General features: G+C 53.5%; 50 protein-coding genes and 1 riboswitch (1 of these 51 cut by a window edge). Of the genes, 11 read left to right on the top strand and 39 right to left on the bottom strand.

Going from position 1 to position 57,671, the window contains the following annotated elements; all coding sequences use genetic code 11:
* Positions 1 to 158 precede the first annotated feature (158 nt).
* Positions 159 to 908 (bottom strand): MerR family transcriptional regulator, encoded by a 750-nt coding sequence (locus GYMC10_RS05745; protein ID WP_012819283.1) that lies wholly within the window; start codon positions 906 to 908, stop codon positions 159 to 161.
* 184 nt (positions 909 to 1,092) lie between these two features.
* Between GYMC10_RS05745 and GYMC10_RS05740 the strand changes: the two genes are divergently transcribed.
* Positions 1,093 to 2,049 (top strand): LCP family protein, encoded by a 957-nt coding sequence (locus tag GYMC10_RS05740; protein WP_012819282.1) that lies wholly within the window; start codon positions 1,093 to 1,095, stop codon positions 2,047 to 2,049.
* Between the two features lie 46 nt (positions 2,050 to 2,095).
* On the opposite strand, the gene GYMC10_RS05735 is transcribed toward GYMC10_RS05740, so the two are convergent.
* Positions 2,096 to 2,875: a helix-turn-helix transcriptional regulator gene (locus GYMC10_RS05735; RefSeq protein WP_012819281.1), complete on the bottom strand. Its 780-nt coding sequence runs from the start codon at positions 2,873 to 2,875 to the stop codon at positions 2,096 to 2,098.
* A 174-nt stretch (positions 2,876 to 3,049) separates the two neighbouring features.
* Between GYMC10_RS05735 and pyk the strand changes: the two genes are divergently transcribed.
* Complete coding sequence (gene pyk, locus GYMC10_RS05730; protein WP_012819280.1) at positions 3,050 to 4,465, top strand: pyruvate kinase; 1,416 nt, start codon at positions 3,050 to 3,052, stop codon at positions 4,463 to 4,465.
* Between the two features lie 145 nt (positions 4,466 to 4,610).
* Positions 4,611 to 5,825: an L-dopachrome tautomerase-related protein gene (locus GYMC10_RS05725; protein ID WP_012819279.1), complete on the top strand. Its 1,215-nt coding sequence runs from the start codon at positions 4,611 to 4,613 to the stop codon at positions 5,823 to 5,825.
* 62 nt (positions 5,826 to 5,887) lie between these two features.
* On the opposite strand, the gene GYMC10_RS05720 is transcribed toward GYMC10_RS05725, so the two are convergent.
* The 5 genes from GYMC10_RS05720 to msrA all read right to left on the bottom strand — a co-directional run bounded on the left by GYMC10_RS05720 (position 5,888) and on the right by msrA (position 11,100).
* Positions 5,888 to 7,774 carry a cyclic nucleotide-binding domain-containing protein gene (locus GYMC10_RS05720; RefSeq protein WP_012819278.1) on the bottom strand — a complete coding sequence of 629 codons (1,887 nt, stop codon included), beginning with the start codon at positions 7,772 to 7,774 and terminating at the stop codon, positions 5,888 to 5,890.
* 72 nt (positions 7,775 to 7,846) lie between these two features.
* Positions 7,847 to 8,461 (bottom strand): hypothetical protein, encoded by a 615-nt coding sequence (locus tag GYMC10_RS05715; protein ID WP_012819277.1) that lies wholly within the window; start codon positions 8,459 to 8,461, stop codon positions 7,847 to 7,849.
* 301 nt (positions 8,462 to 8,762) lie between these two features.
* Positions 8,763 to 9,725 carry a phosphotransferase enzyme family protein gene (locus GYMC10_RS05710; protein WP_012819276.1) on the bottom strand — a complete coding sequence of 321 codons (963 nt, stop codon included), beginning with the start codon at positions 9,723 to 9,725 and terminating at the stop codon, positions 8,763 to 8,765.
* Between the two features lie 220 nt (positions 9,726 to 9,945).
* Positions 9,946 to 10,113: a hypothetical protein gene (locus GYMC10_RS32465; protein ID WP_012819275.1), complete on the bottom strand. Its 168-nt coding sequence runs from the start codon at positions 10,111 to 10,113 to the stop codon at positions 9,946 to 9,948.
* A gap of 21 nt (positions 10,114 to 10,134) precedes the next feature.
* Positions 10,135 to 11,100: a peptide-methionine (S)-S-oxide reductase MsrA gene (msrA, locus tag GYMC10_RS05705; protein WP_012819274.1), complete on the bottom strand. Its 966-nt coding sequence runs from the start codon at positions 11,098 to 11,100 to the stop codon at positions 10,135 to 10,137.
* 316 nt (positions 11,101 to 11,416) lie between these two features.
* Between msrA and GYMC10_RS05700 the strand changes: the two genes are divergently transcribed.
* Together GYMC10_RS05700 and GYMC10_RS05695 are read left to right on the top strand one after the other, a co-directional pair.
* Positions 11,417 to 11,989 carry a PadR family transcriptional regulator gene (locus GYMC10_RS05700; protein ID WP_012819273.1) on the top strand — a complete coding sequence of 191 codons (573 nt, stop codon included), beginning with the start codon at positions 11,417 to 11,419 and terminating at the stop codon, positions 11,987 to 11,989.
* Positions 11,973 to 12,953, top strand: coding sequence for a BtrH N-terminal domain-containing protein (locus GYMC10_RS05695; protein WP_012819272.1), 981 nt, complete (start codon positions 11,973 to 11,975; stop codon positions 12,951 to 12,953). Before GYMC10_RS05700 ends, GYMC10_RS05695 begins: the two co-directional genes overlap by 17 nt.
* Before the next feature lie 131 nt (positions 12,954 to 13,084).
* Here the strand turns inward: GYMC10_RS05695 and GYMC10_RS05690 are convergent, their stop codons facing one another.
* The 6 genes from GYMC10_RS05690 to tenA form a co-directional block, all read right to left on the bottom strand.
* Positions 13,085 to 15,103 carry a PTS fructose transporter subunit IIABC gene (locus GYMC10_RS05690; RefSeq protein ID WP_012819271.1) on the bottom strand — a complete coding sequence of 673 codons (2,019 nt, stop codon included), beginning with the start codon at positions 15,101 to 15,103 and terminating at the stop codon, positions 13,085 to 13,087.
* 435 nt (positions 15,104 to 15,538) lie between these two features.
* On the bottom strand, positions 15,539 to 17,491 hold the full coding sequence (locus GYMC10_RS05685) for a BglG family transcription antiterminator (protein WP_012819270.1): 1,953 nt from the start codon (positions 17,489 to 17,491) through the stop codon (positions 15,539 to 15,541).
* Positions 17,492 to 17,741: 250 nt separating this feature from the next.
* On the bottom strand, positions 17,742 to 18,416 hold the full coding sequence (gene thiE, locus GYMC10_RS05680) for a thiamine phosphate synthase (RefSeq protein ID WP_012819269.1): 675 nt from the start codon (positions 18,414 to 18,416) through the stop codon (positions 17,742 to 17,744).
* On the bottom strand, positions 18,413 to 19,420 hold the full coding sequence (gene thiD / locus GYMC10_RS05675) for a bifunctional hydroxymethylpyrimidine kinase/phosphomethylpyrimidine kinase (RefSeq protein WP_012819268.1): 1,008 nt from the start codon (positions 19,418 to 19,420) through the stop codon (positions 18,413 to 18,415). The genes thiE and thiD overlap by 4 nt, the downstream gene beginning before the upstream one ends.
* Positions 19,417 to 20,259: a hydroxyethylthiazole kinase gene (gene thiM / locus GYMC10_RS05670; RefSeq protein ID WP_012819267.1), complete on the bottom strand. Its 843-nt coding sequence runs from the start codon at positions 20,257 to 20,259 to the stop codon at positions 19,417 to 19,419. The genes thiD and thiM overlap by 4 nt, the downstream gene beginning before the upstream one ends.
* A gap of 58 nt (positions 20,260 to 20,317) precedes the next feature.
* Positions 20,318 to 21,004, bottom strand: coding sequence for a thiaminase II (tenA, locus tag GYMC10_RS05665; protein ID WP_012819266.1), 687 nt, complete (start codon positions 21,002 to 21,004; stop codon positions 20,318 to 20,320).
* A gap of 141 nt (positions 21,005 to 21,145) precedes the next feature.
* A riboswitch (TPP riboswitch) is annotated at positions 21,146 to 21,249 on the bottom strand.
* 263 nt (positions 21,250 to 21,512) lie between these two features.
* Here tenA and GYMC10_RS05660 point away from each other — a divergent pair.
* Positions 21,513 to 22,013, top strand: coding sequence for a VOC family protein (locus tag GYMC10_RS05660; protein ID WP_012819265.1), 501 nt, complete (start codon positions 21,513 to 21,515; stop codon positions 22,011 to 22,013).
* 1,122 nt (positions 22,014 to 23,135) lie between these two features.
* On the opposite strand, the gene GYMC10_RS05650 is transcribed toward GYMC10_RS05660, so the two are convergent.
* Positions 23,136 to 24,161, bottom strand: coding sequence for an ABC transporter substrate-binding protein (locus GYMC10_RS05650; RefSeq protein WP_012819264.1), 1,026 nt, complete (start codon positions 24,159 to 24,161; stop codon positions 23,136 to 23,138).
* A 197-nt stretch (positions 24,162 to 24,358) separates the two neighbouring features.
* Here GYMC10_RS05650 and GYMC10_RS05645 point away from each other — a divergent pair, with 197 nt between their 5' ends.
* Genes GYMC10_RS05645 through GYMC10_RS05635 form a run of 3 tightly spaced genes read left to right on the top strand, consistent with a single transcriptional unit; the run spans position 24,359 to position 27,280 of the window.
* Complete coding sequence (locus GYMC10_RS05645) at positions 24,359 to 25,342, top strand: FecCD family ABC transporter permease (protein ID WP_012819263.1); 984 nt, start codon at positions 24,359 to 24,361, stop codon at positions 25,340 to 25,342.
* Positions 25,339 to 26,385 (top strand): FecCD family ABC transporter permease, encoded by a 1,047-nt coding sequence (locus tag GYMC10_RS05640; RefSeq protein ID WP_012819262.1) that lies wholly within the window; start codon positions 25,339 to 25,341, stop codon positions 26,383 to 26,385. The genes GYMC10_RS05645 and GYMC10_RS05640 overlap by 4 nt, the downstream gene beginning before the upstream one ends.
* Before the next feature lie 22 nt (positions 26,386 to 26,407).
* Entirely contained in the window at positions 26,408 to 27,280 is an 873-nt protein-coding gene (locus GYMC10_RS05635) for an ABC transporter ATP-binding protein (protein WP_012819261.1), read from the top strand.
* Positions 27,281 to 27,649: 369 nt separating this feature from the next.
* Here the strand turns inward: GYMC10_RS05635 and GYMC10_RS05630 are convergent, their stop codons facing one another.
* The gene (locus GYMC10_RS05630) at positions 27,650 to 27,832 is read right to left on the bottom strand and encodes a hypothetical protein (protein WP_009593172.1); all 183 of its coding nucleotides are present in this window, start codon (positions 27,830 to 27,832) and stop codon (positions 27,650 to 27,652) included.
* 323 nt (positions 27,833 to 28,155) lie between these two features.
* On the opposite strand from GYMC10_RS05630, the gene GYMC10_RS05625 reads away from it, so the two are divergent.
* Positions 28,156 to 28,602, top strand: a complete 447-nt coding sequence (locus tag GYMC10_RS05625; protein ID WP_012819259.1) for a hypothetical protein — start codon at positions 28,156 to 28,158, stop codon at positions 28,600 to 28,602.
* 556 nt (positions 28,603 to 29,158) lie between these two features.
* On the opposite strand, the gene GYMC10_RS05620 is transcribed toward GYMC10_RS05625, so the two are convergent.
* From GYMC10_RS05620 to GYMC10_RS05515, 22 genes are all read right to left on the bottom strand, one after another.
* Positions 29,159 to 29,737 (bottom strand): YecA family protein, encoded by a 579-nt coding sequence (locus GYMC10_RS05620; RefSeq protein WP_009593170.1) that lies wholly within the window; start codon positions 29,735 to 29,737, stop codon positions 29,159 to 29,161.
* Positions 29,738 to 30,151: 414 nt separating this feature from the next.
* Complete coding sequence (locus GYMC10_RS05615) at positions 30,152 to 33,376, bottom strand: S-layer homology domain-containing protein (protein ID WP_012819258.1); 3,225 nt, start codon at positions 33,374 to 33,376, stop codon at positions 30,152 to 30,154.
* A 248-nt stretch (positions 33,377 to 33,624) separates the two neighbouring features.
* Positions 33,625 to 36,222, bottom strand: coding sequence for a LuxR C-terminal-related transcriptional regulator (locus tag GYMC10_RS05610; protein WP_012819257.1), 2,598 nt, complete (start codon positions 36,220 to 36,222; stop codon positions 33,625 to 33,627).
* 257 nt (positions 36,223 to 36,479) lie between these two features.
* Positions 36,480 to 37,796 (bottom strand): ABC transporter substrate-binding protein, encoded by a 1,317-nt coding sequence (locus tag GYMC10_RS05605; protein ID WP_012819256.1) that lies wholly within the window; start codon positions 37,794 to 37,796, stop codon positions 36,480 to 36,482.
* Positions 37,797 to 38,101: 305 nt separating this feature from the next.
* Positions 38,102 to 39,058 (bottom strand): glycoside hydrolase family 113, encoded by a 957-nt coding sequence (locus GYMC10_RS05600; RefSeq protein WP_012819255.1) that lies wholly within the window; start codon positions 39,056 to 39,058, stop codon positions 38,102 to 38,104.
* 36 nt (positions 39,059 to 39,094) lie between these two features.
* A complete protein-coding gene (locus GYMC10_RS05595) occupies positions 39,095 to 39,925 on the bottom strand; it encodes a carbohydrate ABC transporter permease (RefSeq protein WP_012819254.1) in 831 nt (276 codons plus the stop codon).
* A complete protein-coding gene (locus GYMC10_RS05590; RefSeq protein WP_009593160.1) occupies positions 39,922 to 40,806 on the bottom strand; it encodes a carbohydrate ABC transporter permease in 885 nt (294 codons plus the stop codon). Before GYMC10_RS05590 ends, GYMC10_RS05595 begins: the two co-directional genes overlap by 4 nt.
* A 114-nt stretch (positions 40,807 to 40,920) precedes the next feature.
* On the bottom strand, positions 40,921 to 42,426 hold the full coding sequence (locus GYMC10_RS05585; RefSeq protein ID WP_012819253.1) for a response regulator: 1,506 nt from the start codon (positions 42,424 to 42,426) through the stop codon (positions 40,921 to 40,923).
* On the bottom strand, positions 42,419 to 44,296 hold the full coding sequence (locus GYMC10_RS05580; protein WP_012819252.1) for a sensor histidine kinase: 1,878 nt from the start codon (positions 44,294 to 44,296) through the stop codon (positions 42,419 to 42,421). The genes GYMC10_RS05585 and GYMC10_RS05580 overlap by 8 nt, the downstream gene beginning before the upstream one ends.
* A 1-nt stretch (position 44,297) precedes the next feature.
* On the bottom strand, positions 44,298 to 45,356 hold the full coding sequence (locus GYMC10_RS05575) for a LacI family DNA-binding transcriptional regulator (protein WP_012819251.1): 1,059 nt from the start codon (positions 45,354 to 45,356) through the stop codon (positions 44,298 to 44,300).
* A 222-nt stretch (positions 45,357 to 45,578) separates the two neighbouring features.
* A complete protein-coding gene (locus GYMC10_RS05570; RefSeq protein WP_012819250.1) occupies positions 45,579 to 46,715 on the bottom strand; it encodes an SGNH/GDSL hydrolase family protein in 1,137 nt (378 codons plus the stop codon).
* A gap of 51 nt (positions 46,716 to 46,766) precedes the next feature.
* On the bottom strand, positions 46,767 to 48,182 hold the full coding sequence (locus GYMC10_RS05565; protein ID WP_012819249.1) for a radical SAM protein: 1,416 nt from the start codon (positions 48,180 to 48,182) through the stop codon (positions 46,767 to 46,769).
* Between the two features lie 17 nt (positions 48,183 to 48,199).
* On the bottom strand, positions 48,200 to 48,988 hold the full coding sequence (locus GYMC10_RS05560; protein ID WP_012819248.1) for a prolipoprotein diacylglyceryl transferase family protein: 789 nt from the start codon (positions 48,986 to 48,988) through the stop codon (positions 48,200 to 48,202).
* A gap of 66 nt (positions 48,989 to 49,054) precedes the next feature.
* Positions 49,055 to 49,318 carry a B-box zinc finger protein gene (locus GYMC10_RS05555; RefSeq protein WP_012819247.1) on the bottom strand — a complete coding sequence of 88 codons (264 nt, stop codon included), beginning with the start codon at positions 49,316 to 49,318 and terminating at the stop codon, positions 49,055 to 49,057.
* A gap of 218 nt (positions 49,319 to 49,536) precedes the next feature.
* Positions 49,537 to 49,983, bottom strand: coding sequence for a VOC family protein (locus GYMC10_RS05550; protein ID WP_012819246.1), 447 nt, complete (start codon positions 49,981 to 49,983; stop codon positions 49,537 to 49,539).
* Between the two features lie 82 nt (positions 49,984 to 50,065).
* The gene (locus GYMC10_RS05545; RefSeq protein WP_012819245.1) at positions 50,066 to 50,992 is read right to left on the bottom strand and encodes a sigma-70 family RNA polymerase sigma factor; all 927 of its coding nucleotides are present in this window, start codon (positions 50,990 to 50,992) and stop codon (positions 50,066 to 50,068) included.
* Entirely contained in the window at positions 50,992 to 51,597 is a 606-nt protein-coding gene (locus GYMC10_RS05540; RefSeq protein ID WP_012819244.1) for a metalloregulator ArsR/SmtB family transcription factor, read from the bottom strand. The genes GYMC10_RS05545 and GYMC10_RS05540 overlap by 1 nt, the downstream gene beginning before the upstream one ends.
* A 235-nt stretch (positions 51,598 to 51,832) precedes the next feature.
* Entirely contained in the window at positions 51,833 to 52,021 is a 189-nt protein-coding gene (locus tag GYMC10_RS05535) for a hypothetical protein (protein ID WP_009593181.1), read from the bottom strand.
* Positions 52,022 to 52,234: 213 nt separating this feature from the next.
* A complete protein-coding gene (locus GYMC10_RS05530; RefSeq protein ID WP_012819243.1) occupies positions 52,235 to 52,777 on the bottom strand; it encodes a histidine phosphatase family protein in 543 nt (180 codons plus the stop codon).
* Positions 52,778 to 52,792: 15 nt separating this feature from the next.
* Positions 52,793 to 53,239: an NUDIX hydrolase gene (locus tag GYMC10_RS05525; protein ID WP_036662132.1), complete on the bottom strand. Its 447-nt coding sequence runs from the start codon at positions 53,237 to 53,239 to the stop codon at positions 52,793 to 52,795.
* Positions 53,240 to 53,283: 44 nt separating this feature from the next.
* The gene (locus GYMC10_RS05520; RefSeq protein ID WP_012819241.1) at positions 53,284 to 53,715 is read right to left on the bottom strand and encodes an NUDIX hydrolase; all 432 of its coding nucleotides are present in this window, start codon (positions 53,713 to 53,715) and stop codon (positions 53,284 to 53,286) included.
* A 254-nt stretch (positions 53,716 to 53,969) separates the two neighbouring features.
* Entirely contained in the window at positions 53,970 to 54,215 is a 246-nt protein-coding gene (locus GYMC10_RS05515) for a PepSY domain-containing protein (RefSeq protein WP_009593165.1), read from the bottom strand.
* 211 nt (positions 54,216 to 54,426) lie between these two features.
* Here GYMC10_RS05515 and GYMC10_RS05510 point away from each other — a divergent pair, with 211 nt between their 5' ends.
* On the top strand, positions 54,427 to 55,158 hold the full coding sequence (locus tag GYMC10_RS05510) for a class I SAM-dependent methyltransferase (protein ID WP_012819240.1): 732 nt from the start codon (positions 54,427 to 54,429) through the stop codon (positions 55,156 to 55,158).
* Positions 55,159 to 55,341: 183 nt separating this feature from the next.
* On the opposite strand, the gene GYMC10_RS05505 is transcribed toward GYMC10_RS05510, so the two are convergent.
* A complete protein-coding gene (locus tag GYMC10_RS05505) occupies positions 55,342 to 56,862 on the bottom strand; it encodes a DEAD/DEAH box helicase (protein ID WP_012819239.1) in 1,521 nt (506 codons plus the stop codon).
* Between the two features lie 100 nt (positions 56,863 to 56,962).
* Positions 56,963 to 57,671, bottom strand: partial view of a radical SAM/SPASM domain-containing protein gene (locus GYMC10_RS05500; RefSeq protein WP_012819238.1) — the 3' portion only. 167 nt of this gene lie beyond the right edge of the window; only the last 709 of its 876 coding nucleotides appear in the window; its start codon lies beyond the right edge, outside the window — the gene reads right to left on this strand; its stop codon occupies positions 56,963 to 56,965.

Below are 57,671 nucleotides of genomic sequence, written 5' to 3'. Positions count from 1 at the left end.
CGTATTCGAAATTGCCGGTACCGTCTGGCAGCGGGCAGCTCGCCCAGCGCCATTCGCGGCTCTCCTCGCCGCTGAAACCGTACCGGCTGGTTCACGCGGAATCCATGTATGCGTCAGAAATGACAAAAGCCGCGGCTCGCGCGGCTTCATCATAGGATTTACGTCAGATTCGCATACGCCTCTGCAGCCGCATGCAGATAATAGGCCAGCCCCGTCTGCTGCTCTTCCAGCATCCGAAGATGGAATTCATCGTGCAGGAAAAACTTCGTTTGCCCGGCAAAATCGGCGGCGGTAAAAGCATGGCCCTGCTCGTTCATAAACCGCAAATGCTCGTGGATCGAATCCCGAATACGCTCATCATTGTGCCTGATTCCCGTTTTCAAAGCATTAGCCATGCCAGCCATGAAGTCTGCCGCTTCCTTCGCTTGCTCGTTCATATTGGGAACATCCATCGGTGCACCGTCAAGCAAATCCACCTCGTACCGCTCCTTCAAATGTTGATTCTGCTCAGCCAAGGCATCCTTCCACTCTTCTTCGCTATCAAAACCTTTGAACATTTCTTCCGGCTCCATGCGTCTTCCCCCCCCAACGTATTCTATGGACTGCCTCAACGTCTGCAGAACGCGCTCCAGCCGATTCCACCGGGCAAGAAGCAGCTTCTCCTGCTCCGTGAGAATGGAGAGCCGATCCGGCGTTTCCTCCATCAGCTCTTTAATTTGCTCCAACGGAAAATCCATCTCCCTGTAGAACCGGATTTGCTGCAAGAGCTCCAGTTCCGCCGCGCCGTACAAGCGATACCCTGCATCGCTGATCTCGGCAGGCTGCAGCAGTCCGATTTTGTGATAATGATGCAGCGTCTTGATGGTTACCCCGGACAGTTCCGAAACCTCTTTTACCGTGTACAGCATGCTGTTCCCTCCTTCGATCTACAGTCTAAGGCCTCCCCTTGGAGGAGAGTCAACATGATCATGGATCCCGGATCCTTCGAATCTCCGGAATCGCTTTTCTCAAGAAAATATGATTTTTGCTCATTAATTTGCTAGAATGGTCCATTATGCACTCAGTTCAACAGAAAGGATGTTATAGGAAACGATGAAAAGGAAATGGTTCAAATACGCCATGCTCTTATTATCCGTTGGAATCTTGGGGATTATCTCGTACTATACCTACGCTATCATACAATTCTCAAACCAAATCTCGACCGCTTCGAATCCGGTGAAGCCAACGGGGAGCACGGGGGCCGCACAGGAAGAGGTCATTGAAATTCCGAAGTGGGAGGGCAAAGAACGCGTCAATATTCTTCTGATCGGAGGAGACTCCCGGGGAGACGATGCCGGAAGATCCGATACCATGCTGGTGGCCTCCATCGATCCCGTTACGAAAAGCGCCCATTTGTTCTCAATTTTGCGGGACACCTACGTGGACATCCCCGGTCATGGCAAAGGAAGGCTGAATTCGGCTTTTGCTTACGGCGGCATCGAGCTGACCAGACAGACCATCAGCGATTTGTTGGACCTGCCCATACATAAATATGTTTACACCGATTTTGTCGGATTCATTGCCCTGGTCGACGCCATCGGCGGAGTCGACATTGAAGTAGAGAAAGACATGTATTACACAAGCAAAGCCGACAAGCACATGTACGATATCGATTTAAAACAAGGGCTGCAGCATCTCGACGGCAAAATGGCGCTGCAGTATGTCCGGTTCCGGCACGATGCGAGGTCCGACTTTGCCCGTACCGAAAGACAACGGATTCTCATGACGGAAGTCGCCAAGAAAATGCAGACCACGAACTCGCTCATCAAGCTGCCCGGCATCCTGGATTCGATCGCGCCTTATATCGAGACGGACTTAAGCCCGAAGGAAATGCTGAAGCTGATGGCGCTCGGGTTTGACGTGAACCTGGACAAAGTCGATCAGCAGCAGATCCCGCCGTTCTCGCTGTTGACCAACGAGAAGGTCGGACGGGCCCAGGTGCTCGGCGTGGATAAAAACAAATTGCGGCAGTACGTAAAGGAATTGTTCGAAAGCGATGCCGCTGAATAAAGCCAGCAAACAAACGAAAGAGGGCGTATGCCCTCTTTTTTTTCGGCTAGACCGTCCGCGGACGCTCATGCAGCAGCTCCGACGGAGCGCTGCCTGTGAACCGCTTATAGATTCTGTAGAAGTAGGAGAGGTCCTGATAGCCGAGAAATACCGCAATCTCCTGTACCGTCAGCTGCGATTCCGTCAACAGATAGGCTGCCCGCTTCATCCGCTGGGCGTGCACGTACTGGCTGATCGTCTGTCCCGTGACGCTCTTGAAGAGCGCCGCAGCGTAATTGGGCGTTTTGCCGATGGCATCGCCGAGCTCCTCTTTCGTTATTCTCTCCCGGTAATGCCGCTCAATGTAAGATTTCATCCGTTCCGCATGCAAGTGCTTCTCAGGCGTGATAACGCCCCGATCCAGCTCTCGGCTGATATAAATCAACACTTCTGTCAATAATGCTTCTATCATCATTGCATAATAAGAGGGGCGCTCCCGCCACTGCTGGTGGATCGCCTTCAAACGTTCGTGGATCAATTCGTAACAGCCCGGCTTATGCTTCAACGCTTCTTCCCGTTCAAGCGCCGATAAAGCCGTGGGCGGCTCTCCCGTCCATTGAACGACCATTTGCGTGTGCGTCACGGTAGGGATGCTTTTGCCGTAATACGGAACGCCGGCCGGAATAAGCAGCAGCTCCCCCTTCTCCATAATCTGCTTATTCCCATTCACCCAATATACGCATTTTCCATAGGTCGTCACGCTTAGCCGCCATGCGCTCTTCCCATGGTCTGCTTCCTCATACCAATCGACGCCGCTAATTTGCCGAACTTCAACCGGAGTGACCATAATCCCACCTCATTTGCGTTACTATAATCCATTCATTGTACTATAGTTCATATCATGATTCGACAAGACAGGCTACAATGTGATCATTAGGGTAGTTCATGAGCTTTACATTTCTAGAAGCCCGAGTACTGCAAAATGCCGCAGGGTGCAAATACAAAGGAGGAACAACCAACCATGCTTAAGACAAAAATCATCTGTACGATGGGGCCGGCATGCGATTCCATCGAGCTGTTGAAAAATATGATTCAGGAGGGGATGACGGTCGCCCGATTGAATATGGCACATGGCGAGCCGGAGGATCACGTGGCCCGGATTCGGAATGTTCGCCAGGCCGCATCCGAATTAAACACGTATGTCCCGATCATGATGGACATTAAAGGTCCCGAGGTCCGGATCGGCAAGCTGAAAGAGGCTTCCTGCCTTCTGAAACCGGGTGAGGAACTGATCCTGACGACCGAAGAAATTCTGGGAGACGCCCAGCGCATCTCGGTCAATTATGCCGAGCTGAATCTAGTCGTGAAACCGGGAGACCGCATCTTGATCGATGACGGCCTTGTCGACCTGAACGTCATTCGCGTCGACGGACCGGACATTCTTTGCAAAATCGTCAGCGGCGGCGTGCTCAAACCGCGCAAAGGCGTCAACCTGCCTGGCATCAAAACGACGCTGCCTGGCGTCACCGAGCGTGATGTCATGCATATCGGCTTCGGACTGGAGAACAACATCGAGATCATTGCTGCATCTTTCGTGCGCCATGGCGACAACATCCGCGAAATCCGCAGCATCCTGAAGGAACGCGGCGCGGAGCATGTGCAGATCATCTCCAAGATCGAAAACGGAGAGGGCATGGAGAACCTGGACGACATCATTGAAGCCTCCGACGGAATCATGGTTGCCCGCGGCGATCTGGGCGTCGAAGTGCCAATCGAAGAAGTGCCGATGATGCAGAAAGAAATGATCGATAAATGCAATCTGGCAGGCAAGCCGGTTATCGTGGCAACGCATATGCTGGAATCGATGCAGGTCAATCCCCGCCCTACCCGCTCCGAGGTGAGCGACGTGGCTAACGCCGTGATCCAGGGCGCAGACGTGGTCATGCTGTCCGGAGAATCCGCCGCTGGCAAATATCCGGTGGAATCCGTTCGTACGATGGCGGCAGTCGCCCGCCGTGCCGAGACCATGATCGATTATAAGGACCAGTTCGCTTTCAAATCCAGACAACAAGTAGCCGATATTACCGAGGTCATCAGCCAAGGCGCGGTCAGCTCTTCCCTCGTGTTGAATGCCAAAGCCATCATTACGTCAACGGAGAGCGGATTTACGGCGCGGATGATTTCGAAATATCGTCCGGAAGCACCGATCATCGCCGTCACGCAGCATGAAGAAGTGCTGGCCAAAATCTGCCTGCTCTCCGGCGTCATCCCGGTAAAAGGCGACAAGGTTACCACAACGGACGAAATGTTCGAGTCCGCGACCCGCAACGCCATCAAGACAGGCTACATCGAAAAAGGCGACATTATCGTATTGTCTGCCGGCGTGCCGATCGGTCAATCCGGCAACACGAATCTGATTAAGGTTCTCCAAGTGTAACGAAAAACACAACAAGACCTCTCCGATGATTTAAGCAGCGCCAATCCGACCTTCTGGGCATATAACGAACTCAGAGGAATAAGCTCGTAAGGAAGGCGCTGCCCGTTTCGGGTGAACCGAACACGTTACCGGAGGTCTTGCCAGAATGTATATACCTTATCATCCTATGGGGATGCAGCAGCAGACTGCCCTTCCCCATGCAAGGAAAGCTCATCACCCAACAAGTCCTTACCAAATGCTGTTCCACTGGAACCGCTTGGACTGGAACTTTCCGAATGTTGCGATGAAGCAGCGGTTCGAGCTGCATCAATACTGGAAGCACTGCATGCCTGCAGGCGTCAAAGTGGACCGACAGGGGCGTTTCTATGTTTCGGTTCCGCGCTGGGCGGAAGGCGTTCCCGCCACGCTCAACACCATCGTGATGGTGAACGGCAAGCCGGTGCTGAATGCTTTTCCAAGCTGGGAGTGGAATACGCCGGGAGATGTGCGAGCGCTGCAATCCGTCCTGGGTTACGAGATCGATGAACATAACCGGATGTGGATTCTGGATCAAGGAAAAATCGCGTATAATACCTCACCCGAAGGTTCGCAAAAGCTGGTCATCTGGGACCTGAGCGCAAACCGCCTGATCGACTCCATCGTCATCCCGGATGATATTGCACCGCCTCGGACATCGTTCCTTAACGATATCGTGGTGGATAACCGGAACGGTTACGCCTATATCACCGATTCGGGCTCCGGCTGGCCCGATCACGAGGTATACGGCGGCATCATCGTCTACAATATGAGAACGAAGAGATTCCGCCGGGTCCTGGACAGCCATTACAGCACGCAGGACGTGCCAAGGTTCCGGTTCGAGATCGATTCGGAGCCGGTCTACCGCAACAAGCCGGTCCGGATCGGCGCGGACGGCATCGCCCTGGCGGCGGATCGCGAAACGCTCTTCTACTGCCAGGTAACCGGACGCAATCTGTATGCGATCGATACGGGGCTGCTGCGTAATTTCGATACCCCCGATCCGCTCATTCGAAATTCCGTTCAAGCTCTGGGGAGCAAAGGAACGACGACCGACGGCATGTATGCCGACAATCAAGGCCATGTCTTCTACACCATGCTGGAAGGCAAAGGCATCGGTTATTATTCGCCCTGCACGCGCTCATTTCACAAGCTGCTGTCCGATGACCGAATGCTGTGGGTGGACGGGGTGGCTTTCGATCAGCGCGGCTCGATCATCTTCAACAACAACCGCCTGCACCGCATGTTCGGGGAGCCGCAGAACATCGACTGGGACGATCCTTACAATCTGATTATATGGAGAGCCTACATCGGCCGGGATGTGAAGTCGTATTTATATGGTTGACGGTTATGAAAAAAGGGTTAGGCAGTTCGGGCTATCAAGCCCTCTGCCTAACCCTTTTCGTATTATAACTGCAATGCTTGACCGCAGCGGCCGCAGTAGCGCGTCCCTGCAGGCGACACGGTGCCGCAACCCTCGCAGGTTAAAGACGGCGGGGCGGTGCCCGGTCCTTCGGAACCGCTGCGCTTCGAATCGGATCCGACCGCTTGCCGGAGCCGTTCCTCTACCTGCTGGGCCGGATTGACGGCCCGATGCATCGCCCTTTCCTCCTTCGTGCCTTGCCGAATGAGCGAAAAGAGCAGCGCAATGCCGATGCCCCCGACCATGACCATGCCGACCATTTTCCACAAGCCCGCCGCATAAGGATAGTCCCAAGCCGCATGCAGCAGAATGCTGATCAGCAGTAGGGCAGCCATCCTCAGGAGCCGATGCCCGGTCGAGCCCCGTTTGGCGGATCTCCCCAGGCCATACCACAGTCCGGCTGCGGCAATGGCCGTCCAGGTGCCGTGTCCGAACGGGGACAGCAGCGCCCGGACCCACAGCACAGCCAGCATCCCCGAAGTCGCATGCTGCTGCAGATACATGAAGCCGTACAGAATGCTCTCTACCGCGGCAAAGCCCATGCCTGCCGCAGCTCCGAATACTACGGCATCCATCAGGAAACGCTGCTTGCGCCCGCGGAGGAAGAAGAAGCATACGAGCAGCTTGGCCATTTCTTCGATAACGCCGATTAGAAGCGCTGCTTGCACATGCTCGATGGTCGTTGTCTCCAGGCCGCTGCCGACGGACCAGTAGCGTTCCAGCACCCACGCAACCGGCACGGCGATGATGCCGGAAGCCGCGAATACGGCTGCCAGCCGAATGGGCTTGAATCCGAGCAGCTGGGAGCTGCGCATATAAGCAACAAACGAAACCGGTCCAACGAATCCGCCGGATATCAAGGCGGCATATATCCAAACCGGCTGTTTCAGCCAAATGGCTAGCCCTGTGAACGCAACGAAAATGCCGCCGAGCGCCAGCAGCACATCCATCCAGCGATCTTTTTTGGGAGGGGCCGGAATAACGGCTTCCAGGGTCGCGGCAGCCTCGGCTGCGGCTTCCGGCACCGGCACCTGCTCCGCCTCCATGAATTGCAGCTTCGCCGAAACCTCTTCATTGAGAAGTTCGGGCCTGCGAATCCGCAGCACCTCATGAAATTGCCGCCTGACCGGTTCGTACTGCTGCAGGACGAAATGAAACTCGTCCCTGCCCATCACCATCAGCTCGCCGTTCTCAAGCGCCGTCACCGTGCCCGTATGGGCTTCGCCGCTGAGCAGGTCCATCTCCCCGAAATAATCCCCGGGCTTATAGACCGCCTTCTTCCGGCGCCCGCTGCGCACTTCGAACCGTCCTTCGGCAATCATATAGAAACGGTCCGCCCGAGTGCCTTCCGCGACAATGACATCCCCTTTGTATACTTTCCGCCTGACCGTGACCTCGGCAAGACCGCGCAGCTCCGCGTTCGGAACCGCGGCCCAGATCGTCGCCTTGCTCAGCATCGCATGCATTGTGCGGATTCGGGCCGAGAACGACAGGCTCTCGTGAAACATTGGGCTTGCCGCGGCAAGCCGGCTGAACGCGTTCTGCTCCAGCCGCAATGCCGTTACCTCGCCGATCGCCTGGGCACCCGAAGTCCTTTTTTCCTCAAGAAACAGGGAGACCTCCCCGATCAATGCGCCTTCGCCCAGAACGTCCAGCGTCACCGTGTGGCCGATCAGATTCCTCGAAACGATCTGAACCTGCCCGCTCATGATGAAATAACAGGAATTGCCGTAGCTTCCCTCTACGATCAACGGATCCCCGTCATGAAACAGCTCCTCATGCATGGACTGGACGGCACCTTCCAATTCATGCAGCGGCACCCCGCGAAACAGCGTATGATTACGCAAAAACTCCATCGCCTTCGTCGTCATCTGCATTCTCTCCATAGACGAAAAGAATCCGCCCGACGGCAGATTCCTCTCTATTCATTATGTACGACTCTATTATCGCATATTTCCGATGATGCTGCTGCGTGATTCTTCCATTTTCTTAATAAAATTCGTCATGACGTCAAAGGCTTCATTGCGCTTGTTGGTCATCGACTGCAGGCGAAGCATGTCCATTTGCTGGGAGTTCGACAGACTGTCGATCGATCCCTTCAGCTTCTCCGTGGCTTGATTGAGCTCTTCGGCGGTATATTCCTTCTTGGATGCATCTGCGATGCCTTCCGCTGCCAGCTTGCCGGCAAGATCGTCCGGTATCGAATATTTGCCGTCCACCGCTTCTCCGGACAAGGCGCTGTTAATGCCTGCCATGGCGTCGTTCTTCTTGGCGATTTCCTCGTTCCGCTTCTGCACGTCCTGAATCTGGTTGTTAAGCTGCGCATCCAGCATCTGTGTCCGCTGCTGCTGCACGACCATCAATGCGCTCTCAAGATCCATGCTGGACAGATCGATCTGTGCGACGTTACCGATCCCGCCAATGGCATTGTTCGTTGCGCTTCCTCCTACGGCCTGCTTGACCGACTGGTAAGCCTGGTCGTTCATCATGATGCCCGTGCCTGCCACTACCCCGACCAGAAGAGACGCGGCCGTGGATAAAATCATTTTTCGATTCATCGTTTCAACTCCTCTAATTCTTTGTGCCTAGTACGAAAATCATAGCAAATGCCTGAACGGCGAACAAAGCAATATTTACCATTTCTCGACAATTTATATAAAATTGAAGGGATTTTTTTCGCTTCCGTCCGCTCGCTGCTTGCCCAATGCCATCCATGGGGATGATTTCGGCTGATACCGCCTTGAAGCCACGACAAAAAACCACACCGTGCCCGATGTGGTTTTCCTGGTTCGATTAGCCCACTAAAGCCGTCCGGTTGCTAGCAGCCAGCATCCAAGCTGCGCGTCGTGGCTCGTGCGGTTACCACGGTTCCCTGAACCCCTGTCTATCCTGCTCGCAATCGCGCAGCAGCTTCGTGCGAAGCCCCTCATACCAAGAGGGGACATCGGCCAACTCGCTGTCCTCCAGGGAACGCAGCACGCTGGCAAAACGATACAAACGGCTGAATCTTTGAAATCTTGAAAACTCTGCCTCCAGCTCGTGATCCAGGCTTCGGATCGAGCGATACCCTTTCAGAAATGCCTGCTTGTCATGCTCCGACTCGGCATCGGCAAGAGCCGTGACGATATCCGCCGCATACCAATGGTACATGGCATCGTCGAAATCGATCACGTGAAATGAACGTTCCTTCGCTTCATAAAAGATGTTATCCAGCATGAAGTCATAGTGGATCAAGCCGTACGTCTGTCTCGACGCGGGCAGGAACTGCAGCCATAGACTGATCCGATGAAGCTCATCCATAGCATCCTGCTCCCCGGGATGCCGCCGCAGCACCTGATCGATCAAACGCAGGATGTCCTCCACGCTTCTTCGCCTTACGGCTCCAGGTTCATATCGGCTGGACAGCGTATGCAGCCTTGCGAGCGATTTCCCCCAGTCCCTGCACTGGGACGCGGAGGGAGTGTCATGGAATGCAATCCCTCCGGCGGCGCTGAACACGACGCCGTGATACTGCCCCTCCGGTACCTGAATCGTCTCGATCCATTTCCCGTTCACGGAAGAAATCGGCACGACGCAAGGGTACTCGTGCTTAAGCAAATACTGCATGAATTCCAGCTCGGCCGCCAGCTGCTGGGCCGTATTTTCTTCCTCAAAATTAAACCGGAGGAAATAACGCTCTCCATCGCGGTTAAACATATACACGAAGTTGGAGCTGGCCCGCCAAAACTTCAGCGTTCCCTCGTCAAACTCCCAGTTGCGGATCAGCTCGCGGGCCGCCTTGTCACCAGCAAGTCCGCAAACCATCGTCGTTAACTTCATCATTTGCTCTTTTTCCTCCCGCTACAGCGTGAGAGGACTTAAACCTCGACTTATCCTAAGTAACAAGCCCTCTCATCTGTATCCCATTGTGAATATGAATCGTATTCAACAACGTCACCCCTTTCCGCACATGGACGCAAGAATTGGTCTTGCCCAATCCTATTCTAACGGAGCTGCCAGCCATGCGGGTGGGAGAGAACGGGTATAGGTGAAGTTTACGGCACTATCCTTCTCCCCCGCCTTCTTCCTTAGATAATCTTTTGAATGCGAACGCCAGAATCAGGCTCATGACGATATACATCAACACTTTGGAAGCTGTGCTATACGGGGAGAGCAGTATCCCTGCCAGAAAAAACAAATTCACTACAAGGTACAGCAGTTTGATTATCATAAGATGGCCTCCATCCGTTCCCTACTCAAACAGCCCGGCGAATTCACCGTAGCCTTCCCGGACCAACGCTTCCTCCGGTATAAAACGCAGCGCCGCGGAGTTTACCTGATAATGCAGGCCGCCCGGCTGAGGCCCGTCATGATACAGATGTCCCAGGTAAGAGCCGGACAGCCTGCCGTAGAGCGCGGTGCGTACCTTGCCGCCGCGGAGATCCCCTTTTTTGCTGATATATCCTTCGTGCAGCGGCTTCCTAAAAGCCGGCAATCCCGTACCCGCATCATATTGATCGGTCGAGCTGAATAGAGGGTCGCCGTTCACCACGTCCGCGTAAATTCCCCGGCTTGCGTGATTCCAATACGGATTATCGTAGGCAGGCTCGTCCAAGCCTTCTTGCGTCACCGCGTATTGGATCGCGGTAAGACGCCTGCGCAGCTCATCCTGATCCTCTTTGCGGCTCCAATGCCGCTTCGCAAAAGAATCCCGGCCGGAACCCTCATAATACCGGTTATAGTCATACCGGTGGGTATTATAGTAGTTCTGATGGACATCCTCCGCGGGATAAAAGGGACCCGCCGGCAGGATCGGCGTCACGATCTTCCCCTTGAACCGGCCGCTAAGCTGCAGGATGCGCTTGGAAGCTTCCGCCTGCTCGCGCTGCGCTTCGTCATGCACGAAAATCGCCGACCGGTAAGACGCCCCGCGGTCCATGAACTGGCCTTCCGCATCCGTTGGATCAATCAAGCGCCAATAGATGTCCAGCAGCCGTGAGTACGGAAACACATCCGGATTAAACCGGATTTGCACGGCTTCGTAATGCCCCGTCGTTTCCGTTCCTACTTCTTCGTAGGTCGGATTCTCCGTATGGCCGCCCGTGTAGCCGGAAACCAGAGAAAGGATGCCGGGCAGCTCGTCAAACGGCTTCACCATGCACCAAAAACAACCGCCGGCAAATGTCGCCAATGAGGTCTTGCCGACTCCATGCTTCAAGGCTATCCGCTCCTTTCATCCACCGTTGTCTGTTTCATGATGATATTAGTGTAGCCTTGAGGACGCAATGGCAGCAAGCATCATAACGTTTAATTGGTGTGTAATCGACGACTTCTCCTCCAAGATCGAGTCAGGAATGAGAAAGCAACCCGCTTAGGCGTTCTTCGGGAGCACTGACCTTGAACTCGACATGCGACATAAAAAACCAACCGTCTCCTGGCTGGCCATACGAGCCTGTCATGAATCCCGTGATTGATCTTTTATTTCACTAGTGTTATATTGCATATGTGAAATATTAAAGACAAGGGGGTCCTTCATGCACCCTATTTCAAACGTCGAATTCATGTTGCTGCAAATGATCGCAGAATGTCGTCAAGCTTCGGGGTACGATATCAAGAAGCTAGTCGATCAACGAGGCTATCGGGAATGGGCGAACATCGGCACGACTTCGATCTACGTAGGACTGAGGAAACTGAGCGATAAAGGATGGATAGCATCCGAGGAATCCGACGAAAAATCTGGTAAGGGACCCGTGCCGACCCGGTTTGTCCTCACCGAAGCCGGTATGGTCAAGCTGAAAGATGAAGTCCTTGACAGTCTTTCGTCAGCACGGGAGCGCGACAACCGCTTCGATCTCGGTTTGGCCGCTTTGCCTCTTATCGGGAACGACATGGCCATAGCTGCCTTGCGGAAACGGTTGGATTTTCTTCGGGAGGCTTCAGAAGGCATAAAGCTAAAATTCGAATCCCAGGGCGGTGTTCGATTGCCGCTGAACGTAAGAGCGCTGTTCTTGCATCCGATCAGCCTAATGGAGAGTGAGCAGGCGTTCGTTGCCAGTCTAATTAACGAATTGTCGAAGGAGACCAGGGAAGATGACCACAAACATTGAAGGTTTTGTTCCTTACCAAGGCGACCATTGCGAAACGACCACCATGGGCAATTTAATGCAACATGCGGGAGCCCGGCTATCGGAGCCGATGCTGTTCGGGCTCGGACAAGGGCTCGGATTCATTTATTGGGACTCGAAGGGAATGGATTTTCCGTTTATCGGAGGAAGGGTGAAAGTGGATAAATTGACGGCCAACCTCGCCGACAGGCTGGGTTTGACCGTTAATGTTCAAGAAACGTCGTCCGTCGACAAAGCGTGGCGGAACGTACGGAGCTGCATCGAACGCGGAATCCCGGTTGGGCTGAAATTGGATTCCTATTACTTGGATTATTTCACGAACAAAGTGCACTTTGCCGGTCACTATGCAGTCCTATACGGCGTGGATGACGAATATGCCTACATGGCAGATACCAGACAACAGGGCGGTCTGGTGAAGACACGTTTGACAAGCTTGGCCGCAGCCAGAAACGCAAAGGGAGCCATGAGTTCCCGAAATCGCTCTTTTACGCTCGAGCCAATCGACGCCTTACCGCCGCTCGTTCCCGCATTACGCGCATCCTTGACCAAGAATGCGCATGACTATTTGAACCCGCCCATTCGCAATATCGGGAATAAAGGCATTGTAAAAATGAGCAAAGAGATTCTGAAGTGGCCTTCCCGCAGCAACCATTTCGAACATGATTTATGTCTGACCGCATTGCTGATGGAGCGTGCGGGAACCGGCGGTGCTTTGTTTCGGAATCTGTATCGGGATTACTTGAAGGAATGCGCCGATCGGTTGGAAGACTCGAGAATCCAACAAGCCTACCTTTTGTTTACGGAGATCGCGCCAATGTGGACCAGTGTCTCCGCATCGATCGACCGTGCGGGAAGATCAGGTAACACCCAGGAGCTACAGCAGGCGTCCGACCTCTTGCTCGAGATTGCAGATAAAGAACGCGCAGCCATGAAGTTATTGCTGTGAAGACGATTGACATGGCGCCGGCTGACAAGCAAATCCGTGGATTTTGCGAAAGCAAGCCGAGAAACGTACAAAACCAGCCCCGCTCATTTCTGTGCGGGGCTGGTCTAGGTGAATTCACTCAGCGTCTTGAATTAATGCACCTGATCGAGCAATCGATAGGCCTCTTCCTTGGTTGTCACCGCCAAGAGCGCTTCCCTGAAATCATCGTCCATCAGCTTTCGTGACAACATTTGCAGCACTTTCAAATGCGCATTCTGTTTACTATTACGCGGCACGGCAATCATAAAGATCAGTTTGGCTTCACTCCCGTCCAGACTCTTCCAGTCGACGCCATCCTGCTGGATACCAAAAACCACGCTTGGTTTCAGGACAGCATCCGATTTACCGTGAGGAATCGCAATATTCATGCCGATGCCGGTGGAGCTTTCTTGTTCCCGGGCTAATATGGCCTGTTTAAAATCTCCGTCCGCTCTGATCGCCCCATTCCGTTCCAATACACCGATCATTTCGTCGATGACCGCATCCTGTGTTGTTCCGACCAGATTCAGGTTAATGAGATCCGGTGTCACAATATCCGTCAATTTCTCAACGCGGATAGCAGAAACTTCCGTTGCTGTAGCACTATTGATCACGGTTGAATCCACTTCAGCTGAGTCCGCAGCTATGGGTGCAGCCGCGTCTACTGTCGACGATTCACCTGCTCCGGCAGGATCCTCTATCGCTTCTGCTCCTTCTCCAACAACTGCCGGAGTCACAGCTGCAACATCTTTCTTGAGCAGGCTCACCATGATAACCGACACGGCTGCACCGACCATGACCGCTATGAAGAACATCAACACATGATCCACGGCACCGAGCACGGCTACAATCGGACCGCCATGGGCTACGCTGTCACCGACACTGCCCAGCATGGCAATCACCGAACCTGTCATGGAACCGACCATAATACTCGGAATGACGCGTAGAGGATCTTGCGCCGCGAATGGAATCGCTCCTTCGGTAATACCGAACAATCCCATCGTAAATGTTGCTTTTCCAGCTTCACGTTCCGCAGGCGTAAACTTCCTTTTGTTCATCATGGCCGCCAGTCCCATGGCAATCGGAGGAACACAGATGGCAACGGCAATTTGGCCCATAATTTCATAGTTTCCTTCACCGATCATGGCCGAGCCGAACAGGAACGCAACCTTATTCACGGGACCACCCATGTCAAAAGAAATCATCGCTCCCAGAATAAGCGCGAGCAGAATCGAACTAGTACCCTGCATTCCCGCAAGCCAGACGGTTAACGCTTCAAACAGATCCGCAACCGGAGCGCCAATCACAAAGACGAAGATTAACCCTACAACTAGCGAAGCCAGTACCGGGATAACGATAATGGGCATAATCGGCTGCAGCGACCGAGGAACCTTGATCCTTTTAATAGCAAGTGCGACATAACCCGCCAGGAAACCGGCAATAATCCCCCCGATGAATCCAGCTCCTGCTTCACTTCCATAAAAGCTGCCGTTCGCAGCAATGAACCCGCCGACCATACCTGGTGCAAGACCGGGCCTGTCCGCAATACTCATGGCGATAAATCCGGCAAGGATCGGAACCATGAAGGTAAACGCAGCCGCGCCGATACTTTCAATCGTTTTCCAGATCGAATCTTCCGGTATCACCAGGCCACCCGGCGTTTTCACGCCGCCCATCGTCAGGGCGATTGCGATGAGCAGCCCACCGATCACGATAAACGGCACCATATAGGATACACCGTTCATCAAGTGACGATAGATCGGATTTTGTTTAGGTTTGTTCTCACCTGTCATATCTTCAGCCGACTTGGACTGTGCCTGATAGACGGGTACATCCCCTTTCATCATCCGTTGGATCAGCTCTTCTGGACGACGGATACCATCCTGCACCCCAACGACAAGCAGTTTTTTACCTACAAACCTGTCCTTCACCACCGTCTTATCCGCTGCGATAATAACGCCATCGGCTTCGCGGATATCCTGCTCCGTGAATTGATTCTCCACGCCAATGGAGCCTTGGGTCTCCACTTTCATCTCAACGCCAAGCTTCGCGCCTGCCTTCTGCAGATTCTCAGCGGCCATATACGTATGTGCAATTCCGTTAGGACATGAAGTAATCGCTAATATTTTCATGTTCGTCATTCTCCTTCGCTGTCATGTTCCCGCTTACATTTATAGTGTACACGCTGAAAACGCTGTTATCGGATGAACTTTTTACCGGAACTTCCGGAAAAACAGGTTTATTTCGCAAACAAACAAATATCCCCACAAAGTGGAGCCTGTCATGCTTGTTCGAAATACATACTTTGCGGGGACCCCAAAAAAATGTAAAAAGCAGGACGTATACCGTCCTGCTTCACCATCACAGTTTCAAATAGTGCGTGTTCAAAAAGGTCGATTTTCAGCACCGAGAAGGTTGGATGAAGCTAGGGACGTCAGGAGCGGAGCGTACGTTTTGGGTACGTGAGCACCGGAAGGCCCGGCTGAATTCAAGATTCGATGCCGAGCTGCTTCCTGATTCGCTTCGTGATCAAAAGCGGACTTTTTGAACAACCTCTACTACTAATTTTACCCTTTTAACGTATTCAGCAATCGCATCGCATCCGTCTCCTTAGACAACGCGCTGACCAATGCCGGCTGCTCACTGATCCGTGACAATTCCCTGAACAGCTGCCGCATCTCTTTCCGCTCATCATGCTTGACCGCAAGCAAGAACACAAGCTCTACCTTCTCGGATCCCCAGGTTATCGGCTGCTTCAATGTAACAACAACGATGCAGGACTGTTTAACCCGCTCCGAGCTTCCATGTGGGATCGCAATGCCACCCCCAATCGTTGTAGCAGACATATTCTCACGATCCAGCACACTTTCCGTATATCCTGCCTCGACATATCCTTTGTCCTCCAGCATCTGCGCAAAATTGGCGATTAACTGCTCTGGACGCTTTACCTCCTGCTGAGGAAAGACGAGAAACGGTGTCGTATATTTCAAAAAGACTGATTCCTCAGCCGCCCTGCTGTCCGGCTCATCGAGCCCCCGGATCGCTTGCTCCAGCTTCCGCTCGTCACTGGCCTCGAGCAGAGGGGAAACGAGGATATGTGGTGTTTTTAACTCGGGCAGATCAACGGTCGTAATGACAAGGTCCACCTCATGAGCTGCCAGATAATCCTCAACTTCCGCTTTGGACATCGTTGTCTCTACATGCACGGACGGGAATCTCCGTTCCACCTTCGCGAGAAGCAATTGGGACATCCCGACGCCCATATGACACACGATTATGACCTTCTGAGGGTGGCTTTCGTTCTGGTGAAGCCGTTCTACAGACGCCTGAAAATGCAAAGTCAAATACGCGGCCTCCTCTTCGGGAAAGTTCAGTTGGAGCGCTCCCCCCACCTCTTCCAGTGCCATGATGACGCGATCGAACATATAGGGATACATCTTTTTGATCTCGGCCAGCATCGGATTGGACACAGCCAGACCATAATGAAGACGGTTCATGGTCGTGTACAAATGCACTTTCAACCCGTTCAATAATACCGGGTCCTTGGAAAAAGGGATCATATTCAGCTCCGACATCCGCCGAATCAGCTGCTCAACCAACTGTGGCAGCAGGGGGTGGCTGTCTGCCAGATCGCCCCGCCGGGCACTTCCATCCTCCTGCGTGTATCGGAACTTCCCGCCAAGCAGGTGCAGGGTTAGATAAGCGGTTTCTTCCTTGGAAAAAGGGACGGCGAACAGTTTTTGCAGTTGCTTCAAAAAGTCTATCGCCCATGCAAATTCCGCTTTGTTCTCCAAAAAGGCTATGTCCTGCGCAGAGAGCGAAATCGGCTGTCCCAGCTTGGTCCGTTTGACCATAAGCAGTATATGCAGCATCAGGCTTTCAAAGGCTTCATCGGTGAAGCGAAGCTGATGCCGCTTTTGCAACGCCTTCAACTCATGGTATACGGTTGCGATCTCGTGCGGTTCATACTGGTTACGCATCATCTGTCCCGTCAATTCCGGACGGTTGATCAATTGGTTCAACCGCGCCAGCGCCATCCGTTTGTTCTTCTCCGAGCCCTCAATCATGAAGCCTACTCGCTGCTTCGTCATTAAGCTCAGATCAAAGCTCCGCAGCCAGACCTCAATCTTTTCCATATCCCGACGGATAATCGCCTTGTTCACGTAAAACGGTGAAGCCAGGTTCTGCAGGGTTACGGGCTTCGCGTTCATCAAGAGCCGATATGCCAGGTGCAGCACCCGTTCCTCATCGGATTCATCCTCGGCGGTACTCTCGTTGGAATACAAGCGGTGGAATAAATCAGCCAGATCCGCTTCCCCGATCTCCAGATAGACGCCAAGTCCCGGCCTTTTCACCAGATGGCCGCTGGAGTGCTTAGCTATATATTCTTCAATCACCTTCAGATCGTTTCGGATCGTCTTCTCCGAGCACTCGGTCTGATCCGCCAGATCCTGAACGAGCCACAGCCGGTTCGGTTCCATTAACAAATTGCGAAAAATCTCTTTTTGCCTATTATTCATTCCGATCCCCTATTCAACTTAATGGGAGTGCTCACTCATCGTAGAGCGGGTACATTGTCCTACGTATATCATATCCGGGTCTCTATGGCAAACGGATCTGGGAGGTTACACGAGAGTGGATCAAAAGAAATGGCATGTTGACGGAAAAGCTGAGCATATACAGTATTCTAAAAATCTGACGTAAACAAAACAGGGTGCCGCAGAAGTCGGCCCCCTTGTTTCATGATCCGATTATAATCCCTCTTACATCTTAAGAAATTCTTTCGGTCGTACATCGTATCTTATCTATAAAAGCCTCTACAACTTCCCGCGCCGACTCCGCTCCCGTCACGGCGGATATTACCGCGACGCCATCCGCACCCGCTCCAATCACTTCCTCCACGCGCTCCACGGTAATCCCGCCAATCCCAACGATCGGCAGATGGATTCCAGCTTCGCGAAGCTCACGGAAAATTGCTGGGCCTTGCGCAGTTCTGGCATCATCCTTCGAGCGGGTCGGATAGATCGGCCCGATCCCAAGATAATCGGCGCCGTGGAGAATCGCGCGCCGCGCTTCTTCCACCGTGTGGGCGGAAACACCGAGAATCCGGTTGCCGATCCGCTCGCGGACGGAAGCCGCGGATTCGTCGTCCTGGCCGACGTGCACGCCGTCGGCGTCCAGCTTCAGTGCCAACTCCACATCGTCATTGACGATGAAGGGCACGCCTGCTAGGTGGCACTCGGCCTGGATACGGCGGGCCAGCCGAATCATCGGCTCCCCGGCGAGTGCTGCTTGCCCCTTCTCACGAAACTGGACCATGGTTGCGCCTCCAGCCAGTGCTTCCTGCACGACCAAGCTTGGCTCGACGCTGCAGTTCACGCTGCCAAGCACGAGGTACATCCGCAGATGCCGTCTCATGATCTCGGGTGCCACTCTGCCCGTCATCGCAGCACCGCCTGACGGCGGCGATTGTATGCCCAATGATTGGTCGGGCCCTGTCCCTGCCCCAGGTTCAATCCGTCCTCAATGGCCGCTTGGATAAATAAGCGCCCGCTCTGAATCGCATCGTATGCGCTCAAGCCTTGAGCAAGGCCTGCGGTAATGGCCGCAGAGAAAGTACAGCCGGTACCGTGCGTATGAACGGTATGAATTCGTTTGCCATATAACTCTGTGAAGGCCATGCCATCGTATACGAGGTCGATGACCGGAGGACTTTCGGGATTACCGTCATCGTTGGAAAAGAGCGAACGGCCCCCACTATACTCCCCAGCAGGCATGGCAGTGCTCGTTTGACCGTGCGTCCTATCGGACTGAGGCATTTCTTCCTGCTGCATATCCGCCGCTATAGCTGGTTCCCTGCCTCTTTCGTGATCTGTGCCTTCACCGTTACCAAGCATTCCCTCGTCATGACCGCCTTTGATCACTACGATCCTGGGCCCCAGATCATGAATACGCCTCGCCGCTTCGTTGCGATCGTTCATCGTGCGGATACGCATCCCCGCCAATACTTCGGCCTCCGGTATATTGGGGGTGACAATCAACGCCAGCGGCAGCAAATCTTCTCTTAAAGCCTGCACCGCTTCGCTTTGCAGCAGCTCCGCCCCGCCCTTGGCGATCATCACGGGATCGACAACGACCTTCCCCCAGCCGAATGCCCGAATCCGGTCAGCAACCAGCCGAATGATCTCGGCGTTGAACAGCATGCCCGTCTTCAATGCATCTACTCCGAGGTCCGAGCCAACCGCTTCAATCTGCTCCGCAGTTGCTTCGGGCGGCAGCGGATATACGCCGTGAACCCCCATGGTATTCTGCACCGTAATCGCGGTAATCGCCGACATGCCGTACACGCCGAGCTCCTGGAAGGTTTTCAGATCGGCCTGAATGCCGGCGCCGCCGCCGCTGTCAGACCCGGCAATCGTCAGGGCACGGGGTATGCGAGCCTCGCTCATCGTGTGCCTCCGGCAGCCGCCGCTCCCGCTTCCAGTACAGCGGCATACCCTTCCAGCGATCCTGGATGAAGCTTCGCCAGCTCGTCCAGGAAAGCGATCTGGAAGCTTCCCGGTCCCAGATCTGCCGTTCGCTCAGCAGCTTTCGCCGCCGCGGCCCCATAGAAGGCCAGACCCGCCGTACCTGCAAGCAGCAGGTTCGCTTCCACCGCGGCAAAGGCACCCAGCACCGAGGTCAGCAGGCAGCCTGCGCCGGTCACCTTCGTAAGCAGCGCATCCCCTCCGGCAATGATGCGCACTTCCGTTCCATCGGTAATCACGTCCTCTTCACCGGTAATGGCCACGATCGTGCCTAACTCGCGCGCAGCCCGCACGGCCAGCTCGGCATGATTGCTGCCTGCGCTATTGCCTGCGTCTACGCCCTTGATCTCGCGGACCTCCCCGATAAGGTGAGCGATTTCAGCCGCATTTCCGCGCACGAGCGAAACCTTCACCTCGCTTAGGATCCGCAGCGCCGACTCCGTCCGAAAACGGGTCGCTCCCGCGCCGACCGGGTCCAGCAGCACCGGCACGCCATGGGCGTTCGCCGATTGTCCCGCGATCATCATCGCATCCACCAGCTCGCGGTTCAGCGTGCCGATGTTCAATACGAGCGCGCCCGCGATAGCGGCCATATCCGCCACTTCCTCCGGCGAGTAAGCCATGACCGGCGACGCGCCCAGCGCGTACAAGCCGTTAGCCGAAAAATTCGTAACCACCACGTTCGTCATATTGTGAACGAGAGGGCTCGTCTGCTGTACCTTCGTTAAAAGCACCGAAACCTCTTTTTCCCATGAATGCATTTATATCAGCCTCTCTTCGCTATAATGGAATTCCATTTATGCTTGTGAACATCGCTCTTTACAGCACGGCAGCCTCCAGCTGCACCGGCCACTCCTCCTGCTTATAAGCCATGTCCCAGAACAGATACTCCAGCTGGCAGCTCAGCATGAAATGCTCCCTCATCCGTTCCCGCTCGGCTGACGTCGCACGCTCCGCCCATGCATCGACACGGCCGCGGAATTTGGCTGTCGCGTCTTCCCCCCGGTTTCCGTAGAAAGAAATCCAGTCGTAAAACGGATGGGAGGCATCCGGCTTCACCTCATTCAGCAGCTTGCGGCCAATCTCCAGATACGTCCATGGGCATGGCAGCAGCACGGCCATAATCTCGCCCAAACTACCCTCATGCGCCACCGTCAGCATATGACGGATGTAATGATGCGCGGACGGAGCCAGCGGATATCCTTGAAGCTCTTCATAGGTCACCCCGGCGGCTGCGCAAAAATTCTGATGTGGGTGCACCTCGCTGTGCAGAATGAATGAAATCTGTTCGTTAAAGGTCGCGATCTCTTCCCGGCTGGTCGATTTGGATATGGCAATTCCGTAAATCCGCATGTAGGCATTCAAATACTCAAAATCCTGCTTCACATAGTGAATCAGCTGCTCCCGCTCCAGATTCCCCTCGGCAATGCCTTTTACGAAAGGATGATCGAAGATTGCTTGAAAAATGCCTCCCGCCTGCTGACGGAGCTCTTGCGTGAAACTCATGTTTGTCCCCACCTCCAACATATTGAAGAGCAGGAAGTCCGTAAGACACGACTTTTCAGACAACGCTAAAAAGCCGCCCCGAAAACTGGAGCGGCTTCGTCAACAAGCCCGGGTGCGCCAAAAAAACGCACCGAGACCTCATATTCGAAGGCTCCACTTTCCTACGCTAGTACGAACTAGATCAGGTTCAAAGGGTCCAAGATACGCTCTTGTCTCAGCCGCCAACGGCTCCCCTAGTGGACTTCCTATTCTTTTGTCTAATACTGTACATAGGTTTGGGGGTGGTGTCAAACGTTAACAGTTTGTGGACGGAACCTCAAGCTCGAACCTTCCTCCGACCGCGTGATTGTGACGATGTACGGTGGCGGCTGTCTTTTCGCAAGATAAAAACGCAGGCTACCCCAAACTCATACCGGAAACACTGACGCTCGGCTGTCATATATGCCCCCGCATAATGAGTGCATAAGCGCAATTCAAATAAATGAAGTTTAAAGGAGCGAGCGTATTTATGACGAACCAACCGAAAGCGGTTAAACCCATTCCGGATGGCTACACCTCCGTGACGCCGTGGATCATCTCAAGAAACTCCGCAGCGCTGATCGATTTCCTCAAACAAGCATTCCGAGCCGAAGAGCTTGCCCGCGTCTATGTTGGCGATGGTGTCATCGGCCATGCCGAGGTCCGAATCGGAGATGCCGTCGTCATGATGTTTGATGCAAAGCCGGAATGGCCGGATAGCCCGGCATACCTCCGTTTGTATGTTGAGGATTGCGATGACGTGTATCGGCAAGCGCTGGCCGCAGGAGCGGTCTCGGTGACGGAGCCAACGACCTTGTTCTTCGGCGATCGGGTGGGACGGGTACGGGACCCGTTCGGCAACTTATGGTGGGTACAGACACGAATGGAGGACCTCACTCCGGTGGAAATGGAACAGCGTGCCCAAGACCCGGAATACATCCAAGCGATGACCTATGTTGCAGGGGCGGAGATCGTGGTGAAGATGTCGTAAAAAGTTACCGTGAAGCGAGCGTTATCACAGGGAGGACATGGGTGGATTCGGTGTCCCAAGGGTATGCATGGATGGCTGCCGACCAAAACAACTTAGAACAGCATAACTTAGAGTAGCTATGGGTTAGAGGTAGAAACCTGGGGGACACAAAGTAGTATATAGTAGGTGCTATTACTGGTCTTGGTGCTACTACTGGTCTTGTGCGACTACTGGTCTTGGGGCGACCGCTCGAGGACAAACGGACTGAGGATACGTTATTTAGCTGAAAAGACGTAATTTTTGATGGCTAACGGACACCAGATACGTTACTTGTAGAGTATGATGGCAAAAGGACAGTTTATTGCGGTAATAAGGGATCCTGTGTCCGTTAGATCTAAAAATCGAGGGCGAATCAGGAGATTAAGGGAACTGGTGTCCGTTAACGAGTGCCTTGGTGACTGGCTGGTATTGATGCTATTACTGGTCTTGTGCGACTACTGGTCTTGGGGCGACTACGGTATTGATGCTACTTCTGATCTTGGTGCTACTTCTGATCTTGATGCTATTATTCGTCTTAGTGTGACTACTGGTATTGATGCTACTACTGGTCTTGTGCGACTACTGGTCTTGGGGCGACCGCTCAAGGACAAGCGGACTGAGGATACGTTATTTAGCTGAATAGGCGTAATTTTTGATGGCTAACGGACACCAGATACGTTAATCATAGAATCTGATCGCAAATAGGCTCCTTATTGAGGTAATAGGGGATCCTGTGTCCGTTAGATCTGAGAATCGGGGATTAATCAGGGAAATAAGGGAAATAAGGGAACTGGTGTCCGTTAACAGGTCATGGTTAGCGGCATGATGCCCGGAGTTGGTTAAGCTGTACTGGCGAGCAATGTGACATGCAGCTGCATACCGGCGGTACTTCGATGTTGCGGTTCTGGCGACGTTGCGATGCCGGCGACGCGCGATGCTGCCGACGCGCGATGCTGCCGACGCGCGATGCTGCCGACGCGCGATGTTAAAAAAGGAGGCACCCTCGCAAGATCTCAGATCTTGCGAGGGTGCCTCCTTTATCCACTTGTTCCTAGCATCTTCCGCTATACGATGATACTAGCCTTCAGCATCCGTCTTCATTCCTTACTGAATGCCGTAAAACTCCTGCAGCTGGTCGATCATCAGGTTGGCCGCCAGGATGCCGCCCGCCGTATTCCAGATCGCGTCATCCACTTTGTGGGCTTGACCGTTCTTCACAACGTTCAGGTTCTTCCACAGCGGATCGTTGATCCATTCCTGCTCGGTCTGGTTGGCGCCGCCGTCCCCTGTCTCATAAGTGAAGTAGAACAGTCTGTCGGCTTCCACCTCAGGCAGACGTTCCTTCGTGATCTCGTCCACGAAATCGTCCTTGGCGTTCTTGGTCATGTCGTTGCGGGCGATGCCGATTTTATCGAAAATAACGCCCGAGAACGTATTGGTGTGGTACACCCGGGTCTTGCCTGCCATGAAACGAACAACGGAGACGGTTTCGTCAAGCTTGCTGCCGGCCTTCTCTTTAAACTCCTGGATCCGCTTGTCGTAGGCAGCCAAAAGTTCTTCGCCTTCCGACACTTTGTTCAGCGCCTTGGCATACAATTCAAAATTGTTCTGCCACTCGCCGCGAAGATCCTCGGCAAAAACAGTCGGCGCGATCGCCTTCAATTGCTCGTATACTTTCTCCTGACGCATCTTGTTGCCGATGATTAGGTCAGGCTGCAGACCGGCGATCAGCTCGATGTTCGGCTGGCTCTCTTCCCCGACAACGGTAACGCCTTCCATCTGGTCTTTAATATGCGGATACCATGGATCGCCCGTCCAGGATCTAACGGCACCTACTGGCTTCACGCCCAAGGCCAGAAGCGCCTCGGTTCCTTCGTTCGTGAGGACGACGACCTTTTGAGGCGTTCCTTTGATCGTTTCCGTCCCCATGGCATGCGTAACTTCATACGATTCGCCGCCGGCAGCAGCGCCGCTGTTGCCCTCTGCTGTATTCGTCGTGTCGCCGCCCGCGTTGCTTGTCCCTTCTTGCGCCGGGCTTGCTCCGCACCCCGCAAGAATCACGATCATGATCAGAGCCAGCAAGCTAAACTTGAGGCCTCTTGTCCGTTTCTTAGCCATTCCTGTTCCCATTCCTATCTAAATCCCCCTTGTGTCATATCGCTCTATTTGAAAACCATTATCAATCACTGATTCAAAACTATAAAGGGTTTCGTGAAAAATATCAATATATTTGTGAGAATGATTATCAATCTCATTGACAGATAACGTCCCTTCACCTAAAATTCATATGAACTTAATTATTCATGGACTTAAGAAAGTGAGCATATATGCGCGTATTCGGACTATTGATATCGCTATTGGCGCTGGCCGCTGCCGTCATGGGCAGCATCGCATTCGGAGTAACGAACATCCCTCTTCATCAGATATGGGAATCGTTCACTCACTTTAACGGAAGCAACGAACATCTGATCATTCTCACGGCAAGGCTTCCTCGAGCGCTCATTGCCGTTGCCGTGGGGGCATGCCTTGCGGTTGCGGGTGCGCTCATGCAGGTCATCACGCGCAATCCGATTGCATCGCCGAGCACGCTGGGCGTGAACTCCGGCGCGGCTTTCTTCATTATTCTGGCATCGGGCTGGCTGGGCATTGGCGGACTCCAGTCCCTTACCTGGGTCGCGTTAATCGGAGCTGCCGTCAGCGGCGGTATCGTATTCTTCCTCGGCAGCATCGGCAGGGACGGCATGACGCCGGTCAAAATCACCTTGGCAGGAGCTTCCATGGCCGCTTTCTTCCACTCCCTGACCCAAGGATTAATGCTCTCCGACGGCAAAATGTTTGATCAGGTGCTGGTATGGCTGGTCGGTTCGGTAGCCGGACGCGATTTGAACCAGCTAACCGCCGTATGGCCGTACATGGCCGTTGGCATGCTGGCTGCGCTGCTGCTGGGACGGCATCTGAACGCCCTCTCCATGGGAGACGACATCGCCCAGAGCCTCGGGCAAAAAACCGCACTCATCAAGCTGTTAGCTGCTGCAGCCGTCATCCTGCTGGCCGGCGGCTCCGTAGCGGCGGCGGGACCCATCGCATTCGTAGGGATCATCATCCCTCATATCGTTCGGTATTTAATAGGAAATGATTATCGGTGGATACTACCTTACAGTGCGGTGTTTGGCGCACTCCTGCTGGTGACGGCCGATCTCGGCTCCAGATACATTGCCATGCCGAAGGAAGTCCCTGTCGGCGTGATGACTGCAATCATCGGGGTGCCGTTCTTCGTGTACATAGCCAGGAAAGGAAGGCGAGCACAATGAGTAAACACCGCATATTCCGTTCCCGGAACGCCAAAGTCTCGTTTATGCTGGAGCGAAGAACCCTATGGGTGTGTCTGATCCTATCTGTGCTTTGCATTGCCACCATGATTATCAGCACGGGAACCGGCAGCCAGTTTGTTTCGCCGCTGCATGTCGTCAAAGCGTTATTCGGTGACGCTCCCCCGATGGAGCAGGTCATCGTCATGCAGCTAAGGCTGCCCCGTATTATCATTGCTGTGCTGATCGGCGCGGCGCTCGCGGTGGCGGGGGCTATTCTGCAAGGCGTCATCCGCAACCCGCTTGCTTCTCCGGATGTCATCGGCATTACGGAGGGAGCATCGCTGGGAGCGGTTCTCTTCATCTTCATATTTACGGGCGCCGTATCCATCCATTGGATGCCGCTCTTCGCCATTCTCGGCGCTTTTTTCATTACCGGACTGCTGTATGTGCTTGCCTGGAAAAATGGCGTATCGCCACTGCGACTCGTCTTGATCGGAATCGGGGTATCGGCCGCGATCAAATCGATCTCCTATATGCTGATCATCTCCGGACCGCTGCAGCTGGCGGACCGTTCGCTTACCTTCATGGCGGGCAGCATTTACGGCATGTCCTGGGATAAAGACGTAATGACCTTGCTTCCTTGGGTCGCCGTTCTTCTTCCGCTAACCTGGCTGCAAGCCAGAAATGTGAATATCCAGGCCCTGGGAGACGACGTGGCCAGCAGCACGGGCGCGCAGGTTCAGAAGCAAAGGCTGATTCTGATCGGACTCAGCGTTGCTCTGGCCGGGGCGGCCATCTCGATCGGCGGCGCCATTGCTTTTATCGGATTAATGGCACCGCATATGGCCCGCAGGCTCGTGGGGCCCAACTTCGGAAGCGTGCTTCCGGTCAGCGCGCTGATCGGTGCGATTCTGCTGCTTGTCGCGGACCTGGTGGCACGGACGGCCTTTCTGCCGCGCGACGTGCCGGCAGGCGTATTCACCGCCGCGATCGGCGCGCCGTTCTTCCTCTACCTGCTGTATCGTAATCGCAATCGATTCTAGAACCGAAAGGAGCTAAAGCGTCATGAATACGCTGGAAGCAAAGGGATTGGGTCTGTCCTACGGGGGAGACTTTATATTCGAAAATCTGGATTTAACCGTGCCTATAGGTAAAATCACCGTGTTTATCGGCAGCAACGGCTGCGGCAAATCCACTTTGCTGCGCTCCATGGCCAGGCTGCTGAAGCCGCAGCGCGGCTCGGTAGTACTAAACGGGGCCGACATCGCAAGCTTGTCCACCAAGGACGTTGCGCGGAAGCTCGCTATTTTGCCTCAAGGGCCAACGGCTCCGGAAGGACTGACGGTCATGCAGCTGGTGAAGCAAGGGCGCTATCCTTACCAGAGCTGGCTGCGCCAATGGTCGCGGGAAGATGAAGAAGCGGTCACAGCAGCTCTGGAATCCACGGGACTGACCGAGCTGGCTGATCGTACAGTTGACTCGCTGTCAGGCGGCCAGCGGCAGCGGGCCTGGATTGCGATGACGCTGGCGCAGGAAACGCCGCTCATTCTGCTGGACGAACCGACCACCTATCTGGATTTAACGCACCAGATCGAAGTGCTGGATCTGCTGTACGACTTAAACGCCAAAGAACAGCGGACCATCGTCATGGTGCTGCATGATATCAATCTGGCCTGCCGTTATGCCGACCATATCGTGGCCATCCGCGACGGGAGCATCAAGGCTGAAGGCAAACCGGGAGATATCATCAATTCCGACTTGATGCAGACCGTGTTCCAGCTCCCATGCGAAATTATTCAGGACCCGCTGTACGGGACTCCGATGTGCGTTCCGCGCGGGAAGGGCAAACGCCGACCTTCGGCTGTCCAGCCGAATACGGCAGAACCGAATCAACTAACAACAACTCCGACGCCCGCCCCTGAACTGGCAACGGTCTAGCATATACAAACATACAGCCGGCTTCGTTTTCGCTTTATGCGGGAAAGCCGGCTTTTTTAATTATTTGGACCTTTGAATCTGTTGTATCTGTTGGATCTATGTCGAGAAACAAAAGAGACATATCAAGGCCTACAGAGACACATCAAGACCTACAGAGACACATCAGGCCCGCAGAGACTCATCAAGGTATGTAGAGACATATCAAGGCCTACAGAGACATATCAAGGCCTGTAGAGGCACAAAGAAGGCCGCCCCAAAAACGTCGGGGCAGCCTTTTATATTTGTAATAAACGCTAAATACATAGGTTTCGTCTTCCATTGCACCACTTGTACACATGCTGTTCCGCTAACCATTCGGTTACCGACCGCTTATGACCATTTGCCTGCACGCGGGGTTTTATGCTTCTGTCGAAGCGGAAGTCCTCCGAACAGCTTGGACTTTTCACGCTTCCGTTGTTCCAGCAGTTTCTTTACCCCTCGCATCAACATACGATACCTCATCTCATCCTCGTGACCGAACTTGCGCATTTCGTCAAAGTACTCGTCTGTCATCCTATCCCCCTGCTGTATAAGTCTATAGAACTAGGATATAAGAACGAACTATACAATTTCTCAACAAGGATTGGTTACACCCTAAGCATGGTAGCTCCTGCATAGCTGAGGCCCGGCAGTGTCAACGACTTGCTGACTTCGCCGAAGAAGAGCCTGATTCTCCTCACCTTCAAGGGCTTAGAAAAAAACTGGCAATCAAGATTCACTTTTATCCGCCTGTCATCGTACTCGCTTCATTCGTTCCAATGTTGTACAGCGAGAATGTTCGTTTCGCATCGGAACGACAGGTATTATACAATAAACGAAAAAAGGGGGCGTCGCTCATGCGGAGTACATGGAAGCTGAACGGGCCGGTCTGGGCAGGCATCCCGGCGGGCATTCTTCTCGGGCTGTTCCTCAAGATCATCGAGCACGTCACCTCGCTGGAGGTCTACACGCTGCTCCTGAACGTCGATTACGTGCCTCTCTTGAAGGAACTCAAGCTCTCCGAACTTGTCGAGTTTGCGCTGCATCTCGTCATCTCTGTCCTGCTGAGCATCGCTCTAGCCATCTTTTTGAAGCAGAAGAATTGGTCCCGCGGGCGAATCTTGTCCTGGGTTTCATTGGCCTGTTTGGCCGTAGGACTTCTCCTATATCCGACCACCGTCTTGTCTGACCGTACCCCGGAATTATCAGACCCTGCTGCCCTTCTATTCTGGCTGGCCGGTCATCTGCTGTACGGCATTGCTTTGGGCTGGCTGCTGACGAAGTCACGCGGAGCCTCTGCCTAGTACGGAAAGCAGTCTTTCGAAAACGCCAGTTTATAGATTAATGCAAATATCCGCTCCACTTGAGTGGAGCGGCTTGAGTGTAAAGTTTTATTTAGTACAATTTTTTAGAATTAATTTTCCAAGGCTTCAGCTGATTAACGATAGGTAAAACCTAATTCGGCAAATTAAATTCCCTATGCTTAATTACCCCGAATTCTGCCTCCAGCACAATTTCTCCACTCAGTGCGCCATTATCTATCACAAGTAAATGATCAACCAGGCTCATGTATTAGAGAAGATTTTGCATAGAAGAATGATGCCGGTGCATGATATCTTCGGCAGGGATGTGGTGACCCCCATGACGTACTCTGCCGGCCTACTCGTTCGACATTTAGATTTGGATCACCAAGGCCTACATAAACCATATAGGCTTAACTTGTATAAACAACTTTGGAATTTGATTGGGTCCTTCAACGCAAAATGACCGCCCCCCTTGTGGGAACGGTCAAGCTATGAAACCGAATGCGCAAATGCTTGTACTATTGCTATGGATCTTTCACTTTTGGCTCTTTGGCAATTAACGTCCCAAGGACAAGTCCTTATCCTCTTCGCCAGCGGGTTCCTCATCCTCGGCGAACGAGTCGTCTGCGGATGCCGCTACGCCATCCATGAAATCTTGAATTTGGCCGCTGTTGCGAGTCAGCGTGGCTACCGAAACCTCGTGTTTCTTCGCGATATCGGACTTCGTTGTTGGAATGTTAAGCGATGAAGTTACTATATATTCGATCGCACTTGCATATCCACCCTGTTTGCGGTACTTCGGATTGGCTTCTCTGGAGAAGCTGTTCCAGACCATCAGGAGGCTGAACACTTGAAACAGCTGCTGCTCATCCTGCAGTTCGTAATCCCGGCAGATCTGAGGAAACACAGACTCTGCAAGCTCGCGATGCTCATCGGCGATCCAATCCATCCACCCCAGCTTGTCGTTGATCATCTGTCGCAACTGATCGACTTGTAGCTTAGGCTCTGCTGCTTTCGCACCAGGGAACTGGATGACTTTACCGTATACCGTGCGTTCATCTCTTTCAAGACAACATCTTTTGTACTTTTTCCCGCTTCCGCAGTGACATAGATCGTTTCTTCCTAGCTTTTTCATTTCCTAGCTCCTATTTGAATGATTTCTTCTATTATACATGGAAAATATGAAAATGCGCACCTCAAGCCTACAGATCCTTAAGGTTGACGGCCTTTCGCGTCGTTACACTCTCTTACAGGGGGGCTTCCGATAAGAAGGTGCCGAGGCAAGCCAGATAGCAAAAAAGCGCGGGTTCCCTCTATGAAAGCCGCGCCCTTTCATATTATTCTATAATATCGTCATAACGCAAGTAGGATGTAACAAATTTGTTAGAACCTATAATAGACTTGTGCCATTTTTGGTAAAGATTCCATAAATAGAATCTGATCTACAGTAACCTGTTTCCGATAGATGCCCCTGTTGGCGATAATGAAATAACCGCCTCCCTATACGTTATAGAGAGGTGGCTGCTTGCCCATACTCGGTGAAATCCGATTAATTTCCTTGCTCTAATATCGCTTCCAGGCGAGTGAGCAGGACCACTGTCTCGGCCCGAGTTGCCGGATTCCCTGGCCTCAGATTAGACTGGCTGTCACCTTGGATCAATCCACGGGCAGACAGTTCCATCATGGCTTCCCTTGACCAGGCTGGCACCAGGGCATGGTCAAGGGAAGCAGACAGGCTGCTGTTTCCTTCCACAGGGAGCGGGACTCCTGCAAGCTTCATGGCACGCTGCAGCATCACGGCAAGCTCTCCTCTGGTAACCGATTGATTCGGACGTATAGTGCCATCCTTATAGCCCTTCAAGATGCCTGCTTGCATAGCATCCGAAATGGCATCCTTAGACCAATTAGGCCAATATTCACTTGTGTCGGATCTGTCGGCCTCGACAGAAGCGAACGGCCCAAACCAACGATTCAGCAGAACGACAAACTCGGCACGCGTAATATAGGAATTGGGCCGGAAGGTTTTATCTGGGTACCCGCTAATCTTAGCTGCTTTAACTGCTTTCATGATAGCATCCTCAGCCCAATGTCCTTTCACGTCAGAGAACTTTACAGTCTCTATTCTTTCTCCGTCATCCCCACTCCCAGGCACCGGATCCTGATCTTCGATTGCCGGAGGCACCGCTGGTTTGTCCCCTTTCCCTGACTCAGAGTCCGGTTTCTTGTCGGTTCCAGGAGTCGGAATGGGATTGGAACCAGAGCCCGAGTTTGACTCGGGTTCAGTGACCGTACCCGGATTCGACCCTGATCCAGGATCGGGATTCGGAGCAGGACCCGGGTCAACATCCTTATCCGTAACCTTGATTACGGCACTAGTGGAATGCGTGCCATAAACGGCGTTTAGAACGGTCTGTCCTTTCCCTTTTCCTGTAATCAGCCCCTCAGGACTGATTGTCGCAATCGTCTCGTCCTCTATCGTTAACTTGCTATTCGATGTAATGTTTCTCGAATTGCCATGTTCATCCGCTGCGATAAGACTGGCTTGCAGCGAGCTGCCTCTCTCCAGTTCGTATTGCTGCTTGTTGAAGGATATGCCTTGGATGAATAACTCGAACTCAACCGTAATGGGATCCGCGAGCAGCAGACCTTCAAGTGACGATGCACTGATTGTGGCGATCCCCGGCTGATTAGATACCAAGGTGCTCTCATAGACGCCATAGGTCGACTCTGTCACCGTCGTCATCTGCCCCAAAGAAGAAATTAACTCAATAGGGCCAAGATAATCATCCAGATCGTTGCCATGGACATCTTTGATGTGAAGCTTGATCTCTGTGGATTGCTTGCCATCTGCCACCACGATTTTCGGGTTCGCCGTTAATGTGGAATAAGCTCTGTTGGGAGTCCCGGCTCTAAACGATACTTTGGCTGACACGTCAAAAGGCTTGCCATCCAAAGTCACACCAATATTAGCTATACCTGCTGTATCGGATCGAAGCTCGGCTTCATAAACGCCATAAGAGGTTTCTACCGGTTCACTGACCGTTCCAAGCGAGCTGGTGAATGCCGCCTTACCGCCGCTTCGGTTCAGCTCATTTCCGTCAGCATCCCTTATCTGCAATCTCAATACGACCGGATCGGCACTGCCAACGACTGACATGGAAGGCGTTGCTGTCAGCTCTGACTGGGCAGGGTGAGGCTCTCCGGAGAGTACAACAATTTGCGCTGCTGGAACCTCCAGGCCATTGATCCTGGCCGTTACCTGAACAGGCCCTGGAGAGTCTGCCAGCATATCAGCCGCATAACGCCCTTCTCCTACGTAACTTACAGGCCCTACTATCGTCGCCCCTACAGCTTGCATATCCACGACGTCCGTACCGAAGCTGACTGGCTGTCCTTCATGGCCGGCCAGCTGAAGTGTCAACCGGTATGGCTGCCCCATAACCGGTCCGATGCCTTGTTTAGGCCAGTAAGCTTTGTCATAATGACTGAGTGACAGTTGGTTAGGCTCTATAGCGCTGTCCATTTTATAGCCGCCTCCGAGCTGTTTTTCTCTATTACTCCCCATGCTCCAGAGTGTGCCGTTATCCAGCATGATTACCGTATGATGACCGCCGGTCTCGGCTTGCAATACTTTAGCATTACCCGGCAGCCTGGTGACTCGTCCTGGCCGCTCCTCCAACCGATCATCTCCACGGCCAAGCTGTCCTGTAATGTCCCCTGAACCCCAAATGGTATTGCCGCCCCAGGTCCACACACTGCCGTCTTCGCGAATCGCTGCGACGTGTGCAATCCCTGCCGATATATCAACAACATGGCCGAAAGCATCTCCAGATGCTTTGTCCAATACAGGCTTGGGATAATTTGAATAAGTCCCCTGGAGTGTGTCAGAGCCTAGCTGCCCATAACCGTTGACCCCCCAGCTTAATAAGGTTCCGTCCTCTTTTAAGGCCAAGGTATAATCATTACCGGTAGATACCTTCTTGATTCCATTCAGAGGATTCTTGTTCTTATCCAGCGCATGGACGGGATATGAACGACTATTTGTCGTGAGGTCTCCCAGCTGATAAGTTCCGTTATACCCCCAGCCCAGCAACTCCCCATTCTCCGTTACGGCCATGGTAAACCAATTCCCTGCATGAATCTGCTTAATTCCTGTTAGAAATTCGGAAGCGTTCTTCTTCACCTGAACCGGTCTTTCGACATACTCCAGCGGGCCATTGTTCCCGTTACCCACTGCACCCGACTGATTATCTCCCCAAGCCCACACGGTTCCGTCTTTCGCCAAAGCGGCAGCATGCGTAACTCCGGCAGAAATCTGTTCAATCGGAGGCAGGCCTGCAATCGGAATTGCCGTTGGATAATAATAGGTTCCCTCGAACGGCCGCCCCAATTTATTACTTGCATTTAAACCCCAGCCGTATACAGTTCCGTCAGCGGATAGAGCAAGCGAGTATTGTAGTGATGCCTCGACTGCTACAATGTTCGCAAGAACTTTAAGTTCACCGTTCACCTTCTCATAAACTGGCTGCGCAAAGCTGGTGCTGAAATTCGAACCTTGTTTCCCATTCCCCAGCTGTCCTACCATATTCGATCCCCAGGACAAAACCGTTCCATTATCCAGCAAGGCTAACGTATGGTACCCTTTTGAGGATATCGAAACGATGTTAGTCTCTCCGGGTAAGCCTGCCTTTCCCGTATCCGCATGCCCTGTGGTACCCATCTGGCTTGCCAGCAAGAGTACGATGAGACATATGTGCCATATTTTACGTTGCAATGCGTCGACTCCCTTCTATGGATTTCGTATGAATGCGACAAAAGTATACAAAACCCCGGGACCATTGCCTATTATCCAAAGTTAACAAAGGGGGACAAACGAGAAAAAACCGCGGCTCATCCCCTGATCCACGGCTATGGTGCATAAACATTATGAAGTAATACATATGATCGACAGCCATCCACCCATGCCCCGACCCACACATCGTGTACCCAAGGAGAAGTACGTACAATGAAATAAATGCTCCTCTATTTCGAACGTTCCATTTCAGATCCCGAGAAGGTCTTCAGTACCGCCTGTACTCTTGAGCTGACACCTAACTTACTGTATATCCGGTTCAAGTACACCTTCACGGTCCCCACCGTGAGTCCTAGTTCATCGGCGATGGACTGGTTGGTATCTCCCCGGTGAAGCAGGGCCAGGACTGTTGTTTCTTGGGGTGTTAGCCCATATGTACCGAAATGGTCCAGAAGATCCAGGCTTGCCAGTTTCTCCTGTCTCATCTCTTCCATCAGTTCAGCCATATAATCCTTCAATGGAGCTGTCTTCATAGCATCACCGTTAGTATTCAGCTCCTGCAGTAGTTGATACACCCAATTCCCTTCATCCATAAATGTGCGTTTATATCGATACGGCATGACAAGCGAGAGCGCCTCTTGAAGAAACAAGGTAGCTACCTTTACGTTTCCGCGAGTGTATTCCGCGTAGGCCTGCAGGACGATGACAGATGCGGTAATATTAATGCTTCCAGCTTCTTCGGCTTGAATCCGGAGGGCCGCAAGCATAGCCTGCGCTTGATCGGCTCTCTGCTGATGAATGAGCAGTCGCGCCCAGGTCATGATTTCCAATGAATACTCAAGGCTTATCCGCTGCATCGACGAAAGGTTTAGCTCCTGAAAGCCAGCCTCTGCCTGGGACAACTCTCCGTCTCTAAGATCGATCTCTACCAAAAAAGCCCGCAAGGCACTGCACCATAATATATCTTCTCTTGCTTCCATGATATTCAACGCATCCTGCACGATCGCCCTTGCCGAATGGTGGTTTCCTTCCTTCCGTTTAAGCTTAGCCATAGTCAGTCGGATCGGAATGAACAAGCCTGGAACGTCTTTGTATCGTCTTCCTTCTAAAAGCCGATCCAGCCAGAATACGCATGCATCCAGCTCATTCTTCTCATAAAAGCCTTCTGCCATGGCTTGCATGACATATTGACACATCAAGGAATCCTCCCAGCCATGGCGTTCCAGAATCGAGACAATTTGTGTGCCTACCTGTGCCGTGGTATTCGTAAGAACGCCTTGAAGCCCGAACGGTGTATTGCGCACAAAAGGTTCCCGGTTATTATAATTGAAATTAAAGAATATGGGATCCTCCGGCAGTCGATGTTCAATCGTCTGAGCAAACTGGAACCATTCATCAAATTGTCTGGAATTAAAAGCAAGATTGGCTTTTACAAAAAAAAGCCCGCTCAGCCATTCTAGCTGCCGCTCCATTATTGGCAGTCCATACAAACCTGCTTCCAATCGTTCAAGCAAATCCCGTGCTTGGTCACGCTTCCCTAGAAGAGAATATACAAAGATCTTCACAAACAGCAATCTGTCCGGCAAACGTATTCCTTCGGGAAACCTGTTAAGCCACAGCTGAAGAAGGTCGAATTCTCCCTTCTTGATCAGCTCCATCATATGCTGATCCACCAGAGCGGCTGCCATCTCGTAATCCTCCGCCAACAAGGCGTAATCGATCGCTTCCTCATGCCATCCTTCGCGAGCATATACCTGGCTTGCTCTCCGGTTAAGCTCAATCCATCGCTCGGGGTTCTGCTGCTTTAATAAGCTGCTCAAGAAATCGCCAAACACATGATGATAACGATGCCACCGTTCTTGGTGATCCAAGGGAATCAGAAATAGCCCTTTGGCTTTTAGCACCTCCAGCATGCCATCACATTGGGGCAGCTCGGTGACGGCAGCGCATATGTCCGCGTGAAATCGCCTCATAACCGAGGTTTCCAGCAAAAACTGCCGTAAAGGCTTGTCCAGCCCGCGCATGACTTCATGACTCAAGTAATCACTCAACTGCCTGTTACTTTGGCTAAAAGCATCAGAGCCCGGTATGCCAGCAGCTTCGTTCTGCCGCTGTGCAATAAGTGCTAATTGGAGTCCGGCTGCCCATCCTTCTGTACGTCGAACCAAGCTATTCAGCTTCTCAGGGGCGAGGGAACGCCCCAGTGTATGTTGGCACAGAGAGCCCGCATCCTCCTCGTTGAATGCTAGCTCCTGCGCTCCTATCCGCTGCAATCTTCCGCTTAACAGCCATCTCCCCATCCCCTCGAGGGGCAGCTCCGCGCGCGAAGCGATGAACACCCTGACAGAATCCGGCAAATGTTCGATCCAATAATTCAGACTTTCATGAATTTCCTGATGGGTAATCGAATGATAATCGTCCAATACCACGTTTATAGACAGAGAGATGCCATGCATCTCCATAATAAATTGATCCAAGAAAGAATAAATCACTTGACCTGAATAAGGAACCAGCAGGGGCAGCAGCCGATTTTCGATCCCGGAAGGTAAGTTGGGCAAGAGTGAATGGATCATATAGCGCCAAAATCTCCGCAAATCGTTATCCTGCTCATCCAAAGTTAACCAAGATGCCAGTCTGTGCTGCCCTTCATGGTGCATATACTGGACCAATGCGGTGGTCTTTCCGCTGCCGGCAGGGGCTACAATCGTGATGATCCGATACCCGCTGCCCTGATTCTCCCTCACATCCCATACAGAACGGCTGATCCATGAATCCCGTAATGCTGGCGGCTGCAATTTAGTTCTTAGAATAACAGTCCCTTCTCCCATGTGAGTCACCTCCAAGTCTTACTGTTACTATAAAATACTCTTAAGTATCTTTCCAGGTTAATCCTCAAAGTCCGGCGTTTCCCCGGAAATTAATAGGATTACCCTCTCAAAGGATCTAAACAATACCTGCTGGCATACATACTGTGGTAAAGCTGTTGTACAACCGATCAGCATACGCAAAAAGCGGCCTTACTCTGGATCATCCAGAGTAAGGCCGCTTAGAGCTGCATCTCGACATTAACCCGTTGATTCTCGAATTAATAGCCCAGTGCGGTTTTGGCTTCCTTCCACTTCGCGTTCAGCTTGTCGAACGCAGCCTGCAGATCGTCGGCCACGATATATTCCTGGACGTAATCGCCGGTACCGATGCCAATCTGCGCCTTATTCGCGATCTCGTTAAACTTCGGATCGGTCGCTTCGCTCTCGATCAGCGTCGGATTGAACGATTGGAATTCGGCGAGCTGCGAGATGGAGGACTCCGCCGATTTGATGATCGGCATGAAGCCGGAATCTTCCACGTAGCCGGATTCCTTCACGAAGAAATCGACCCACGCGGTAGCAAGCTCTTTGCTCTTGCTGTCTTTGCTGACGGCGATGAAGTAATCCGAACCGAGCGGCGCGTTGTACTTGCCGCTATTATCGTACGGGAGCGGGAAGAAGCCGATGTCCTCCGAAGCCGCGCCGGCGCCGATCACCTGCGGAATCACCCAGTTGCCCAGGAAGTACATCGCGGCTTTGCCGGAAGCCATTTCGCCTTTCGAAATCTCCCAGTTGTTTGTGTACAAGTCTTTCTCTACCCATTCCTTTTGCACGAAGGTGCGTCCGATATTCGCAAGGATGCCCCAAGCATTATCCACCTGGAACGGCGCTTCCTCGGCGACCTGCTTCGAGGCGAACTGCGGATCCCCGTTCACGTACCATGCGGAGTTATCCGCCCAGTTACCCATCGTCCATTGGGCTCCGAAGTTCATGTACAGCGGAATGATGTCCGCCGCTTTCAGCTTCTCTGCGGCTGCGTACAGCTCATCCAGCGTGGTCGGCACTTTGTCGACGCCTGCAGCCTGGAACGCCTTCTTGTTGTATACAATGCCTTGCGTATTGACGCCGGTGGAGATTCCATAGCGTTTCCCTTCGAAGAGGGTATTGTCCGCAAAATAAACGTCCTCGAACATCGTATCCGGCAATGGCTCAAAGTACTTGCCGTACTCCGAGGTGGCAAGGCCAGTCGGAATCATCAGCACGTCGCCGGCCTCGCCCGTGGTCAGACGGACCTGAATGTCCGTCGCATAGTTGGTCAAGCCTTCAAATTCAATCTCCGCCTTCGGATATTTCGCTTTGAAGGCTTCCACGTATTTGTCCAGCGTGCCATCGTTTACCAGGTCGGTGCGGTGCGTCAGCACCTTCAGCTTGCCGCCCAGCTCCGCTTCGCCGGATGCCTCGGTCGGCTCGCTGCCGGCGTTGCCGCTCGGCGGTGCCTCGGTGCCTGCGTTATTCGTTTTATTTCCTCCGCAGGCGGCCAAAATGGATGATACGGTTAAGAGCAGAAGCAATGCCATCGTAAATCTTTTTTTCATTTCGTCTTCCCCCTGTACGTTGAATGTACTTGCGTTTCTTCGCATCTTCATGAAGCGCTTACTGATATCGCTTACATTTTAAATGATAATCGCTAACAAGTTCAAAACAAATGAATTGTTTTTGTTTTTATTGTCATAAATTATGCTAACATATCATTTTCTTGTTAGGCTCGATATAACCTGCTTCTCGGCGGCCGACAGCAAAAATCGCACCGTACGTCCTAACAACGTGCGGTGCGATGTTAACCCTATGTTTATGTTCAGCTACCTTGCGCACCGAGCCGGTACGCCCGTCCGATCCAGCATTAAACCCGGATGCCGGCCGCATAAAATGTCTTCACCGTCTCCTCGGCCAACTTGCCGTACATGCAATAATCATCGTTCAGGGACGCTTCCTCCACGCCATACAGCCGCGCCGGCCAATCCCACAGCATGTACCCCTGCATCCACTCCCGCTTGGCGCAAGCAGCGAACATCGCTTCATAATACTGCCGCTGCTCCTCCTCCGACGGGCCGCCGGGCAGCGACCAATCGTTCGGGCGGGCCGCGGAGCCCTCGCGGCTCGGACAGCCGGCTTCCATGAAGAAGAACGGCTTGTTCCATCGGCGGACCGTGCCTTCGATCCGATCCAATTGCTCCTCCCACTGGTCGATCGGATAATAGCCGCTGGAGGAGATGATGTCTACCGCATCCCACCAGCCCACGCGCTCCTCTTGATATTTATCGCAATTATACGTCACCAGCCCGCCGTAGACGTTTCGTACATCTGCAATCAGGGCCCGCCACTCCGCGTCCCGCTTGTCGGCCTGCACCATCTCGCAGCCCACGCACAGCATCTCGCATCGCTCTTCCTCCGCGATTTCGGCATAATGGCGAATGAACTCCCCATAGGAGCGGAACCATTCCGCCCAGCTCGGTTCACCCGGAACCTCCTCGTCGAAGAAGTTAATATGGGCCCTCCACGTTCCGTTCGCGACGTTCACGACCGGCTTCAAGCACACCTTGAGGCCCAGGCTCTTCGCCTTGCGGATAGCCCATCGCACCTCATCGTCCGTCACCGTCGGTTCCTCCCGGAACGGGATTTCCGTCGACTGCGGCGTTGCCTGCACGGCCGACAGCGCGATGGCCACCCAATTCACGTCCATGTCCGCCATGCGTTCCATGGAGAATTCCGCCTCGGGTCCCGTCCAGGAACCCCGTACGCCGGTCCACCCCCAGGTCATGCCGCATACTTTTTCCGTCCACGTGTTTGTCGAGTTCATATATCGAGTCTCCTCTTCTTCATCGTCTAGTGTTCGTTATTTGACCGCTCCGTTCGTAACCCCCGCAAAAATGTACCGCTGCATGAACAAGAACAGCACGACCGTCGGAATGAAAATAATGAGAATGCCTGCCGAGATCACGTTCAGCTGCGCCGCGTTCGGACCGATGAAGGAATAAATCGCGGTGGATACCACCTTCAGGTCTTGGCTCGGCATATACAGGTAAGGCGTGTAAAAATCGTTGTAAATCGAAATGCTTTTCAGTATGACCAGGGTCGCCGTAGCCGGCGCAAGCAGCGGGAAGATGATGGAACGGTAGATTTTGAACAGGGACGCCCCTTCCAGCATGGCGCTCTCATCCAGATCCCGCGGGATGCTGTTCACGAATTGCAGATAGATGACGATCTGGAGCACGTCGGCTCCCAAGTACAGCAGAATCGGCGCAAACATCGTGTTGTAGGCCCCCAGGCTCTGGATGACGCTGAAGGTAGCCACCTGCGTCGTGACCATCGGAATGACCTGAGCGACCAGGTACATGCCCATGATCGCTTTTTTCATCTTGAATTCGAACCGTCCGACCGCATAAGCGACCATGGTACCGAACAGGATGTTGCCGACCACCGAAATGACCAATACGATCAGGATATTGCGAAATCCGAGCCCCAAATCCCCGATGTCGATCACCCGCTTGAAGTTCTCGAAGTTAAAGAAATTGTCAGGCAAGCTGAGGCCGGATTGATAATACTCCACCTGGGTCTTGAACGCCCCCACGAAGATCGAGTAAATCGGGAAGAACACCACGAACAAGGCGACAACCAACGTGAAATAATTGAAAATCCTAAAGCCGATCGAGCCTTCCCTTTTCATGATTGCTTCTCCTCCCTGAACAGCAGCTTCCGCTGGATGACAATGAACAGCAGCACGATGATCAGCAGCACGACCGCCATCGCCGAGGCCAGTCCGAAGTTCTGATACTTGAATGCCGTATCCACCGTCTTGATGACGAAGGTCGACGTATCGTTCGCCCCGAGCAGCATCACAAACGGAATATCGAACGCTTCGAGCGCGCCCGTCAAGGTGAGGATCAGCATCAGCTCCAGCACGCCCCGGATGCTAGGCAAGGTGATGTAACGGAACTTCTGCCAGCCCGATGCCCCGTCGATGGATGCTGCCTCGTACAGGTCGCCCGGTATCGACTGCAGCGCCCCGATAAAGATGACCATGTTCAGCCCCATGTACTTCCACATCGAGATGAAGGCCAGCGCAAAATTCACGATCCCTTTATCGCCCAGCCAGCTCTGCTGCCAGGATTCGAGTCCCAGCGCGCCGAGCAGCGTATTCAGCGATCCGTATTCCATGTGGTACACGTTCTTGAACATGATCACCGTAGCCACGCTGTGCAGCACGTACGGCAGGAACAAGGCGACCCGGAAGCCGTTTCTCCCCTTCAGCTTGCCCGTCAGAATAACGGCAAAATAGAGGGCAAAGACGACCTGGATGAGACCCCCGATCAGATAATACAGATTGTTCTTGAGTGAGCTGAACACTTCGGGCTTCGTAAAAATCTCGACGTAATTGTCAAAGCCGATAAAGTTCATATCCCAGCCGAGACCCGACCAGTCCGTCAAGCTGTAATACAACAGCGAGAGCGCCGGATAATAAGAGAAGGTCAGTGACAGGAGCACGGGAATGGCAAGGAAACCGAACAGAATAAGATAGCGCTGCGTTTTATAACTGAAATTGAACACGTTCCCTTCCTCGCTTTCTGGATGAAATGGTACCGTTTTCAATCATTATAAAAGACAGCGCCCCGAAAAATAATAGACTTTGTTTGCTTTTATTGTCCTCAGTTTAGATAACAGTCACCTAACAAAATCGCGGTACTCCTTTGGCGTTTTTCCGGTCATTTTTTTGAACACTTTATTGAAATAAGCCGGGTCCGGGTAGCCCACGCGTTCGCCGACCATATACGTCTTGAGCCCGTGATCCTCCTTCAGCAGCCGCTTGGCATGCTCGATTCGCACGGCGATGCAATAGTCCGTAATCGTCTCGCCCGTTTCGGTCTTGAACAGCTTGCTCAAGTAGCTCGGAGTCAGATAGACCAGGTCGGCGAGGTGCTGAAGCTCCAGCTCCTCGGTGTAATGCTGCTGAATATAGGCCTTGATCGTCTCGACAGCCCGATGCTCGCTCTTCCCTTGATCCAGAAGCCCGGCGGCAGCCTCCACAGCGCGCTTCAGCCGGCCCGCGAACGAACGCCAATTCTCGCTGTCCCCCGGCTCCAGGTTCCAATCTGCATCCCCTGCGTCAATGCCGCGCTGCTTCATCTCTTCCGCCACATGCGACTCCAGGGTCAGGGAAGCTTCCCTCAATTCGGCCCAGCCGGGCCGCAGGGAAGCCGTCTCTTCCAGCCAGGTGCCCATCGCCGCCGGCAAACGTGCATACTCGCCTGCACGCAGTGCCGGAAGCAGCTGTTTATCCAAGGAACGGACAAGCCGGTAGCGCTCTTCCCGGTGAACCGCCGCTATGCCTTCGCCTCCGCAGTTGCGCCGTTCATCGCTGTACCAAGCCTGCTCCAGGACGCTCGCGGCTTCCCTATAGGCTTGCGGGAGCCAGCGGCTCCCGCTGAACACGCCGCTGATGCCCAGCTTCGCCGAAGTGCCCGCAGGAAGCTGCTGCAGCAGCATGGCCGCCCATTCTCTCGCCATATCCGCATGGCCCGACTCTGCGATGGACGCCAAGATCGCCTGCCTTCCTCCTTCGCAGCCGATGATTCTCCGCTCCGTCCTCCAAACCGACGTCCACGCCAGCAGCTTCTCTTCCGCGATCTCCGGGAACGTGCGAAGCAGGAGCACCGCGTAATGTCCGTGGAACAGCGCCTGCTGATCCAGCCGGTCGCAGACTTCTTCGAACAGATGCTCCGGCATGGTTCGCTGATCCGTGCCTAACAGGAAGCTGACCAGATCGTCCGACTCCAGCTTGCGCTCGTTCTGCTCGCCCTTCACCAGCTCGTCGACGTTCTCCAGCATGCGGAGCAGCTCTTTCATGTTGACCGGCTTAAGCAAATATTCCAGCGCTCCCTGCCGCATGGCGGTTCGGGCATATTCGAAATCGTTATAACCGCTGAGCACGGCGAATTTGGTGCGGCTGGCCATCTGCTTGATATTCGCCATCAGCTGGAGCCCGTTCATTTGCGGCATTTTGATATCGGTAATGACCAGGTCGGGCTGGAGCTCATGCCATTGATCCAGCAGCTCCTGGCCGCTTGCAAACGTCCCCACGATCCGATATTGCTCGCCTGCGTCCCGTATCAGCTTGCCAAGCCCCAGCCTGATCCGTTCTTCATCGTCCACCACGGCGATGTTAAGCATTTGCAAGTCCTCCTGTTCTCGGTTCTTCTACATGTTCCGCGGGAAAGGTAATCCGGACGGCAGTTCCTCGTCCTTCCTCGCTGTCTACGGTAAGGCCGTAGGGTCTTCCGTATCGGAGCTGCAGCCGCTCGTGCACGTTTCGCAGCCCGACTCCCCGGCCGTCCGTTCCTGGGGGCTGCGCCTGATCCAGCATGCTGCGCAGCCTCGCAAGCGCTTCTGCCGACATGCCCAGCCCGTCATCCGTAACGGTAAACACGTGGTTCATGCCATCCATGGCATAGGTAATGGTCAGATGCAGCACGGATTTGTTCTCGTCGAAGCCGTGATTGACGGCGTTCTCGATGATCGGCTGAAACAGCAGCTTCATCACCCGAATGGAATCAGCCCCCGGATCATCCGGCAGCGTCAGCACGAACCGCTCGCCGTACCGGTAATTCAGCAGCTCGATGTAGGCTTTGACATGCTCCCACTCGCGCTTCACCTCCACGACCTCGCTGCCGGCATGAATGCTGTAACGAAGCTGCTGCCCTAACAGCTGAACCATATCCCCCACCTCCTGATCGTTGTGAAGGACGGCCGTCATCCGGATCGTTTCCAGCGTATTGTAAATAAAATGCGGATTGATCTGGTGCTGAAGACGCTCCAGCTCCGCCTCCTTCTTCCGTTTCTCGATCGCGTAAATATCGTCGATGAGCTGTTTGATGCGTGCCATCATCCGGTTGAACGAGACCCCGATCAGCGAGGCTTCGTCCCGTCTTCGGACCGGGAACACCACATCCAGCTTGCCGGTCTGCACCTGCTTCATCAGATGGACGATGGACCGCAGCGGCCTTGTCAGCGCATAGATCAGAATCAATGAAATGATGAGGGCAAAGCTGGTAACGCCGACAGCCGCCGCGATCGTTATCTTGCGGGTCTTGAGCGCATCCTGCATCAGCTGCCGCTCCGGCACCGTAATTAGGATCAGCCAGCCGGTCTGCTCGGATTTCCGGTAAACGACAAGCTGCTCCTCACCGTCGACCTTATGGCGAAAGCTTCCTTCGTTGCCAGTGGCCTGGGCAAGCGCCGCATTGTCGGTCATGCTGCGGGACAAATATTTCTTCTCGCTGTCATAGATCACGGTCCCGTTGTCATCCAGGATGAAGGTGGTGCCGTGCGTCGTTTCCTCCAGGTCGGTGACGATGTTCTCGATCACGCCGATGTTGGCATCCACCACGATGGTGCCGATGGAATGGTACGATTTATCGATAATGTCGCGGACGACCGTGAACATATACTGCTTGCTGCCGGCGGACACGGCGATCTCCTGCGTGCTGACCAGCACGGGCCGGCCGCCGGCCTCCGTGGCCAGTTTGCGCCAGTTGTCATAGTACTGCTGCAGATTCGAACGGTTGCCGCCGCTTTTGACCACGTAATAGGGGTTGCCGAAAAGGTCGAACAGGTATACGTTGCTTGTGCCTTCTTTGATGTTGTTCATGAAATAAATGCTCCGCTCGACCTTGCGCGTAATCTGGAGCTTCAGCTCGCTCTCGTTCAAGCTTGCCGGTTCCTTCGGCTGCCCTTCCGCCTGGTAATGCCGGTTGGACATCTCAAGCCCGGACTGAATTTCATTGAGGTACGAAGGAATGATCGAAATTTTCATCATATCGGTCACGTAATCATCCAGCTTGCCCATCATTTTGCTCGATAGCTGGGACACGTAGGCGACCGTATTGTTCTCGATGGTGGCCGTATAACGCTCTGCCGCAAAATACGTGATGAGTCCGATCGGCAGGATAATCAGAAACAGAAAGACCACAAACAGCTTGCGGTCCAAGCGTCCGGCCGGCCGCTCCTTCCATAGACGGGTAATGTAGCCGCGCAGGTTCACGTCAGTCGACCTTCTTTGCATAAGCGGTGGATTCGCGGAGGATGAAGTCGCCGGCCAGGAGTATTTTTTCCAGCGGGCTGTCCGGCTGCTCCACCCGTCTCGCCAGCATCTCCACCGCCCTGCGTCCGAACGCCTCCTTGTTGACGTGTATGGTGCTCAGTGACGGAGCGGCATAAGCGGCATCCTCAATATTGTCAAAGCCGGTAACCGAGCAGTCTGCCGGCACCTTGGCGCCCAGCTTGCCGAGCACCGTCATGATACAGATGGCAATGGAGTCGTTCGCGCACACAAAGGCGGTAGGCAGCTCCTCTATCCGACTTAGTATGGTCTCAAGCGCCTCCGTCATCTCGGAGCGGTTATCTCCTTCAAAGCTAAGTAGCTCCTCGTTCTGATCCAGCGGGATCCCCTGCTCGACGAGGACGGAGCGATAGCCTTGATAACGATCGGCGAAGCTGCGCGAGAACCGGACGTTCCCTACGAACTGAAGGGTTCGATGCCCGCAGCCGATCAAGTAATTGGTCACCCGTCTCATGCACTCCACATTGTTCATGAACAGGGCATCCGACGGTATCAGCGGATCCTCATGATCGATCAAGACGAAGGGAATATCCAGGCTGCGGATTTCGAGCAGCAGCTGCGAGGAGATAAATCCGACGCCGATGATGCCTCTCACTCCGCTCGGATTAATCAAATTCGCGAAGCTGTCCTTGAATTGATCGGTCACGATGACCATCCCCGTGTCCCTTGACTCAAGCTCATTCGTGATCCCGTCGATAATCCGTCCCCAATACAGGGAATCCCGGGTTTGGTAGCGGACATTCGGCACAAGCACGATGACGGTCTCCTTAGCGGCTTGGCTGCCGTCGGCGCTGGCTTCGTTCTTCTTGCTTCCGGCCTTCTGCGACTTGTTGGCAAAATAACCAAGCTGGGTCGCGACGTTCACGATTTTCTCCCGGGTCTCGAGACTGACGCCGGATTTACCTGAAAGCGCTTTAGAAACAGCGAACTTCGAAAGGCCGAGATGATCGGCAATTTGCTGCATCGTGACTTTTCCTGCCATAACCTGTACACATCCTTTAAGGTAATCGATAAGTTATTAGTTAATTGTTATCATAACATTTCATTTATTAGGTAAACAATTAAAACTTTTGAATGCAGCGACGGCGCAGACAAAAGCCCGTTCCAACCTGGAACGGGCTCTCTCACGATTCTAGCTTATGAATGTTTCATTACGCGTTTCGTTACGCTGTTTGCACGCTAAGTGTCTACCCTGTTAACGGTTCTATCGCCTTGCTGCTGCAGCCATATCGCCGATCACTTGCTTTAGCACAGGCTCAAGCCGGTCCGCCATCAGCTTGAAGCCGAGGTCCGTCGGATGAACCCCGTCAACGGTCGTTTCCCCGGGATCGTCGCCTAACCAATCCGATCCGTCCACAAACGTTAGGTTATGGTCTCCGGCCTCCGTCAGTTCCCGAATGAGCTCCATCTGAAACTTTTTCCGTTCAAGCCGTCCTTCGCGAAACTCCGGCATGAACGACTCGGCTCCATGAGGGATGCGGGATACCAGGATGATGGGAACCTCGGGATGGAACTTCCGGTAGGTCTCGATATACCGCGGCAAGGTCTGACGATAAGCTTCGGTCCCTCCGCAATTCGCCTCATAATCAATCACGAGACAGGCCGGCTCCGAGATTTGGGCGGCCAGTTCGGCAAGCTCCGGCTCTCCCTTGCCGTTCCCCGAGAAGCCCAGGTTGATAAACTCCAGATGGAGCCTGCGGCTTAAGATATTCGTGTACGACATGCCGGGCCGCGACGCGCATCCGCCTTGCGTGATGGAGGTTCCGTATATGACCACTCTCGCGCTGGAATCATAGGGGTCCGGCGCGAGGACTTCGGCTCCCGGCTCCATTCCGATCCATATCTCCTCAACGCCCTGATATAAGGGCATGTTGAGCAGGAACGAGCGTGCTTTGCGGTCTTCGACAGTGAAAAGGCTGCTCTCATACTCTGCCTGACCTGGCTGGAAACGGGCGGTTCCTGCATGTTTCCACTCGCCCGGGCCGCCGATATACGCATCCACTCCGCACTCCCCGGTGGGGGGCATATGGTACATGCCGGATCCTGCCGTCAACCGCACGCGGACGGATACGTTCCGCGAATTTGTTCGGAAGCGGATTTGACCGCCCGATGTGCAGTTCGCAAGCGTATCCACCTCCGGTCGGACGGGGACCTCAGGTACGGCGGGCAGCCTGCGATAGATGCGTTCGGTGTCGAACCAGGCAAAGCCGGATACTCGGAATGGCTCTTCCAATGGGGAATACCATAACCATTCGTCCGCTTCGGCGTGATCGATCTTCATGTTCTGATCCAATAGAAATGGAGACACCTTCTCAGGTTCAGGGCTATTGTTCTGCACCATGTATCGCCTCCCTATGTAAGCTCGAATTGAAGTACATTGCCTTAGAACGGCTTATCTGTCCCATGCGGTGGCAACCTCTTCCTTCAGTTCCTTCAGCAGCTCTTCCTTGTCATCCCGGTAAAACATGTTATAGGTGTCGAACGGGATCATCCGCCCGTCGGGATGCACGATATGCACGCAGGATTTCTTGACGGACCGGACATCGAAGTTATGGGCATCCAGGAACTGCATGATAATGACCCGGAAGACGTTGTCGTACGTAATCTGCTCCGGCACGGCGGCCAGCGGCAGGCAGCAGAGCAGGCTCTTCAGGGAAAGCGCCGAGGATTGCGGCGAGTGGCCCGTCGACAGCAGCTCAAACATTTTGCCCCGGATGACCGGGTCCTGTTCGAATACAATCGTGTTGCTGTCGCCTTCAAGCAGGATTTCCGGGTCGATCATCCGCGTCAGCGGGAGCACTTCCCCGCCCAGCTTCAACGCATAACCCATGGCGAGGCAGTCCGGGTGGCAGGGCACCGGCAGAATGTCCGCGTCCGTAAACACTTCGGACTGGTCGATGATCATCCGCCGGACTTCGCTTACGGTCAGCCGATCGGTTGCCGGATCATACCCCTCCAGCCGTCCCGCCGCCTGAATCGGCTGAATGGTGACGCCGCGCACCGCCTTTTGCTGAAGCCCATACTGAATGATGTCGCCGATTTCGCCGTCGTTGAGCCCTTTCTTCAGCGTGACGACCAGTGTCGTGGAGATGTTGAATTCATTCAGGTGCTCGATGGCCTGCCGGCGGATGCGCCGCAGGTCCGCCCCTCTCAGCTCCTTCAGCACATGTTCCTCAAAGCTGTCGAACTGCAGGTAAATCTCGAAGCCGGGCATATACTCGGCCAGCCTCCGCGCAAAATCGCGGTCCTGGGCGATGCGGATGCCGTTCGTGTTCACCATGATATGCTTGATGGGACGGCTTTTGCACATATCCAGGATGTCGAAGAAATCCGGGTGCGTCGTCGGCTCGCCGCCGCTGATCTGCACGATGTCGGGCTCTCCCTCGTTCTCCACGATCCGGTCGAGCATGAATTCGATTTGTGTCAGCGACCGGTAGGAGGTGCGGTGCGGCGACGATTCGGCGAAGCAAATCGGGCACTGCAGATTGCAGTGATCCGTAATCTCCAGCAGCGTGAGGCAGCTGTGCTGCTCATGGTCCGGACACAGTCCGCAGTCGTAAGGGCAGCCGTAACGGATCGGCGTATTCCAGACGAGCGGCATTTCGGACGGCTTGATGAACTTTCGCGTCTGATGGTAATACTCGGCCTCGGTTGCGATCAGTACTTTTTCCGGACCGTGCACGAGGCATCTTTTGAGCATATACACCATGCCGTTCTCCTCGATGATCTTGGCTTCCACTTTGCGGTAACAGGTCGTGCATATGCTGTTCGTCAGTTCATGATACAGATAAGGCCGGTTTTTTGGCATAATCAAAACTCCTTTGGTCAGCTTGGAAGACGGGAATCCGGCGTGAAGCGGCGAATCCGGTTTCTGCCGCCGATCAGCCATGCGTAATAGATGAGGCCCGCGATGCAGGCCAGCTGGATATTGTTCAATCCCAGGTAAGGATGCGGCGTCGGCTTGATCCATTCGATCGCCAGGCGGAACAGCAGATACCCGGCCATGAACCACTGGAACATCCGCCCGGACACATAGCCCTCGCGAGTCGATCTGCCGCGGCTTTGACGGTACAGCGGCATCAGCAGCAGGGCCAGCACGATCAGGAAGAGGATCTCATACAGCTGAGTCGGGTGGCGATAGATCCCGTCGCCGAAATCCACGCCCGTGAACCAGGTTGTCGGCGTGCCATAGGTGTGGTCGTCGAGGCCGGTCAGAAAACAGCCGATTCGCCCAAGGGCCAGGCCCAGCATCAGAGGGTACACAAAATCATCGCCCGTGGAATGCTTCCAGCCCACCCAGCGTTTTGTCAGCTCGACGCCGATCAATCCGCCGAGAAGACCGCCGACAATCGTCTTGCCACCCCAGAGGAGATGGAATTGGCGCAGCTGTTCCCAAGTGGCCGCCGGATCCTCAAACCAGTACAGCAGCTTGGCCCCAATGGCAGCCCCGGCGATGATGCCGGCCAGAAGCTGCAGGCTCATCAGCTTTGTCATGCCGCTCGGCCGGCGGGTCCATAAATACACCCGAAAGCCGATAAAGTAGGCCAGCGATTCAAATAACACATGCGGATGAATCCGCCAGGAGCCCAGGTACACATAAACAGGAAATTCCATCCGCCCACTCCTTGAATGAAAACTTGAGTTGAAAATAAGACCATGTTCGAGTTCGAAACGCGTTCTTTAATAGGAAAACAGGATCGTTCCGCAAATCGCGAGCAGCAGCAGCGCAAGCCCGCCCAGGATGGCCAGTATGGAGACAATCACGGTCACCCAAATGTTCTTGGACCGTCCGGGCATGCCGGGAGCAGGGTTCATTTCGCCGCATCGGTAGCGGCAGCGGCCTGTCTCCGGATTATGGCATTCGTCGCACACCGGCTTTCCGCAGCGCGTGCACTGAGCGACGGCCGGCCTTTCGGGATGGTTCATGCAGCGGTAAACTTCCATCCAATCACCTCACTTGGGATTTAGCCCTAATATTTCCCATTGTAAACGTAAACAGAGAATTAGACCACCACCTATAACGACAGATGGCCCTGGGGTGAACATTCATAAGACGTCATAAGATGCCGCCGTTTCCAATCGGAATCGCGAAAATACAAAAAGGCAAGCCCTCTGACTCATTCAAGCCAGCGCTCGCCTCTCCATTCTTGTGGTTCGATGGGTCAGCTCGTGGGTGCATCCTGCCAAACATTAAACTTGTTGCCGTCGGGATCCTTGAATTTGAACTGCAATCCGCAGGAACCGTGATCTACCAGCGGCTCGACCTGTGCTCCATTTTCCCGCAGCCGCTTATGCAGTTCCGTAATATTCTCGACCTCGAAGGTTAACGAGAACATCTCATAATTCTCCCCTTCCCATTGGTTGGTTATGAAGTTGGCTGTTCGGTTATCCAGTGTTTCCAGCAGGAATAACCACTGTCCGTCCCCTAAGATCAAGATGGCTCCCGTATCGTCGCATTTTCTCACCGTAAGGCCAAATAGCTCAGTGTACCATTTTACCGCCTGCGGAAGATTCCTTACCGGGAGATAATTGCAATGAACCTTCTTTAGCAACGGCTTGTTCACGGATTGGAGATTGGGCGCTTCGTTTAATGGGTTGTCTATCGTCATTCGATTCACCTCTTGTTCAATGTGGTTTCAATATATAGACGATGGAACCGGACCGATTCCGTCACGGAGAGCCATTTTTTTATCAATTCGGTTCAATTGCATGATACTTATTGCCGTCGGGATCATAGAATACCAGCAATTTGCCGAATAAAGCATCTTCCCTGATCGGCTCCATTCCAATCCCCTGTTGATGCAGCCGCTGCTCTAACTCCCCAACGCTCGCTGCTTCGAACGTGAGTACAGGCATGCTCGCCGGGACGTGGCGCTGACACTCGAGCAAATACAATTCCTGTCCGGATTCCAGCACGGGATTGCCGTGCCTGCTGGTTCCCAGATGAAAATGCAGGATAAACCAGGCGGTGGCCTGCCCCTTATCCGTGACTGGAATATAGAAATGACCGGCTCGCTTAAGGACATGTTCCGAGACCTGCTGCTCGAAATCCCTCCCCAAACGATGAGTAAGGAAATAATGCTCGAAGTCACGGGCAAGATGCTGTTTCAAAACTTCTCTGGCACGCCGTATTCGGCTTTCAACCGCAGATACCGACATGTTAAGGAACTGTCCGATCTCTTTCATGGACCACTCGCTTAAGTAGTGCAGCACGACAACGGATTTACTCTTCTCCTCCAATCCCTGCAAGGCTCCCCAGACGGAATCATGGATCACATATTGTTCCAGCCAAGGCGTGATATTGTCCGCTGCTGGAGTCGTTTCGTGCAGGGGGAGAGCCTGCTTGCTTCGTTTGGCAAAATCGAGGCTGGTCCGGCGCGTGATCGCATACAGCCAGCTGCCCAGCTTCGCTGGATCGTTCAGCGTATGCAGGTTGCGATAGCACTTCAGAAACGCTTCCTGCACCGCATCCTGCGCCTCGTGGAAATCTCCCAGCACGCTGTACGCAACGGATAACAGGGCGTTGGAATACTCGTTGACGATCATCCGGTAGGCATCAAAATCCCCCGCTTTGGCATCCTCGATCCGTTGATGGGTTAGCGGCGAATGTTCTTTCATTAGGACAGATCCTCCCACCGTGCCCACATCTTCTCCGGATTGAGCTCATACACCCCATTGTCCCGGAACATGAAGTGATGCATGATAAACTCCCTCCGGATCGTCGCAAAGTCTTCATGATACTCTTTGATAAACTCGTTCATTTCCTTCTCGCTGTACTTCCGTCCCTTCTCCAACCGGGATACCATATGCGTAAGCACGATGAGTTTCTTCTTCAGCTGGGCAGGGATGCTCTTCAGCTTCCCGTCGGAGGTGAAGAAGTTCTTGATTACGGAATCCCTCATCCGCCGTTCCTCTTCCTGCAAGCTTTCCGTTACACTCTCGGACCGGACTCTTTGGTAAATCAGATTCTCCGTCGCTGTCGCACTGTTCTTAATAAAATAATCGTTCAGCGAAAAAAAGATCGTGTTCTTGTCCCTGCGTTCGTTGATGAGGCTCGCTTCCCGCAGCTTCGCCGCGTGGTGCGTAATCGTAGCCGGCGTGACGCCGATCTTCTCGGCCAGAAGCTGGCCGTTCATTTCGCCTTCCGCAAGCAGGATGAGCATCTTGATTCGGGTCGGGTCTGCGAGCGCCTTGTGATAACTGACCACTTTATCCAATTGCACGGTTATCGACTCAACTCCTTATATAAATTTAACATTCATCTAATTTATAGTTTGTTAAATCAGATGTTAAACCATCCGAATTACAAAGTAAACCTCCTCATGGAGAATGAAGGCCCTGGCACCATAAAAAACCCGCCCTTCTTCATGAAGGAACGGGTTTTTCGGATGTTGCGGCTCCACGTACGGAACACGGTTGCTCTGTTGCTGTCGATCTAGATATCAGCTAAGCCGCTTCTTACACTACCGCTGCGTCCACTCTGGACTGATCGGCATTCTGGCATCGTTTGCATACCTTCAGTGCCGTGCCGTCCGATTTGTTGGCGACGTAGAGAAGTTTGATGCGCGACGTGCTGCATACCGGGCATGTGCCGCGGCCGCGCGATGGCATGTTCCATAGTGCGCGGCCCCGTTTTGTTTTGGCCATGGTTCATATCCCCTTTATTTCATAATCTCCAATGGTATTTCGAACCCATGCACGCCGCTTGCCTCCGCCGCGATTATTCTTTGTTATGCGAATCTCAATCCTTGGGATGAACAAGCCGGATATCCGTGCAACTCCATTATAGGGGACGGGCCACCGCCAAATATAGGGAATAAATGCTTATGAAGTCTTTTTTACATACGCCTTCTTTCGTGGCTATGAATTCCATATCCGCTGGATTTCCGGTACATCTGAACGGAAGCTGAGCTCATATACGTCTGGATTGGAGAAAGCCTCCCACTCGTTGAAGCCGATCCGGTCATCGTAATGCTTCAGCAGAAGCGAAATCAGATTGCCATGGGATACGATAACGGCATCCCGGCTTGAACTCTGCAGAACCTCATGGACTACGCTTACCGCACGATGCATGGCTGTACGGCTTGATTCTCCGCCTTCAAAGCACAAGTCCAGATCCTCATAGGTTCTGCGCAGCATCTCCCGCCATCCAGGTGCATTTCCCCCCGACAGTATTCGCTCGGTCAACCTCTCATCCAGCATAACGGCCACGCCCATGCGATCAGCCAAGGGTGTAATGGTGTCGTGAGCCCTGCGATAAGAACTTGAAACAATACGGTCAATCCCTTTGTCGTGCAGAAATTCAGCAAGTTCAAGCGATTGCTGAAGCCCCTGCTCGGTTAACGGAGCATCCGCCGCTTGTCCCTCCGCTTGGCAATGGCGTACGATGTATATCTTTTTCATAGGATCGGCACCTCCCTATAATCCAATATTGCGTTTGAGCCCTTGATAGCTTCCTGACTCCGGAAATCCGCGCTGAACGATCGTCATAAACTTCTCGGTAAACCCGTGGTTTGCTAAATCTGCGATCGGGACCATGACCACATCGCCGATAGGATTGAGATCGAACTCATTCGTCGGGAGGCGGATTTCCCCCTCCAAGCGTTCCAGCAAAAACGTAATATGCAAGAGGGATGGCGATGAATCCGGCTTATCGCATAAATACAGAAGCTTCGTCACTTTTGTAACAAGCCCGGTCTCCTCTTCCATTTCCCGAATCATGGCTTCCTCCAGTGTTTCCCCTTGCTCTACCCTTCCTCCCGGAAGCGACCAGCCGCGTTCCGATGAAACGCTCTGTTTGACCAGCAGAATCCGTTCGTCTTCGATCAAAATTCCGGTGACTCGAACCTGCAATAGGCTGCTCATACCCTAACCCCGTTTCTTAGGATTTTGCTTTTCGAAAACCATGCTTATTTGAACCTCCTTCGCGCCTCCTCCGCCCGCCGCACGCTCTCCATCGTCCACGGCGGTGTCTGGGGATGATCCCTAATTTCCGACAGCGTCATCCACTGCACCGAATCGACCTCGTCCGGGCTTTTGCAATACGGCGTTCCTCCATTATACTCGCACAAGAACACCATATTGATGACGGGACGGCCATCGCCCGTTACAAACGAAGAGCTGTAGACATATGTAACGTTTTCCTTCACCTCAACCCCGACTTCTTCGTAAAGCTCCCGCTTCACCGTGCGCTCCAGAATATCCAGCGTGCTGCCTTCCTTGTCGACCTTGCCTCCCACGAACGAAAGCGTTCCGCCGGCGTTCTCTTCCTTCAAGCTGCGTGTTATCATCAGCCACTGCCCGTCCTTATGCACGGCACCTTCCACATTGACGATGTACATGAGCTTTCTCCCCTCCATAAACCTCTTCTATCTTGCTTTATATGATCATACCACTGACTCTCACCTTACAGGAGACCTTAAAATAGGTTCCAGCATTGAATCTATAAGGAGGAATAATACCATGCCTAGCTCTATCCGCTGTCCGGACGTGGCGGAGCCACCGAAACTAAAAGCACGCTCCAGTTAAAAAACCGAGCGAAACGATGTGCTTCTCCTCGTCTCGCCCGGTTGCTTTGTTCTTCAGCCTGAAGACCTTAATCCTCGTCGTCTTCTTCCTCCACCTTCAAGATCCTTCCCGATTTCGCGAGGACCTCCACTTCGAACAGCCTGTTGTCGGAAGTCATAATAAAAATTTCGTAGACCAGCACGCCATGCTCCAGCTCCATATCGACATGAACGATTTGGCCCGGCACGCGGGCCAGCGCAATTTCTTGGGCCTGCTGCATGGAAATTCTCTGCCTGGTTACCCGCCCCGGTACGTGATAGTAATTGCCGTACATCGGAAATATCCCCTTTCAAATAAAAAAGTCGGCTCATGTACCATATGAAGGGGTCCCAGGGTTGGTGCGATTCAACCTTGGCCGCCGTTTCATGTTTGCATCATCATGGATTTCCTGAGATAAGATTTTTTTGCCTTATTGATTCATCTCATATCTTCGTTATGGTACAGTACATCAAGATGAATTAGGCTGTTATCCGAAGGAGGCGTCTATGAGCTATCACGGATCCGATTTTTACGACAACGACAAGAATTTCGAGAAATACATGGAACGGCGGCAGTGGCATGAGAATGCCAACGATACGTTAGAGAAGCCCGTCATCTGGCAGCTGCTGGGAGATATCGCGGGCCTTCATGTATTGGACCTGGGATGCGGGGATGCCGGCTTCGGCGTGGAACTGCTTCAACAAGGGTGTGCCTCCTATACCGGAATCGAGGGCTCCCGCAATATGGTGGAAGCTGCTTCAAGCAGCCTGGCCGATTACAAGGACGCAACCGTTCAACTCATGAGGATGGAGGACTATGCGTATCCGCGCGACACCTATGAGGTGGTGCTCTCCAGGCTCGCCCTTCATTATCTGCAGGATATCGGGAGTATCTTTCGAAGCGTTCACCAGACCTTGAAGCCAGGTGGTAGGTTCATCTTCTCCGTCGAGCATCCCGTCATTACCTCCACGCTGCAGCCATCCGGCACCAGAACGAATTGGGTGGTGGACAACTACTTCATCCAAGGCTACCGGGAGCAGCAATGGCTCGGCGGCACCGTTCATAAGTACCATAGAACCGTCGAGGATTACTTCCGGGCAATGCAGGAAGCCGGCTTTATCGTGGAGCACTTGAGGGAGTCCCATCCTGTGCGAGCGTATTTTGTCAACGAGGAAACCTATGAGCGCAGGCGCAGAATTCCGTTGTTTCTGTTTCTTGCGGGGAGAAAGAGCGAGTAGCTCACTAGCGGCATCAAGAAAAAAAAAGCACCCTTCCACTTCACAAGTGGAAAAGGGTGCTTTTTATGTTTAATGGGTTCGTCGGAAACGGCTGCATAATTCATGCGCATGGTGCGTGGTTTAGGGCATGCATGAATGGCTGTTGGCCATGATAAGAAGTCATCCCCCAATCGCCGCTTCCACTTATGAAGGTCTGCCGGCTCTGCTTCCCTTGTTGAATCCGCCGGACTTGCGTTTCCGGGCCTGGCCGTTGTTAGGTTTCGAAGCTGCTTCCGAACTCAGCTTGCGTGCCATCTCTGAATATGGATTCGTGACGGCTTCCGTCATGGGCTTACGCGCCGAGTTCGTCTTGGATTGGCGGGCGGCGTCCGTCTTCGGCTTAATTCCCGCGTCTTGTCTTGATTGGCGGGGTGCACCCGTCTTCGGGTTACGTGCCGCGTCGGCCTTTGGTTTGCGGGCCGTATCCGCCTTCGGTTTAGCAGGTCTCGATGCAGCTGACCTGCCTTTGCCGGGCTTGGACGAGCCGGATTTTGGCGTCGGGTCCACCTTGGCGGCTCTTAACGCCCCGGACATCGGAAAGGCATGGTCCTTCACTTCCGGAATGGACTTTCCGATTAGCTTCTCGATATCCCGAAGAAAAGGAACCTCGTCCACTTCGCAAAACGATATCGCCGTCCCGCTCAGTCCCGCGCGCCCCGTGCGCCCAATCCGGTGCACATACGTTTCCGGAATGTTCGGGAGGTTGAAGTTAATGACATGCGACAGCTCGTCGATGTCGATTCCCCGCGCGGCAATATCCGTTGCCACCAGGACGCGGGTCGCCCCGCTTTTGAAATTGTTGAGCGCCGTCTGGCGGCTGGTTTGCGATTTGTCGCCGTGAATGGCCTGAGCCGTAATATTCACCTTGTTCAGCCCGCGCGCAACCCGGTCAGCTCCCCGCTTCGTACGGGTAAAGACCAATGCCGACACGATGGAAGGGTCCTTCATCAGCTCATTCAATTGCTGCTGCTTATTCCCGGTTTCCAGCAGGTACACCGATTGCTCGATCCGTTCGGCCGTAGAGGAGACCGGCGTGATCTCGACTTTTACGGGATTGTGCAGCAAGGTTTGGACAAGCTGGGTGATTTCCGCAGGCATCGTGGCCGAGAAGAACAGCGTTTGTTTTTTGCTCGGCATTTTGGCGATGATTCGCTTCACGTCATGGATGAAGCCCATATCCAGCATCCGGTCGGCCTCATCCAGCACCAAAATCTCCACATGCTGCAAATCGACGTGCTTCTGATTCATGAGGTCCAGCAGCCTGCCTGGGGTCGCAATCAGGATGTCCGCTCCTTGCTGAAGCGCTCGCTCCTGCGTCTTCTGCGAAACGCCGCCAACAATGGCCGTCGAACGCAGCTTGGTGAACTGGCTGTAAGCTTTGACGTTATCCGAAATTTGCAGGGCAAGCTCCCGGGTCGGCGACAACACCAATGCGCGAATGCGGCGCCCCATGCCCGGTTTAGGGGGTTGCTGATTCAACAGCTGGATCATCGGCACCGAAAAAGCGGCGGTCTTCCCCGTTCCGGTCTGGGCGCAGCCCAGCAAATCTCTGCCGGCCAGCACAGCCGGGATCGCCTGAGCCTGTATAGGCGTCGGCGCTTTGTAATTCTCCTTGGCCAAAGCCTTGAGAATGACAGGGGATATATTTAAATTTTCAAATGTCATGGGATCTCCTTTATGGTGAATATCTATATTTACGTCATAACATATAACGATACCACAGATCGGCATAAAAAAAGAAGCGGAATTTTCCTCCGCCTCCGTATTAAGCCCCAAACCGCTGCCGATATCCGCATTTTCTGCATAATTCCTCAACCGCTTCCCGGCGCGAAAATCCGTCCACGAGGTTGTTCGCCCGCTCCCCATCCACGATGTCCGAGAAGGGCTTCTGATGCAGGTTACCCAAGTTGATGACCCCTTCCCCGTCCAGACAGCAAGGCACGACCGTCCCATCTACAAGAATGGCCGCCTGACTGCGCAGCGCGTGGCAGAAGCCTTTGCCGTCATCCTCCGGGGCCGACAAGCTCGGCCACTGGAACTCATAATCCTGGTTCAGGTAGACGCGTTCGGCTACCCTTACGCCACCGCCGGGTTCAACCTTTTCCTCGATGCGGTAGTCCAAATTGAATTCCTGCTCCAAAATTTCAAGCGTCTGGCGGTTTCGGCTCTTCTCCAGGTTCGTTTGGTTGTCCTGCGTCAAATTCCACAAACGGAAGGAGAAGATGACCTTATGCTCCTCCGCATCCCGCACAAAAGAGAGGATGTCCCGCAAATATCCTTCACGGTCCGTGGAGCCGACATGTCCGTCAAAGCTGTGGAGCGAGAAGTTCATCTGTCTCAACGCCGGCTTGCCTAGCAGCTTATGCCGGTTCTTCGCGATCAACGTGCCGTTGGTCGTGATGTTGACCTTGAACCCCTTCTCATGGCTGATATCCAGCAGCTCGTCGATCTTCGGATGAAGCAGCGGCTCTCCC

This window comes from Paenibacillus sp. Y412MC10 (genome assembly GCF_000024685.1).
Classification (GTDB): Bacteria; Bacillota; Bacilli; order Paenibacillales; family Paenibacillaceae; genus Paenibacillus_AQ; species Paenibacillus_AQ lautus_A.
Note: the sequence above shows the minus strand (reverse complement) of the source record. Positions and strands in the feature narration are given on the sequence as shown.

Excerpts from the sequence above, each read along its gene's own strand:
- GYMC10_RS05715 (WP_012819277.1), bottom strand. The coding sequence starts at position 8,461 with ATGAATCGAAAAATGATTTTATCCACGGCCGCGTCTCTTCTGGTCGGG.
- GYMC10_RS05745 (WP_012819283.1), bottom strand. The coding sequence starts at position 908 with ATGCTGTACACGGTAAAAGAGGTTTCGGAACTGTCCGGGGTAACCATC.
- GYMC10_RS05645 (WP_012819263.1), top strand. The coding sequence starts at position 24,359 with ATGCGCGTATTCGGACTATTGATATCGCTATTGGCGCTGGCCGCTGCC.
- GYMC10_RS05585 (WP_012819253.1), bottom strand. The coding sequence starts at position 42,426 with ATGCTTAACATCGCCGTGGTGGACGATGAAGAACGGATCAGGCTGGGG.
- GYMC10_RS05610 (WP_012819257.1), bottom strand. The coding sequence starts at position 36,222 with ATGGGAGAAGGGACTGTTATTCTAAGAACTAAATTGCAGCCGCCAGCA.
- GYMC10_RS05625 (WP_012819259.1), top strand. The coding sequence starts at position 28,156 with ATGCGGAGTACATGGAAGCTGAACGGGCCGGTCTGGGCAGGCATCCCG.
- GYMC10_RS05690 (WP_012819271.1), bottom strand. The coding sequence starts at position 15,103 with ATGAAAATATTAGCGATTACTTCATGTCCTAACGGAATTGCACATACG.
- GYMC10_RS05725 (WP_012819279.1), top strand. The coding sequence starts at position 4,611 with ATGTATATACCTTATCATCCTATGGGGATGCAGCAGCAGACTGCCCTT.
- GYMC10_RS05555 (WP_012819247.1), bottom strand. The coding sequence starts at position 49,318 with ATGGAAGTTTACCGCTGCATGAACCATCCCGAAAGGCCGGCCGTCGCT.
- GYMC10_RS05605 (WP_012819256.1), bottom strand. The coding sequence starts at position 37,796 with ATGAAAAAAAGATTTACGATGGCATTGCTTCTGCTCTTAACCGTATCA.
- GYMC10_RS05570 (WP_012819250.1), bottom strand. The coding sequence starts at position 46,715 with ATGGTGCAGAACAATAGCCCTGAACCTGAGAAGGTGTCTCCATTTCTA.
- GYMC10_RS05545 (WP_012819245.1), bottom strand. The coding sequence starts at position 50,992 with ATGAAAGAACATTCGCCGCTAACCCATCAACGGATCGAGGATGCCAAA.
- GYMC10_RS05530 (WP_012819243.1), bottom strand. The coding sequence starts at position 52,777 with ATGAAAAAGATATACATCGTACGCCATTGCCAAGCGGAGGGACAAGCG.
- GYMC10_RS05520 (WP_012819241.1), bottom strand. The coding sequence starts at position 53,715 with ATGTACATCGTCAATGTGGAAGGTGCCGTGCATAAGGACGGGCAGTGG.
- GYMC10_RS05630 (WP_009593172.1), bottom strand. The coding sequence starts at position 27,832 with ATGACAGACGAGTACTTTGACGAAATGCGCAAGTTCGGTCACGAGGAT.
- GYMC10_RS05505 (WP_012819239.1), bottom strand. The coding sequence starts at position 56,862 with ATGACATTTGAAAATTTAAATATATCCCCTGTCATTCTCAAGGCTTTG.
- GYMC10_RS05650 (WP_012819264.1), bottom strand. The coding sequence starts at position 24,161 with ATGGGAACAGGAATGGCTAAGAAACGGACAAGAGGCCTCAAGTTTAGC.
- GYMC10_RS05575 (WP_012819251.1), bottom strand. The coding sequence starts at position 45,356 with ATGGCAGGAAAAGTCACGATGCAGCAAATTGCCGATCATCTCGGCCTT.
- GYMC10_RS05635 (WP_012819261.1), top strand. The coding sequence starts at position 26,408 with ATGAATACGCTGGAAGCAAAGGGATTGGGTCTGTCCTACGGGGGAGAC.
- GYMC10_RS05640 (WP_012819262.1), top strand. The coding sequence starts at position 25,339 with ATGAGTAAACACCGCATATTCCGTTCCCGGAACGCCAAAGTCTCGTTT.
- GYMC10_RS05685 (WP_012819270.1), bottom strand. The coding sequence starts at position 17,491 with ATGAATAATAGGCAAAAAGAGATTTTTCGCAATTTGTTAATGGAACCG.
- GYMC10_RS05700 (WP_012819273.1), top strand. The coding sequence starts at position 11,417 with ATGCACCCTATTTCAAACGTCGAATTCATGTTGCTGCAAATGATCGCA.
- GYMC10_RS05560 (WP_012819248.1), bottom strand. The coding sequence starts at position 48,988 with ATGGAATTTCCTGTTTATGTGTACCTGGGCTCCTGGCGGATTCATCCG.
- thiD (WP_012819268.1), bottom strand. The coding sequence starts at position 19,420 with ATGAGCGAGGCTCGCATACCCCGTGCCCTGACGATTGCCGGGTCTGAC.
- GYMC10_RS05600 (WP_012819255.1), bottom strand. The coding sequence starts at position 39,058 with ATGAACTCGACAAACACGTGGACGGAAAAAGTATGCGGCATGACCTGG.
- GYMC10_RS05695 (WP_012819272.1), top strand. The coding sequence starts at position 11,973 with ATGACCACAAACATTGAAGGTTTTGTTCCTTACCAAGGCGACCATTGC.
- GYMC10_RS05525 (WP_036662132.1), bottom strand. The coding sequence starts at position 53,239 with ATGAGCAGCCTATTGCAGGTTCGAGTCACCGGAATTTTGATCGAAGAC.
- GYMC10_RS05595 (WP_012819254.1), bottom strand. The coding sequence starts at position 39,925 with ATGAAAAGGGAAGGCTCGATCGGCTTTAGGATTTTCAATTATTTCACG.
- GYMC10_RS05550 (WP_012819246.1), bottom strand. The coding sequence starts at position 49,983 with ATGACGATAGACAACCCATTAAACGAAGCGCCCAATCTCCAATCCGTG.
- thiM (WP_012819267.1), bottom strand. The coding sequence starts at position 20,259 with ATGCATTCATGGGAAAAAGAGGTTTCGGTGCTTTTAACGAAGGTACAG.
- GYMC10_RS05510 (WP_012819240.1), top strand. The coding sequence starts at position 54,427 with ATGAGCTATCACGGATCCGATTTTTACGACAACGACAAGAATTTCGAG.
- GYMC10_RS05710 (WP_012819276.1), bottom strand. The coding sequence starts at position 9,725 with ATGATGAAGTTAACGACGATGGTTTGCGGACTTGCTGGTGACAAGGCG.
- GYMC10_RS05740 (WP_012819282.1), top strand. The coding sequence starts at position 1,093 with ATGAAAAGGAAATGGTTCAAATACGCCATGCTCTTATTATCCGTTGGA.
- GYMC10_RS05720 (WP_012819278.1), bottom strand. The coding sequence starts at position 7,774 with ATGACGACGAAGGCGATGGAGTTTTTGCGTAATCATACGCTGTTTCGC.
- GYMC10_RS32465 (WP_012819275.1), bottom strand. The coding sequence starts at position 10,113 with ATGATAATCAAACTGCTGTACCTTGTAGTGAATTTGTTTTTTCTGGCA.
- tenA (WP_012819266.1), bottom strand. The coding sequence starts at position 21,004 with ATGAGTTTCACGCAAGAGCTCCGTCAGCAGGCGGGAGGCATTTTTCAA.
- pyk (WP_012819280.1), top strand. The coding sequence starts at position 3,050 with ATGCTTAAGACAAAAATCATCTGTACGATGGGGCCGGCATGCGATTCC.
- GYMC10_RS05660 (WP_012819265.1), top strand. The coding sequence starts at position 21,513 with ATGACGAACCAACCGAAAGCGGTTAAACCCATTCCGGATGGCTACACC.
- GYMC10_RS05620 (WP_009593170.1), bottom strand. The coding sequence starts at position 29,737 with ATGAAAAAGCTAGGAAGAAACGATCTATGTCACTGCGGAAGCGGGAAA.
- GYMC10_RS05735 (WP_012819281.1), bottom strand. The coding sequence starts at position 2,875 with ATGGTCACTCCGGTTGAAGTTCGGCAAATTAGCGGCGTCGATTGGTAT.
- GYMC10_RS05535 (WP_009593181.1), bottom strand. The coding sequence starts at position 52,021 with ATGGCCAAAACAAAACGGGGCCGCGCACTATGGAACATGCCATCGCGC.
- GYMC10_RS05565 (WP_012819249.1), bottom strand. The coding sequence starts at position 48,182 with ATGCCAAAAAACCGGCCTTATCTGTATCATGAACTGACGAACAGCATA.
- GYMC10_RS05515 (WP_009593165.1), bottom strand. The coding sequence starts at position 54,215 with ATGTACGGCAATTACTATCACGTACCGGGGCGGGTAACCAGGCAGAGA.
- thiE (WP_012819269.1), bottom strand. The coding sequence starts at position 18,416 with ATGACGGGCAGAGTGGCACCCGAGATCATGAGACGGCATCTGCGGATG.